The 49147-nt window shown below is 65.5% G+C and carries 47 protein-coding genes and 1 tRNA gene (1 of these 48 running past the window's edge); 22 read left to right on the plus strand and 26 right to left on the minus strand.

Going from position 1 to position 49147, the window contains the following annotated elements; translation table 11 throughout:
- The 3 genes from G3T14_RS11010 to G3T14_RS11020 form a co-directional block, all read left to right on the plus strand.
- On the plus strand, positions 1–103 hold the end of the coding sequence (locus G3T14_RS11010) for a Hint domain-containing protein (protein WP_348645258.1). It extends 284 nt beyond the left edge of the window; only the last 103 of its 387 coding nucleotides appear in the window; its start codon lies off the left edge, out of view; its stop codon occupies positions 101–103.
- A gap of 211 nt (positions 104–314) precedes the next feature.
- Complete coding sequence (locus G3T14_RS11015; protein ID WP_163642591.1) at positions 315–2141, plus strand: tetratricopeptide repeat-containing sulfotransferase family protein; 1827 nt, start codon at positions 315–317, stop codon at positions 2139–2141.
- 166 nt (positions 2142–2307) lie between these two features.
- Positions 2308–6192, plus strand: coding sequence for a glycosyltransferase (locus G3T14_RS11020; protein WP_246733216.1), 3885 nt, complete (start codon positions 2308–2310; stop codon positions 6190–6192).
- A 204-nt stretch (positions 6193–6396) separates the two neighbouring features.
- Here the strand turns inward: G3T14_RS11020 and G3T14_RS11025 are convergent, their stop codons facing one another.
- Positions 6397–7323: a class I SAM-dependent methyltransferase gene (locus G3T14_RS11025; RefSeq protein WP_163642592.1), complete on the minus strand. Its 927-nt coding sequence runs from the start codon at positions 7321–7323 to the stop codon at positions 6397–6399.
- A gap of 739 nt (positions 7324–8062) precedes the next feature.
- Here G3T14_RS11025 and G3T14_RS11030 point away from each other — a divergent pair.
- On the plus strand, positions 8063–8329 hold the full coding sequence (locus tag G3T14_RS11030) for an STN domain-containing protein (RefSeq protein WP_163642593.1): 267 nt from the start codon (positions 8063–8065) through the stop codon (positions 8327–8329).
- A 260-nt stretch (positions 8330–8589) separates the two neighbouring features.
- Here G3T14_RS11030 and G3T14_RS11035 read toward each other — a convergent pair whose 3' ends face one another.
- The 3 genes from G3T14_RS11035 to oxlT all read right to left on the minus strand — a co-directional run bounded on the left by G3T14_RS11035 (position 8590) and on the right by oxlT (position 12467).
- A complete protein-coding gene (locus G3T14_RS11035) occupies positions 8590–9555 on the minus strand; it encodes a FecR domain-containing protein (protein WP_163642594.1) in 966 nt (321 codons plus the stop codon).
- Positions 9556–9749: 194 nt separating this feature from the next.
- The gene (locus G3T14_RS11040; protein ID WP_163642595.1) at positions 9750–10268 is read right to left on the minus strand and encodes a sigma-70 family RNA polymerase sigma factor; all 519 of its coding nucleotides are present in this window, start codon (positions 10266–10268) and stop codon (positions 9750–9752) included.
- A gap of 882 nt (positions 10269–11150) precedes the next feature.
- Positions 11151–12467: an oxalate/formate MFS antiporter gene (oxlT, locus tag G3T14_RS11045; protein WP_163642596.1), complete on the minus strand. Its 1317-nt coding sequence runs from the start codon at positions 12465–12467 to the stop codon at positions 11151–11153.
- A 660-nt stretch (positions 12468–13127) separates the two neighbouring features.
- Between oxlT and G3T14_RS11050 the strand changes: the two genes are divergently transcribed.
- The 4 genes from G3T14_RS11050 to G3T14_RS24705 all read left to right on the plus strand — a co-directional run bounded on the left by G3T14_RS11050 (position 13128) and on the right by G3T14_RS24705 (position 16465).
- Entirely contained in the window at positions 13128–13604 is a 477-nt protein-coding gene (locus tag G3T14_RS11050) for a CBS domain-containing protein (protein WP_246733218.1), read from the plus strand.
- A gap of 391 nt (positions 13605–13995) precedes the next feature.
- On the plus strand, positions 13996–14277 hold the full coding sequence (locus G3T14_RS11055; protein WP_163642597.1) for a hypothetical protein: 282 nt from the start codon (positions 13996–13998) through the stop codon (positions 14275–14277).
- Positions 14278–14330: 53 nt separating this feature from the next.
- Complete coding sequence (locus tag G3T14_RS11060; RefSeq protein ID WP_246733220.1) at positions 14331–16157, plus strand: zeta toxin family protein; 1827 nt, start codon at positions 14331–14333, stop codon at positions 16155–16157.
- Between the two features lie 146 nt (positions 16158–16303).
- Positions 16304–16465: a hypothetical protein gene (locus G3T14_RS24705; RefSeq protein ID WP_204262790.1), complete on the plus strand. Its 162-nt coding sequence runs from the start codon at positions 16304–16306 to the stop codon at positions 16463–16465.
- A 127-nt stretch (positions 16466–16592) separates the two neighbouring features.
- Here G3T14_RS24705 and frc read toward each other — a convergent pair whose 3' ends face one another.
- Positions 16593–17867, minus strand: a complete 1275-nt coding sequence (gene frc / locus G3T14_RS11065) for a formyl-CoA transferase (RefSeq protein WP_163642598.1) — start codon at positions 17865–17867, stop codon at positions 16593–16595.
- A 125-nt stretch (positions 17868–17992) separates the two neighbouring features.
- Entirely contained in the window at positions 17993–19738 is a 1746-nt protein-coding gene (gene oxc, locus G3T14_RS11070) for an oxalyl-CoA decarboxylase (RefSeq protein WP_163642599.1), read from the minus strand.
- A gap of 683 nt (positions 19739–20421) precedes the next feature.
- On the opposite strand from oxc, the gene G3T14_RS11075 reads away from it, so the two are divergent.
- Positions 20422–21114: a GntR family transcriptional regulator gene (locus G3T14_RS11075; RefSeq protein ID WP_163642638.1), complete on the plus strand. Its 693-nt coding sequence runs from the start codon at positions 20422–20424 to the stop codon at positions 21112–21114.
- Positions 21115–21131: 17 nt separating this feature from the next.
- Here G3T14_RS11075 and G3T14_RS11080 read toward each other — a convergent pair whose 3' ends face one another.
- A complete protein-coding gene (locus tag G3T14_RS11080; protein ID WP_163642600.1) occupies positions 21132–22013 on the minus strand; it encodes a glycosyltransferase family 2 protein in 882 nt (293 codons plus the stop codon).
- A gap of 318 nt (positions 22014–22331) precedes the next feature.
- On the opposite strand from G3T14_RS11080, the gene G3T14_RS11085 reads away from it, so the two are divergent.
- Both G3T14_RS11085 and G3T14_RS11090 read left to right on the plus strand, forming a co-directional pair.
- Positions 22332–22538 carry a hypothetical protein gene (locus G3T14_RS11085; RefSeq protein ID WP_163642601.1) on the plus strand — a complete coding sequence of 69 codons (207 nt, stop codon included), beginning with the start codon at positions 22332–22334 and terminating at the stop codon, positions 22536–22538.
- The gene (locus G3T14_RS11090; RefSeq protein WP_163642602.1) at positions 22535–23269 is read left to right on the plus strand and encodes a hypothetical protein; all 735 of its coding nucleotides are present in this window, start codon (positions 22535–22537) and stop codon (positions 23267–23269) included. The genes G3T14_RS11085 and G3T14_RS11090 overlap by 4 nt, the downstream gene beginning before the upstream one ends.
- A gap of 28 nt (positions 23270–23297) precedes the next feature.
- Here the strand turns inward: G3T14_RS11090 and G3T14_RS11095 are convergent, their stop codons facing one another.
- The 3 genes from G3T14_RS11095 to G3T14_RS24710 all read right to left on the minus strand — a co-directional run bounded on the left by G3T14_RS11095 (position 23298) and on the right by G3T14_RS24710 (position 24775).
- Positions 23298–23867 (minus strand): peptidase S14, encoded by a 570-nt coding sequence (locus G3T14_RS11095; RefSeq protein ID WP_163642603.1) that lies wholly within the window; start codon positions 23865–23867, stop codon positions 23298–23300.
- A gap of 183 nt (positions 23868–24050) precedes the next feature.
- Positions 24051–24518, minus strand: a complete 468-nt coding sequence (locus G3T14_RS11100) for a low molecular weight protein-tyrosine-phosphatase (RefSeq protein ID WP_163642604.1) — start codon at positions 24516–24518, stop codon at positions 24051–24053.
- 83 nt (positions 24519–24601) lie between these two features.
- Positions 24602–24775: a hypothetical protein gene (locus tag G3T14_RS24710; protein WP_204262791.1), complete on the minus strand. Its 174-nt coding sequence runs from the start codon at positions 24773–24775 to the stop codon at positions 24602–24604.
- Between the two features lie 223 nt (positions 24776–24998).
- Here G3T14_RS24710 and G3T14_RS11105 point away from each other — a divergent pair, with 223 nt between their 5' ends.
- Positions 24999–25280, plus strand: a complete 282-nt coding sequence (locus tag G3T14_RS11105; protein WP_204262792.1) for a hypothetical protein — start codon at positions 24999–25001, stop codon at positions 25278–25280.
- A gap of 12 nt (positions 25281–25292) precedes the next feature.
- Here the strand turns inward: G3T14_RS11105 and G3T14_RS11110 are convergent, their stop codons facing one another.
- From G3T14_RS11110 to fliL, 6 genes are all read right to left on the minus strand, one after another.
- Positions 25293–25694 (minus strand): hypothetical protein, encoded by a 402-nt coding sequence (locus tag G3T14_RS11110; protein ID WP_163642606.1) that lies wholly within the window; start codon positions 25692–25694, stop codon positions 25293–25295.
- A 55-nt stretch (positions 25695–25749) separates the two neighbouring features.
- The gene (locus G3T14_RS11115) at positions 25750–26415 is read right to left on the minus strand and encodes an invasion associated locus B family protein (RefSeq protein WP_163642607.1); all 666 of its coding nucleotides are present in this window, start codon (positions 26413–26415) and stop codon (positions 25750–25752) included.
- Between the two features lie 115 nt (positions 26416–26530).
- Positions 26531–27334, minus strand: coding sequence for a hypothetical protein (locus G3T14_RS11120; protein WP_163642608.1), 804 nt, complete (start codon positions 27332–27334; stop codon positions 26531–26533).
- Positions 27331–27912, minus strand: coding sequence for a DUF6468 domain-containing protein (locus G3T14_RS11125; RefSeq protein ID WP_204262793.1), 582 nt, complete (start codon positions 27910–27912; stop codon positions 27331–27333). Before G3T14_RS11125 ends, G3T14_RS11120 begins: the two co-directional genes overlap by 4 nt.
- Before the next feature lie 10 nt (positions 27913–27922).
- Entirely contained in the window at positions 27923–29137 is a 1215-nt protein-coding gene (gene fliM, locus G3T14_RS11130) for a flagellar motor switch protein FliM (RefSeq protein ID WP_163642609.1), read from the minus strand.
- Between the two features lie 68 nt (positions 29138–29205).
- Complete coding sequence (fliL, locus tag G3T14_RS11135) at positions 29206–29709, minus strand: flagellar basal body-associated protein FliL (RefSeq protein ID WP_163642610.1); 504 nt, start codon at positions 29707–29709, stop codon at positions 29206–29208.
- Positions 29710–29982: 273 nt separating this feature from the next.
- Between fliL and flgF the strand changes: the two genes are divergently transcribed.
- Genes flgF through flgH form a run of 4 tightly spaced genes read left to right on the plus strand, consistent with a single transcriptional unit; the run spans position 29983 to position 33401 of the window.
- Entirely contained in the window at positions 29983–30723 is a 741-nt protein-coding gene (gene flgF / locus G3T14_RS11140; RefSeq protein ID WP_163642611.1) for a flagellar basal-body rod protein FlgF, read from the plus strand.
- A 12-nt stretch (positions 30724–30735) separates the two neighbouring features.
- The gene (gene flgG, locus G3T14_RS11145; protein WP_163642612.1) at positions 30736–31527 is read left to right on the plus strand and encodes a flagellar basal-body rod protein FlgG; all 792 of its coding nucleotides are present in this window, start codon (positions 30736–30738) and stop codon (positions 31525–31527) included.
- 28 nt (positions 31528–31555) lie between these two features.
- Positions 31556–32611: a flagellar basal body P-ring formation chaperone FlgA gene (gene flgA / locus G3T14_RS11150; RefSeq protein WP_163642640.1), complete on the plus strand. Its 1056-nt coding sequence runs from the start codon at positions 31556–31558 to the stop codon at positions 32609–32611.
- A gap of 43 nt (positions 32612–32654) precedes the next feature.
- On the plus strand, positions 32655–33401 hold the full coding sequence (flgH, locus tag G3T14_RS11155; protein ID WP_163642613.1) for a flagellar basal body L-ring protein FlgH: 747 nt from the start codon (positions 32655–32657) through the stop codon (positions 33399–33401).
- Positions 33402–33495: 94 nt separating this feature from the next.
- On the opposite strand, the gene dksA is transcribed toward flgH, so the two are convergent.
- The 3 genes from dksA to G3T14_RS11170 form a co-directional block, all read right to left on the minus strand.
- Complete coding sequence (dksA, locus tag G3T14_RS11160; protein WP_163642614.1) at positions 33496–33915, minus strand: RNA polymerase-binding protein DksA; 420 nt, start codon at positions 33913–33915, stop codon at positions 33496–33498.
- Positions 33916–34197: 282 nt separating this feature from the next.
- Positions 34198–35571: an MBOAT family O-acyltransferase gene (locus G3T14_RS11165; protein ID WP_163642615.1), complete on the minus strand. Its 1374-nt coding sequence runs from the start codon at positions 35569–35571 to the stop codon at positions 34198–34200.
- 139 nt (positions 35572–35710) lie between these two features.
- Positions 35711–36136, minus strand: a complete 426-nt coding sequence (locus G3T14_RS11170; protein ID WP_163642616.1) for a flagellar assembly protein FliX — start codon at positions 36134–36136, stop codon at positions 35711–35713.
- A 322-nt stretch (positions 36137–36458) separates the two neighbouring features.
- On the opposite strand from G3T14_RS11170, the gene G3T14_RS11175 reads away from it, so the two are divergent.
- The 3 genes from G3T14_RS11175 to G3T14_RS11185 are packed head-to-tail and all read left to right on the plus strand — an operon-like array spanning position 36459 to position 38452.
- Positions 36459–37541 (plus strand): flagellar basal body P-ring protein FlgI, encoded by a 1083-nt coding sequence (locus tag G3T14_RS11175; protein WP_246733241.1) that lies wholly within the window; start codon positions 36459–36461, stop codon positions 37539–37541.
- A 37-nt stretch (positions 37542–37578) separates the two neighbouring features.
- Positions 37579–37980, plus strand: a complete 402-nt coding sequence (locus tag G3T14_RS11180; RefSeq protein WP_163642617.1) for a rod-binding protein — start codon at positions 37579–37581, stop codon at positions 37978–37980.
- The gene (locus G3T14_RS11185) at positions 37964–38452 is read left to right on the plus strand and encodes a hypothetical protein (RefSeq protein ID WP_163642618.1); all 489 of its coding nucleotides are present in this window, start codon (positions 37964–37966) and stop codon (positions 38450–38452) included. The genes G3T14_RS11180 and G3T14_RS11185 overlap by 17 nt, the downstream gene beginning before the upstream one ends.
- An 18-nt stretch (positions 38453–38470) precedes the next feature.
- Here G3T14_RS11185 and G3T14_RS11190 read toward each other — a convergent pair whose 3' ends face one another.
- From G3T14_RS11190 to G3T14_RS11205, 4 genes are all read right to left on the minus strand, one after another.
- Positions 38471–38758: a porin gene (locus G3T14_RS11190; RefSeq protein ID WP_246733225.1), complete on the minus strand. Its 288-nt coding sequence runs from the start codon at positions 38756–38758 to the stop codon at positions 38471–38473.
- Positions 38759–38951: 193 nt separating this feature from the next.
- Positions 38952–40745, minus strand: a complete 1794-nt coding sequence (locus tag G3T14_RS11195; protein WP_163642620.1) for a hypothetical protein — start codon at positions 40743–40745, stop codon at positions 38952–38954.
- Positions 40746–40795: 50 nt separating this feature from the next.
- Positions 40796–42673 (minus strand): flagellar hook-associated protein FlgK, encoded by a 1878-nt coding sequence (gene flgK, locus G3T14_RS11200; RefSeq protein WP_163642621.1) that lies wholly within the window; start codon positions 42671–42673, stop codon positions 40796–40798.
- Positions 42674–42720: 47 nt separating this feature from the next.
- Positions 42721–44118 carry a flagellar hook-basal body complex protein gene (locus tag G3T14_RS11205; protein ID WP_163642622.1) on the minus strand — a complete coding sequence of 466 codons (1398 nt, stop codon included), beginning with the start codon at positions 44116–44118 and terminating at the stop codon, positions 42721–42723.
- 259 nt (positions 44119–44377) lie between these two features.
- Between G3T14_RS11205 and G3T14_RS11210 the strand changes: the two genes are divergently transcribed.
- Complete coding sequence (locus G3T14_RS11210; protein ID WP_163642623.1) at positions 44378–44845, plus strand: BLUF domain-containing protein; 468 nt, start codon at positions 44378–44380, stop codon at positions 44843–44845.
- Positions 44846–44962: 117 nt separating this feature from the next.
- Complete coding sequence (locus tag G3T14_RS11215) at positions 44963–45415, plus strand: response regulator (protein ID WP_163642624.1); 453 nt, start codon at positions 44963–44965, stop codon at positions 45413–45415.
- 69 nt (positions 45416–45484) lie between these two features.
- Here G3T14_RS11215 and G3T14_RS11220 read toward each other — a convergent pair whose 3' ends face one another.
- From G3T14_RS11220 to G3T14_RS11230, 3 genes are all read right to left on the minus strand, one after another.
- Positions 45485–46276 (minus strand): DUF2189 domain-containing protein, encoded by a 792-nt coding sequence (locus tag G3T14_RS11220; protein ID WP_163642625.1) that lies wholly within the window; start codon positions 46274–46276, stop codon positions 45485–45487.
- A gap of 190 nt (positions 46277–46466) precedes the next feature.
- A complete protein-coding gene (locus G3T14_RS11225; protein ID WP_163642626.1) occupies positions 46467–48086 on the minus strand; it encodes a peptide chain release factor 3 in 1620 nt (539 codons plus the stop codon).
- Positions 48087–48185: 99 nt separating this feature from the next.
- The gene (locus G3T14_RS11230) at positions 48186–48938 is read right to left on the minus strand and encodes an SDR family oxidoreductase (RefSeq protein ID WP_163642627.1); all 753 of its coding nucleotides are present in this window, start codon (positions 48936–48938) and stop codon (positions 48186–48188) included.
- A gap of 99 nt (positions 48939–49037) precedes the next feature.
- Here G3T14_RS11230 and G3T14_RS11235 point away from each other — a divergent pair.
- Positions 49038–49112, plus strand: a tRNA-Gln gene (locus G3T14_RS11235).
- Positions 49113–49147: the final 35 nt, after the last annotated feature.

The following is a 49147-nucleotide window of genomic DNA, read 5'->3' on the forward strand; positions in this document are numbered from 1 at the left end:
AGTGGAGGCCGAGCGCCTGCGTCTCGATGCCGTATTCACGGCCGATCTTCATACGCAATGCGCCTGGGCCGAGACCGACAGCGTGCTCTGGCTCGCCGCGTGATGAAGCGCGGCGCCCACGGCAGACATCCTGAAACGCTGCCGCGGGCCGCATTCTCGCCGCTCCGGTTTTCGGGGCGGTTCGACCAAAATCCCAATCTGCCCTGCTTCGACTCGACCGGCCTCACCCAAGTGGCGCCGGCATTTATCGCTTTGCTCGGCCTCCCGATCTGCAGCGGCAAGCCGGGCCGTAGCCACCAGAATGGCAGCCAACGATGAGCACATTGGTCCAGCCCCTCTGCGAATGCGGCAGCGGCCTGACGCCCTCCCGGTGCTGTGCCCTCGAAGCGTCTGCGGATGCGACACCCGCGGCGATCGATCCGAACCTCGAGGTCGAGGCCCAGCAAGCGGCTGACGCCCTGCAACGGAACGACCGCACCGAGGCTGAGCGGTTGAGCCTCTCCGTGCTGGAACGCGCACCGCGCCTTTCCATCGCGTTGGCGACGCTGGCTGAGCTCCGCTTCGATGCGGACGAAAGGCCCGCCGCAACGGCCCTTCTCCTGCGGCTCTCGGAGATCGAGCCCGCCAATGTCTGGCCCGTCAACAAGCTCGCCCTGTTGGAACTCAAGCGGGGCAACCTAGAGTTAGCCGAGCGTCATGCCCGGCAGGCGGTCCGCCTCGCGCCGGCGAATCCCCAATCCCACAACCTGATGGGAATGGTGATGACGGAGGCACAGCGCCCCGTCATGGGCGAGTATCATTGTCGCCGCTCCCTGGAGCTGGCCGGCAGGCGCATCCCGCTGGTTCTGGCCAATCTCGCGACCTGCCTGAAGAACCAGGGACGCGTCGCGGAGGCGCGATCTGTATACCAAGAGGCAGATGCCTTGGCGCCCAACATGCCTCAGACCCTCCTGGCCTGGGCACAGATGGAGGAAGCCGACCGTCAGCTCGACGCGGCGACGGAACGTCTCGACGCACTGGCGCGACTCGGCGCCTCCACGCCGAGCGCCAATCTCACGCGGGTCGCGGTCCTCGGCAGGCAGAAGCGGTACGATGAGGCGCTGGCGCTTCTGGACGGAGTCGCGCGAACACGATCCCTGGGACCCGTGGAGCGGCTCGAGCGCGGTCGCCTCCTCGATCGGATGGAACGCTACGCCGAAGCCTGGGCTGATTTCGAGGGGGGCAAGAGGCAGTTCCGCGAGCTGTCCGGCAAGGCCTATGACGCTGAGGAAGCACGCAAGCTCTCCGAAAACCTGCAGGCGTTCTTCACCCGTGATCGTCTCGCTCTGCTGCCGCGGGCCGGCATTCGCTCGGATGTGCCGCAACCGGTGTTCATCCTCGGCTTCCCCCGGTCGGGAACGACACTGCTGGAGCAGACCCTCACGGCGAGCCCGGTCGTTTCGGCGGGCGACGAGCTACCGCTGATCCACGAGATCGCCGCGGTGATGCCCCGGTTGCTCGATAGTCCGTGGGAGTACCCTGGAGCGCTGACCGAGTTGTGGATGGCCGACCGGCGCGAGGGCCTCGACGGTCTGCGTGACCACTATCTGCAGCGCGCGCGCCAGCTCGGCGTATTGCGCGAGGGGGCAACGCTCTTCACCGACAAGATGCCGCTGAACGAGGTGCATCTCGGTTTGATCGCGCTGATCTTCCCCAAGGCGCCAATGCTTCACCTGATCCGCCACCCGCTCGACATCATGGTCTCGGCCATGTCGAACATGTTCACGCATGGCGGTTTCTGCGGTTCGGCGCTCGAAAGTGCGGCCGAGCATCTCGTGCTCTCCGCCGACCTCGTGGCGCATTATCGGGCCGAGATGGACCTCAACTATCTGGCCGTGCGCTACGAGGATGTGGTCGATGATCAGGAGGCAACGGTCCGGCGTGTGTTCGACTTCGTCGGCGCGCCCTTCGACCCGGCCGTTCTGCAGCACGAGACGAATACCCGATACGCGCGCACGGCGAGCTACGCGCAGGTAACCGAGAAGCTCTACGATCGGTCTCGCTATCGCTACCGGCACTATCTGCCTCAGCTGGAGCCGGCGCTTCCGATCTTACGGCCATTGATCGAGCGGCTTGGATATACAGTCGATTCACAGATTTAGAGGCTGGAAAACCCGATTTATCCGTATTTAGACAGGTCGGTCTCTATTCACAATTGGACGTGATTGCGACATCATCGCTCACAGCGGCTAGCGAGCGCAGGGCGAGGCGGAAGAACAGGAGTCGTGCGTGCCCACAGCGTCGAGCAAGATTTTAGCACGCACGAGAATGTTTCTCAGCCTCCGCGCGGCGCCGAGCCCTGATTCCGTCATCGATATTGCCTTCTACAAGCAATACTATCCCGATCTCAAAACTATGAGCGATGACGCTCTATCGAATCACTTTATCCAAAATGGCAGGGTCGAGGGCCGGTTCCCGCGCGCGGATGATCTGATCTGCGCATTGGAGGCGGAGCATGGTCCGCTTCCCTCTGATTTCCTGCCGGAGGCGTACCGGGCCAGTCATGCGGATCTTGAGTCGAAATTACATCCCTGGGAACTGAAAGAGCATTATCTTCGATATGGGCGCTACGAGAAGCGCAAGTACAGGAGCGATTTCTCTATTTTCGAGGATGAGTTCTTCAAACTGAAGATAGAGCGTGCCGATCGGTCGAGCGAACGAGACTTCGAGCAAAAATTCGCTTCGTTCTGGGAGATGCTCGAGACGGTCGGGGTCGCGCCCAGCTTGTGGCTGAACCGTTTCATGCCATTCGAGTTCGCGCTTCTCAACGCTCATTGGCTTCCACGAATGCCATCATCGCGGATCGATGGCATCTGCCTGTTCCTTTCAGAGGGCATCGATCGCATTGCACCCATAGCGTTGGCCGAGCGTTTCGAGCCGGATTTCTTTCGCATGAGGAGGCCCGACATCCTCTCCGAAGCCACCGACGCCGAGCTGTATCGGGAATGGCTCAGTCGAGGCATGATCCAGGGACATCCGGGGAGTGAAGCGCAGGCTTTACGACGGCTCATCGGCGAGGACCGGTTCCCGTCATGCTTCGATGAGGTGGCGTACCGCGCCCAAGTGCTACGGCGCATAAACATGCCGGCTCCGGGTCGGTTTGCGGCGCTCGAGCATTTCATCGCCGGTGGGTTCGATCGGCGCGACATCGAAATCGGGACCGGTTCGGACACCGTCCACCTGCTGGAACAGATCGGTGAACATCACCTGAGTCGTGGAAATGCGACCCTCGCAACGAAGGCGTTCGACCGGGCCATCAGCCTGAAACCCGGTGTCGGACGTCTCCACCACCGGCGCGGTGACACACTTTGCATGCTCAACCGCCAGCGCGAGGCGCAAGCGGACTTCCTCATCGCGGCGGGCAAGCCGGGATCGAGCGTTTGGTCGCATATCCATGCGGCGGAGGGACTCGCGGCAGAGCCTGAACGGGCCGACGAGGCCTTGACCTGGTTTCTGCGCGGTGCACCGCGGTTCTGCAGTCTGTCTCCGTGGCGAGCGGCCGGGCATAGCCTTGCGGCCCATGTCTTCGAACAGGCGGTTGCGCATGCGCGGACCCTCTACATCGAAGGGCTACGGAGCGAGGCGGACGACCATGTGACGGCAATGCTCGCCCGGATCGGCGAGGCGATCCAAATCTTCGATCCGCTACCGAGTGCACTACCACCGCCCAAGACCGGGACGGTTGTGATCGTGGCCAACCGTGATCTGCCGCAATGCGATCACTACCGCGTGGAGCAGAAACGGCGACAGCTCGAATACGGCGGTTGGGACGTCGAGATTTTCACGCAATCGCAGTCCGATCTCTATCGCTCGGCGATCGATCACGCCTCCGTCGTCATTTTCTATCGCGTCGCAGCCTCGCCGGCGGTCCTGCACGCGATCCTGTATGCGCGTGCTCTCGGCATACCGACCGTCTACGAGATCGACGACCTCCTGTTCGATCCTGCGCACTACCCGGACCCGTTCGAGAGCTTCGAGGAAGCGATCACGAAACAGGAATACATCGACCTCCAGAACGGCGTTCCTCTGTTCCGGTACGCCTTGCAGCAATGCGACATGGGGCTGGCCTCCACGCCCGCCCTGGCCGAGGCGATGCAGCCGCTCGTCCGGTCCGGCATCTGTCATGTGCTCCGAAACGGGCTCGACCAGCGGAATGTCCCGTTTCTCGCAGCACGGCCCGCAGTTCTAACTCCATCCCATGTGACGATCTTCTATGGCTCCGGCACCAAGGCGCACAATCGCGATTTCACCGAACTCGCCGGGCCGGCGCTGCTGGAGATTCTCGATCGCTATCCGCAGGTGCGCCTCGTCATCGCGGGCTATCTCAATCTCGATGGTGCGTTCAGGCCGTTCGCGAATCGGGTGCGGCAACTCGGGTTTACCGCGAATGTCGAGGCGTACTGGGAGGTCCTGTCGGCCATCGACATCAACCTCGCCGTGCTCGCATCGACCCCGATGAGCGACGCCAAGAGCGAGATCAAATGGCTTGAAGCCGCGATGTGCGGGGTTGCGTCGATCGTGTCCGCGACACGCACCTACCGCGAGGTCCTCACCAATGGCGAGGATGCGCTGCTGGTCACGACGCCGGAGGAATGGGTGCGGGCTCTCGATTCGCTGGTCCGTAATCCCTTGTTACGGCGCAGGATCGGTGCGCGTGCACGTGCGCGCGCCCTCGAGGTGTACGGTCTCGATGAAGCCGTCTCGACGTTGAGAGACATCCTGCCTGCACCACGGAATCGCGCAGAAGCCGAAGTGGCGAACTGGATGGCCCCGCGTGGACTGGCACACGGAACGTCGCTAACGACCTATCTGCCACTGCAGATCGTTCCCAGCGGGCGCCTGAGTTCGCCGCAAGGAGGCACGCTGGATCAAGGGGTGCAAAACCGTGGCCGATCGCATGCTCCTGGTAATGGCTCCAAGCCGCGTGTCCTCTTAGTGAATGTCTATTTCCCGCCGCAGACCCTCGGCGGAGCGACCCATGTGCTGCGGGACAACGTCGATCACTTCCTCGACCATGCCGGCGATCGCTTCGAATTCGCGGTCGCGGCCATCGATGCGGACGGGGAGGTGCCCTACCGGACGCGGGTCGACGGCTATCGCGGCGTACCGGTCTATCGCATCGGCGCTCCGCGGGAGCGCAACATGATTTGGCGTCCCTTCAACCCGATGATGCGGGCCCCGTTCGAGGAGCTTCTCGATCGGTTCGAGCCCGATCTCGTCCATTTCCATTGCGTGCAGAGGCTTACCGCCACGGTGGTCGAGGCCGTGCGCGCGCGCGGCCTGCCTTACTTCGTGACGCTGCATGATGCGTGGTGGATCTCAGACTTTCAGTTCCTCGTCGATGAGATCGGCCAGGTTCATTCCCCATCGCCCGACCCGATCGCCGATGCCATCGATCCGGCGCTCAATCCCGTCGAGTCGATCGGTCGGCGTTTCAGTCTCGCCCGTCTTCTCAACGGAGCCGATGCCCTGCTCGCAGTCTCCGAGACCTTCAAGGAGCTGTATCGCCAGGCAGGGCACCCCGAAACCCGTGCGGTTCCCAACGGCGTTCCCGTCCTTCCTGTGGTCGCGCGCCGGCCAAGCAAGACGGGTCGGGTGCGCTTGGGGCAGATCGGTGGACGCACCACGCACAAGGGCGCCACGCTGATCGAGAGCGTGCTGCGTGCCAACGATTTCCGGAATCTGACACTGACCATCGTCGATCATGCCTGCAATGCCGATTACGAAGGCATGGAGACATGGGGGACGACGCCAGTGAGGATCATCGGCTTCGTTCCTCACGAAGAGATCGCCAACGTCTACGCCGATCTCGATGTTCTGCTCGCGCCGTCGATCTGGCCGGAAAGTTTCGGCCTCGTCACGCGTGAGGCCCGAGCGGCGGGCCTTTGGGTGGTGGCAAGCGACCGTGGTGCCATCGGGGAAAGCATCAGGGAGGACGTCGATGGCTTTCGCATCGATGTGAGTTCGCCGGCAGGCCTGCTCGACGTTCTCAAGCAGATCGACGCACGTCCAGCCCGCTTCCACGAAAGTCCGCCGCTTTCGCATGAGCCGGAAAGGGCCACGGCAGATCAGGCGAACGATCTGCTCGCGCTTTACGATGAGCTGCTGACTGCCACCAGCCCTTTAGCCAATCTGGCCGAGGGCGTCGGCTAAGACCAAGAATACGGTGCTTGGCGTGGAAGCCGATACACGATCATCGGTAAAGCGGTGGTCGTGTGTTGATCGGGATTGCGGAGACCTCTGCAGGGGAGCCGAATCAAGACGAAGACCGCGCCCTGATCCCGATCAGACAGGGTCGGGCGGGGCTCTTGCGGAATCGCCTGGCGGACAAAGGCGCGCGGAACCCAGGCTTGCGGCTCACGTCTTGGCGATGAGTGCCGCCACGCGGCGCTGACGCTCCTGGATCGCGCTCAGATGAGCGATCGCGCCATCCTGAAGCCCACGCAACGCCTGTGGCTCCTCCTGCGTGTCGCGCCGCATCGAGACATAGAATTCGAAGCCACCGGGCTCTGTTCCACCCAATTGGTTCAGGACGAACGGGAACAGGCCAAGCTGCGTCGCACACCCGATCAGGTCGAGCAGCGATGACGGTGTGAACACCCAGCAATGGCAATTCACATAGCGGCCGGTTTCGAGCGCGCTCACCGCCTCTGCATGAGCGAGCGCAAGGGCAGCGTCGCCGCAAAGCCGTGGCATCTGTGCGGGATCCTCGCCCGCCCAGATCTGCCCGGGTTCGAGCGCGCGTGCCTCGTAAGTATGCGCGAAGAGCTGGCGCGGGCTCGGCCGAGTATAGGCGCGCAGATCCGCCTCGACCAGTTCGGCCATGGTACTATCGGTGCGCATTGCATCGAACATGAACCGCCTATCGGGCAGGGAGAGGTTGAGCACACCTCCGGGTCGCAAGGCCGCGTAGATGCCCCGGAACCAGCCGAGCAGATTGGGAACGTACTGCGCGACCTGGGCAGCGATGGCGAAGTCGAAGCCCGTTTCTCCCAGTACCGGGCCGAGTGGCCCCGACCCAGACCAGACATGATCGATGGGTACCGCGTCAGGCCGGCCGGCCTGCGCATCGATGGCATGATCGACATAGGCAACGCGAATGCCGTCCGGAAGTGGCGTGGGATTGTCCGCCGGCCCGAATTCCAGACCGCGGCCCTCCGGCAGGCCGAGATCGTGGGTGAGCCGTGCGAGGCGCCGGTCGGTGGCTCGGCGCGCCAGGAACGCGTCCAGCGAGAGCGATCCAGGATGTAGGCTGCGCGCGCCTCCTCTCCCCTCGCTATCCAAATGAGGCTGCGATCCGACCGCTCCGAGTCTACTGTGATATCCGGTCAAACGCCTTCGCTCCTTCGCTTTTGCGTAAGCATTGTCAGGCGACCGGTGCTCGCTGCCCAGATCGCCGATTTAAAGTAGAGTAATGCCAAGCGGCTAACCATCCGTAATCACTGCACCTCAGTACGGGCCCGCGATCCCGGCACGTGCTTGAACACGTCGGCGGCCTGCCGCTCCAGTAAACTGAACGCCGGCGTCGGGGTCGTACGGTGCCCTGCTGAGACACGAGGTCAGTCTCTGGCGTCGCAAGTCTCGAAGCCTACGCCAGGCTTGTCCGGCGAGGCTGTCGAACCGACAGCGTGTCCGCTTCGAATAACGCTGCCGTCGATGCGGGCGTGACGCTGTGCGTGGCACGATACACCGAGCGGCGGAACGCTCTTGTCCGGTGGCTGTGAGGCGATCGATCCGGCGCCACCGGCTCATCCGGTATTAGCCCTAATCATGCGTAGACGATCAATCCTCGTTCATTCACTGCCTTTGAATAAATCAAGTCCCGCCCAAACTGACGCTTTTTCAGTCTCGATCCACAATCTCCACAGAAGAAGATGGATAAGAGATCGACGCGATGGACTATACTTCGGGAGCGAGACGCCGAGGCTTCGTCGCACTCCTCGCGGCAGCTTTGACCGTGGGAGGCGCCTTGGTGGATGCGGCGCCACCGGCAGGGGCGCAGGAGTCCGGAGGACAACACCAGATGCAGGCCGTCTACGCCTTCGATGTGCCTCGTGGCGACTTGAGCAGCGTCGTGGTCAGCATCGCCCGCTGCGCCGGTGTGCCGATCGCCTTTCCCGCCGGTCTGGTCGCCGGGCACATGGCCGGCCCGATCCAAGGCCGGCATACGGTCGATGCAGCCATGTCCGAGGCGCTCGCCGGCACGGGGTTCGAGGTCTTACCAACCCCGGGCGGCAGCTTCACCATCCGGCAGGTCAAGGCGTCCACGGCATTACAGCCGCTTTGGTAGACAGCGTCCAGCGTGGGCGATTTTAGGACAGACCCGTTCTCGTCGTGAAACGCCGTCTCGCAACGGGATCAGTGGCCGCCTTCTCCGAACGGCTTGACGACGCCAATCGCGATCGTGCCGTGCGCAGGGCAACCTCTCAGTCTTGCCGCCGGCAGACGCCGAGCCTCCCCTGCGTGCATCGTGGAGCCGGGGCCAGCAAGCCGGGACTGTCACTGAGACCAATACGCCAAGGAGCGCACGCCAAGGAGCGAGAGAGACGCTCAGGTCGCTCTGGGTCCGATCTCGACCCAGTACCGCGCGATACGGGTGACCGACAGTCCGAGAGAAGAGGCCAGGGCGTCCAGAGCGTCGTTCGGATTCTTCAGAGAAAACACGCCGGTGGCACGGACCGAAGCCGCAGCGGCATCGACCCGGATGACGCCAGGAAAATACGGGCGAAGTCCGTCGACGATGGAGGCGACCGTGCGATCCTTCGCAACGAGCAAGCCATCGACCCACGCGGTCGACGCTTCGAGGTCCGCCGATTGGCGTCGGACCTGACTCCCCGCGAAGACCAGTTGGTCGCCACGATTGAGGGCGTAATCGGCGTTGCCGCCGCGCCCGACATGGGCGCGCCCCTCGATACCCGACAGGGTGAGGACGTCGTCCCGCTTCTCGACGAGGAAGGTGCCCGACGCGGCCCATAGGTCGACACCGCCCGCGCTGAGCGCGAAAGGGGCGGCCCGCGCGGCCACCCGGACCATCGCCTGGCCGTCTAGGAGTTGAACCGCCCGCACGCCTTCCCGATATCGTAGATCGATGGCGGTCCTCGGCGCGAGCGTGATCTCGCTGCCATCCGCAAGCGTCACGCGCTCCTGCTGCGCTGTCAGCGTGAAATGATCCGCCATGATGTGATTCAGTGGCAGGAAGCGGTTGGCCGCCGAAAAACCGATCGTTCCGAGTCCGGCGACGCCGGCAATACTCGCCAGGAAGGTCCTGCGGTTCTGCTGCTTCTTGAGCAGGCGCTCCGTGAGGACGCCGCGATTCATGCCGTGGCGGGTGGCCACTCCGCAGGGCATGAGTCCTTCCTGAAGACGGACCCAGACCGACTCGTTGCGCGGATCCGCCTGAAGCCAAGCTTCGAAGGAACGGTATTTTCGCTCGGACATTTCGCCCGAATTCATCTCGACCATCCAACCGATGGCGATCTCTGCCCGTGGATCGTCGAGTTGATCTCCACGGGTCATGCCCGGACTCCCCTTTGCCTGGAGCAGCACCCGATCCCGTTGGATCGAATCACGTCTCTAGGTCCTCGATCTCACGCACATTCCTGCGACGAACCCATGTCCGTTTCGCAGGTCGGCGCATCTCTCATGCCGTCCGGCCACAATACGGTCCCGTATTGACTATCACGGAACAGTCGGCGGTTCGAGAGAGACACTTACTCCGAAACTGCACTTGCGAGATAGGCAGCCCGAAAGCCCTGGGCAACGTATTTCCGCACCATACTCACCGAGACATTGAGCTCCGCGGCGATGGCCGCGTAGGGCAAACCATCCACCTGGCTCAGGATGAACGCCGTTCGAGCCTTGATGGACAGCGTGGTCAACATCGTATCGATCGCCTTCAGGGCTTGCACCACGATGAGGCGCTCCTCGGCCGATATCTCGATCGCCTCGGGCATCAGCGCCAGCTCGGCCTCGTAGGCACGCTGAAGGTCGTTGCGTCGCCGGGCATCGAAGACGAGCCGGCGCGCGATCGTCGTCATCATGGCGCGGGGTTCCCGCACCGAGGCGATCGCGGGCATCTGGAGGAGGGTCAGGAACACGTCGGACGCGATGTCCTCGGCCGGTGCCACGGTCCAGCGCTGCTTGTTCAGCCACTTCGTCAGCCAGCCGTTGTGCTGCCTGAACATGCTATCCATGATAGCGGTGTTTTGTAGAAACGGCACCGTACCCATCCCCCAAACTCCCTCCTTGCCGCCGATTCCCGCAGAACGGGCGGCTTTGTGCCGTCACTAGTTTTACAGTTGCACTGGCCTTTGCAGCCTATTGTGCACAACTTAATCAAGCCGCTATAGGACCGTAGATTTGTATTGCACGCTTCGTGCCACGCGAGCCGACCACCTGTTGCGCTCTAGATTCGACGGTATTTTACTAAGCTCGGTGATCCGGATGCCACACTGTCATACGGCGCTGCCGACCATCCGGTTATTAGCATAGGGACGTTTCGCGCCGACCCTAACAATCGATCGCGATCGATGCACACTAAAATTTAGTTGGGTAGGGATCGAGCGTGCCGATTCCGTCGCCCGCCCGAGCGCCGGGGGAATGAACTTCGCAAGACGCCCCATCTTTTGGGCGCGCGATCGTTAAGTCTTCATTGTTGTGGGTGCGGCTGGGGCTCGGATCGGTCGGCCGCGGCCTTCGATTCGGATGAACGCCACCAGCAACCGGGAGCGCCGTCTTTCGGCGGTTTTGTGGGCTCCGGGCGTGGTCTGGCGCATCGGCCGCGCGTGAGAGCCATTGCGGCTCGCCTTGCGGGAGCGATCGCCAGGGCGAGCGGATTACGTCTTGCGCAGGATGGCGGCATCGCCCTGATTGCTGCGCTGGGATCGTCTGCGCCAGAACCCGATCGATTTTTGCGACGAGGCCGGACGCGGCTCGCAGCGGGGAGCGCCGATGGCATTCCATCCGCGGCTTTCTCGCTCCGATCAGTCAGGGCAGCCCGATGATGTCCGGTCTCGAGGAGGGGTGCGCAGCGAGACCGAAGAAGCGAGAAAGCCCGGGCGTGTCCGCCCGGGCCTTCCTGTCGTGACTTACGAGATGTCCGCTCTGTCGTTTCAGGCGACCACGACCTGCGGGCGGGTGGGCGTATCGGAGGCCGCGAGCGCGTTGGCGACGACCCGCTTACGCCAGGGCTTGAGCACCGCGATGGCCAGGATCGAGGCCAGGATGTTGGCACCGGCCGCCATCAGGAACACGCCGTCCCAGCTTCCCGAGCTCTGCTGCAAGTAGTTCGCCACCGGGACGAGGAGCGCTGCCGTGCCCTTGGCCGTGTAGAGCAGGCCGGCATTGGTGGCAGCGAACTTGGTGCCGAAGGTGTCGGTGCAGGTCGAGGGGAACAGGGAGTAGATCTCGCCCCAGGCAAAGAACACGAACCCGGAGAGCAGCACGAACCACAGCGGGTCATGACCCCAGAGGTAGAGCATGTAGATGCCGAAGCCTTCCATCGCGAAGGCGATGAACATGGTGTTCTCACGGCCGATCTTGTCCGAGACCCAGCCGAAGAACGGACGGGTCAGGCCGTTGAGCACACGGTCGATGGTCGCCGCGAAGGTGATCGCCACCATGGTGATTCCCATGATCGTGACCGGTACCTTGTCGACGCCGATATCGGCGGCGATGGGCTTGAGATTGGCGGTGATCATCAGGCCGCCGGCGCCGACGATGACGAACATGAAGTACATCAGCCAGAAGATCGGCTGGCGCGCGACTTCACCCGGCGTGTAGTTGCGCCGCGACTGGATGACGTTGGTGTTGACGGCGGCCTCCGGGACCTGACCCTTTTTCGGCGAGGTGAAGAAGAAGGCGAGGGCGGCGACGACGAGGCCCTGACCGATGCCGAAGTTGAAGAAGGCCGCCTGGAAGCCGTGGTCGGCGATCATCCACTGGATCGGAGCGACGGTGAGGGCCGAGCCCGCGCCGAATCCGGCGGCGATGATGCCGGCGGCGAGGCCGCGCTTGTCCGGGAACCACTTGAGTGCGCTGCCGACACAGGTGCCGTAGACCGCACCCGCGCCGATACCGGCGACGACCTGGCCGAGATAGAACATGTTGAGGGTGGTGGCGTAGGAGTTGATGACCCAGCCGACCGCGCACAGCACGCCGCCGAACAGCACGACCACGCGCGGGCCGTACTTGTCGACGAACCAGCCCTCGATCGGAACCAGCCAGGTCTCGAACAGCACGAACAGCGTGAATGCCCATTGGATCGCTGCGCGGTCGAAGCCAAACTTCTTTTGAATATCTGGGACGAAGAATGTCCAGCCATACTGCAGGTTGGCGATCATCACCATGCAGATGACGCCGATGACCAACTGCATCCAGCGATAGCCGTCCCCGACTCGCTGTACTTCTACGGGTTGTTCCCTGGTCATCACTGTCCTCCCTCTATTATACGTAAAAGCGACTGCCGCAATCGAGGTGTCGACGCATTGTGCGTGTCCGCCGATGGCGTCGGCGTTAAACTGGTATTTGGAATACCAGCCTCTCTTGTGCATTCGCGCACGTCAAGAGGAAAGGTGCCAACATTCGATGTCGCGCTGCAGCATAACTTGCGGCCTTAGGGATTCTCCTTGAGAAGTATGAATGTCGCCACCGATTACGAAATAAAGACGCGCACAACTCAAATACGCCGAAGCGGATTCACAGGTTGACGTCGGGCGCCCAGTCGAGACGGAGGCTGGCTTGGGAATCATGCCGGCTCGTCGCATCGCCGACCCCTCCATCCCAGGCACGCCCCCTGACGTAGGCAGCCTACGCACTGCGCGGCGGCGTAATAATTCAACCGGTTCTTGCCGGACTGTCCGCGTAGACGTGCTGACGCTCGCGACCGTCGTAAACCGCGGAGGCGTCCCGCCCGCTTGGAGGCGAGCCGTGGTATGATCAAGACGCTGATAATGCTTGCTATTTAGGTTCGTCTTGCTTTTGACCGATATGGCCAACCGCCGATCCTATCTGCGTCTGAAGCGGTCCGATAATCTGCTGTGGATGGGCCGAGACCGCTCGTATTCAGCACGATATTTCATCGATTCCAATTGACAGCGGGTATTTTGCATACCAATGATCCCGACCAAGACGCCGTCGGTGGGAGGACAAACGTCGTGGGAGCCAGCCAAAAGATCGGCAGCGATGCCTCACGCGTGCAATACATCCGCATGAATCGGCCGGTGCGGGATGCGGTTCGCCTTCTCTCCCGCCCGGACGTCGACGCTCTGGTCATCATCGACGGTGACCGCGAGGCCGATGGCATCATCATCGGGATCGTCACCGAGCGCGATGTCTTTCGGGCGATGGCCGATGGCGGTCTCGAAGTACTCGACGGGCTCGTCTGGATGCTCGCCAAAAACGATTTCATCTCGATGGATGTCAGCCAGTCACCAGAAAGCCGGCTCAAGCAATTCTGTACGCACAAGACCGATCATATCGCGATCATGGACGGCTTCGCCTTGAAGTCCGTCCAGAGCATCTGGGATTGCGTCACCGATGTGCCGATGGGTAGGTCGGTCGTCTGAGAGGGTCTTGTGAGAGGGTCTTGCGGCGTGGCTCGGGGCAGAGACCCTGTCATCGCCGCCGTTCCCGTAAAGCGCCGATCACTGTTCTATCCAGCGGACGTGGCGACATCGTTTCGGAACTTTCATGTTTCAATGCGCTCCACAAACTCATTTAGTATTGCACTGCACAAAGAATGACAGTTCGTGCAAGATTTCAGTTTATTTCCAGCATCGCGTTGACGCCCCCGATTTTTGCACACAAAATTCGAAAAGGTTAAAGGCGTTACGCGCTGTTGAGAGCGAGTGCATGCCATGGCTTGCGTCTGAACCCGTACAATCTCTGCGCAAATTTCGGCGATTGGTTGTAATCTAAGATTGTTCAGCCGTTGCGAATAAGAGGGAATACGGTCCGATGCGCCATCTCGCAATTCTTGAATGCCCGGTGATTTTCAGCGGCGAAAACACCTATTCGATGACCAGCATCGACATGTGTCCGTCCGTCGGCATCGCACGCGGGCTCGTCAGCCGACACGTCAAGGTCGTCGACGCCCGCATCATCGTGGTGTGCATCTGGGAAGATCAGGTCAGCAGCCTGCTGTTCTTCAACGCCGATTGGTATGAGAAGGCCGGCGTTCTCTGGGGCGACCGTTACCAGCTTCGGCTCGATGCCATCGACGAATCCGTCGGGGCATAACGCGGGCGGCAACGACAACGTCAACTTCAGAACAGGCGCCGGGCCAGTCTCCCATGAGTGCCCTGGTCTCCCCGCAAGCGGTGGTGGTCGCACCCGACATCTCGTCCGCCGCAGGACTCGGCCCCTGGAACCCCGGGATCGAATCGAACCTTCCGCGGGCCTTCCTACCCCTGGCGACTGTGTTTCGAGACGAGAACGTGGAGACGCGCATCGCCGATGCGCGCGAAATGAGCGATGTCTGCGGCCTGCCGCTGACCCAACTCGTGCGGTTCCGCCCCGAGCGTCTCGTCATCCACGAGGTCCTGATCCGCGTGATGGCGGACCTGTCGGTTCCTGTCGGGCAGACTTACGGTGATCTCGGGGTCAACTTTCGCGCCATCGTCGCGACCATCCTGCGGGATGGCATTGCGGCGCACCAGGATGAGATCGCGGCGTTACTCGACCGGACGCGCAACGAGGCCGCCGCGCTCCTTGCGCGCGCGATAGCGGAGATGCTGAGCGGGCCTTTACCCGCGATGCCCGACCGGCCCTGGACCTGGCGGTCACTGTTGGGCGCATCGGCACCGGCCGTACGGTCGACGGCGTGCGCCGAGCCCGAGGCACACGCGCTGCACCATCTCGAAGCGTGGCAGCACAGTGCGACGGAATCCGGCGACGCCTTGGCGATGGCATGCTGCGCGGCGCTGACGTCCGTCGTCTCGGCGATGCTCGGTCGCAGGGGATTTTTGATCCGGGACGAGGCTCTGCTCGCCTCGCTGGCTGGCACCCTGGTCTCGAACCAGTATGGCAGCAGCCGCATCGGCGCTTTGATCGAACCGTGGTTCCGGGAGGTCGTCGCGCGCGAGGGCTTTCGCAGTCTCCCGGGCCAGACCCATCCCGTGGTGATGAACGTCAAGGGGTCCTCGGCCTCGGGCAAGAGTACGATCCGGCCGTATCAACGTGATCTCGTCGGCGAGATCGGGCTGGACTGGTCGGATTTCGCGCTGATCACCCCGGACGTCTGGCGCAAGTTCCTGCTCGATTACGACAGCCTCGGGCCGGCGCGCCGCTATGCCGGCACGCTCACCGGCCACGAGATCGAGATCGTCGACCGGAAGCTCGATCGGCACATGGCGCAGAAGGCCAGCGAGGGCCGCATCTCGCACCTCCTCATCGATCGGTTTCGATTCGACAGCTTCGCCGTCGATCCCGGTGCGGCGACCGGAAGCCATTTGCTGACCCGGTTCGGCCACCGGGTCTACATGCAGTTCATGATCACGCCGCCGGATGCCACGGTGGAGCGCGCGTGGAAACGCGGCGAACAGTTCGGCCGCTACAAGGCGGTGGAGGACCTGCTCGCGCACAATGTCGAAGCTTATACCGGCATGCCGCGGCTGTTCTTCACCTGGGTCCTGCGCACCGACAAGGATGTCCATTTCGAGTTTCTGGACAACAGCGTGCCGGAAGGCCAACGGCCGCGAACGATCGCCTTCGGCATCAACGGCGTGATGAATATCCTCGATCTGAAGTTCGTGTTCGATATCGATCGCTACCGCAAGATCGACATCAACGCCCACACGCCCGAGCAGGTCTACGCCGATACCGCGTCGACGCTCCCGGAGGCCAACATGGATTTCCTGCGGGCCTGCCTGCGTCGCATGACGACGGTTCGGTTTGCCGACCATGCCACCGGACGCGTCTATGCCCGGTTCGATCGGGGGCACCTGACCAGTCTCGACCCTGCAACGCTTGGGCTCGCACAGGTGGAGCCGGATATCGGCGCCGCGCTGATCGCGATGGGCATCCGTGGGACCACACCGACCGTTCCGGATTCGAACGAGAGTCTCCGCCCTGCCGAGGCACAGACCCTGGGATCCTGGGGAGAGGGTGCGCCCGCCTAATCCTTGGCGATGCGTGCAGCGCCGCCTGAGTCCCGATCCTCCGCGAGATATGCATTGGTGGCATACCAGGGCAATGGGATGTGATATACCAAGGTGCAGTGCAGCATGGCATAGAGACGATGCAACACGCCATGAGGGGCCACACCATGTTCGCATCCATCTTCGTTTCGGTCGCCAGCTTGATCGTCCTCCAGGTTCTCCTGGTGGTCCGCGTCGCTGATTGGCTCTCCACCAGCACCGATCGTCCGGCTACCGAGAGCCTGGATTTCGTCGATCGCTCGGCCGGCCGCTTCACCGGCATCGCCTAAGCTCCGGCCCTGATCGCGTCTCTCCTGACACAAAAGTGCGCGGCATCGACGGGGAGTCGACACCGCGCAAGGTGGGAGGAGAGAAAAAAGATCGAGCTTGCAGGACCGGACCCGGTCCGCGGGATCGCTACGCGGCGGCTATCTTCCGGATCGCGCCGATGGCACCCGATTCGGAAATGTTCAGACGCTCGGTCTCGGAATAGCCGAGGACGTCGCGCAGGATTTCGTCCGTATGCTCCCCGAGCAGCGGAGAGCGGGTCACGTCGGTGGCACTCGCCGAGAGCTTGATGGGATTGCCGACGGTGAGGTACTTGCCCCGCGTCGGATGATCGACCTCGACCACTGTCCCGGCCTTGCGCAGGGCTTGATCCTCGGCGATCTCCTTCATGGAGAGGATCGGGCCGCACGGGATGTGGAGCCCGTTGAGGATGTCCATGGCCTCGAACTTGGTCTTCGACATCGTCCAGGCTTCGATGCGGGTGAAGATCTCGTTGAGGTGCGGCAGCCGGGCCTTCGCCGTGGCGTAGTCCGGATGCGTCTTCCAAGTCGGCTCGCCGATGACGTCGCAGATCTTCTCCCAGACCGGCCCTTGGGTGATGAAGTAGATGTACGCGTTCGGGTCAGTCTCCCAGCCCTTGCACTTGAGAATCCGGCCTGGCTGGCCGCCGCCGGAATCGTTGCCCGCGCGCGGAACCGCGTCGCCGAACGCAATCCCCTCGCCGAACTGGCTGTATTCCTGGAGCGGCCCGCGCTCGAGCCGTTGCTGATCGCGCAGCTTCACCCGGCAGAGATTGAGCACGCTGTCCTGCATGGCGCAGTCCACCCGCTGTCCCAGGCCCGAATGGGTCCGCTGATAGAGGGCGGTGACGATCCCCAATGCCAGGTGAAGGCCCGTGCCGGAATCGCCGATCTGGGCGCCGGTCACCATGGGCGTGCCGGTGCGAAACCCGGTGGTCGAGGCCGCGCCGCCGACGCATTGGGCGACGTTCTCGTAGACCTTGCAATCCGCATAGGCGCCGGGGCCGAAGCCCTTGACCGAGGCCAGGATCATCCGTGGATTGGCCGCGTGGATCGCCTCCCAGGTCAATCCCATCCGAGTGAGCGCGCCGGGGGCGAAATTCTCGACGAGGACGTCGCATTCGGCCACCAGTCGCCAGAGCACCTCGATGCCCTTCGGGTTCTTGGTGTCGAGGGTGATCGAGCGCTTGTTGTGGTTCAGCATCGTGAAATAGAGGCTGTCGACGTCAGGGATATCCTGAAGCTGCTCGCGCGTCGCATCGCCGGCGCCGGGGCGCTCGACCTTGATCACATCCGCTCCGAACCAGGCCAGCAACTGCGTGCAGGTCGGACCGGACTGGACATGGGTGAAGTCGAGGATCTTGACGCCTTCGAGGGCTTTCATGGGCTCACCCGTTCATTGGGGAGGAAGAGGCAAAGCGGTGCCGTCGAACCCTCCACCGATCGCCTGCGAGAGAAGGACACCTCCCCTCTCCATAAAGGGAGAGGGGAGGTGTCAGGGACGCGGCGTTACTTCTTGCGGACGATGCTCTGCGGATTGAGGCTGCCGATATTGCCGCTCTCGGTGCCGGCCTTCGGATCGATGACCGCGTTAATCAGCGTCGGACGGCCGGAATCCATGGCGGCGTTCACGGCCTGGGAGAGTTCGTCCGGCGTCGTCACGTTGACGCCGACGCCACCGAAGGCCTCCATCATCTTGTCGTAACGCGAATCCTGGACGAACACGGTGGTGGCGGGATCGCGCCCGGTGGGATCGATGTCGGTGCCGCGGTAGATGCCGTTGTTGTTGAAGACCACGATGCAGACCGGCAGGTTGTACCGGCAGATCGTCTCGACCTCCATTCCGGAGAAGCCGAAGGCGCTGTCGCCTTCCACCGCCAGCACCGGCTTGCCGGTCTCGACGGCGGCGGCGACGGCAAAGCCCATGCCGATGCCCATGATGCCCCAGGTGCCGACATCCAGGCGCTTGCGCGGCTGATACATGTCGATGATGCCGCGGGCGAGATCGAGGGTGTTGGCGCCCTCGTTCACCAGGATCGCGTCGGGGCGCTCCTTGATGATGGTCTTGAGCGCGCCGAGGGCCCCGTGGAAGTCCATCGGCGCGGAATTCTTGCGCAGCTTCGACGCCATCTTGGAGAGGTTCTCCTCCCGCTTGGCACTGATCGCATCGGTCCAGGCAGTCGGAGGAACCGCCCAGCCTTCGCCCATGCCGGCCAGCAGAGCATCGACGCAGGAGCCGATATCGCCGACGACGGGGGCGACGATCTCGACGTTCGAGTCCATCTCCTTCGGCTCGATGTCGATCTGGATGAACTTCTTCGAGCCGGGGGCACCCCAGGTCTTGCCCTTGCCGTGCGACAGGAGCCAGTTGAGGCGGGCGCCGATCAGCAGGACGACGTCGGCATCCTTCAGCGCCAGCGAGCGCGCGGCGCCGGCCGATTGGGGATGCGTATCGGGAAGCAGGCCCTTGGCCATGCTCATCGGCACGTAGGGAATCCCGCTGGTCTCGACCAGTTCACGGATGGCGTCGTCGGCCTGCGCGTAGGCCGCGCCCTTGCCGAGCACGATCAGGGGACGCTTGGCGCTCTTCAGCACATCGAGCGCGCGGGTGATGGCCGAGGGGGCGGGCAACTGCGCCGGAGCGGCGTCGATGACCTTGACCAGCGACGCGGTGCCGGCCTGCGCATCCATCACCTGCGAGAACAGCTTGGCGGGGAGATCGAGATAGACGCCGCCCGGGCGGCCCGACACGGCGGCGCGAATCGCCCGCGCCACGGCGATGCCGATATCGGCGGCGTGCAGCACGCGGAAAGCCGCCTTGCACAGGGGCTTGGCAATGGCGAGCTGATCCATCTCCTCGTAGTCGCCCTGCTGCAGATCGACGATCTCGCGCTCGGACGAGCCCGAGATCAGGATCATCGGGAAGCAGTTGGTGGTGGCGTTGGCGAGGGAGGTGAGGCCGTTGAGGAAGCCGGGCGCCGAGACGGTAAGGCAGATGCCGGGCTTCTTCGTGAGGTAGCCGGCGATGGCGGCGGCGTTGCCCGCATGCTGCTCGTGACGGAACGAGATGACGCGCATGCCCTCGGCCTGCGCGATCCGGCCGAGATCGGTGATCGGAATGCCGGGTACGCCGTAGATCGTGTGGATGTCGTTGAGCTTGAGCGCCTCGATGACGAGATGGAAGCCATCGGTCAGTTCGGGCTCGTTACCGATCTCGGCGGACTCGTCGACGATACGCTGTGCCGATGCGGACATGTCATTTCCTCCTGTGATAGTCTTGTTTTATTGTTGTGGCGTTGGCGGACCTGAGTGGGCGGCTCTGGGCTGCCCAAGTCATTCGCGATCTTCCGGAGGGCGGAGGCTTTTGCCTTCAATGCCGTCGCGGACGGGGTAGTTTTACGCAATTACGGCCCGATGCGGCCGCAGACCTACGTCGCGACGACGGGCGACTTGGGCCGAACTAATGCGGAATCTACGGTTCGATCCATAGAACGTCTCCCAAGTCTCGGCGCAGCTGGCTCGTCTGCGCCGTCATCATCGAAACGACTTGCGCTCGATGCTTCAAAATCTTTAAGAGAAGGCCGCATTGCGTGTCGAACATTGCATGGCGGCAATGCGCGTGCGGTCTCTTCTCTGTTCAAGAATGTTGGCATACCAAATACCAGGTGTCAAACATCCAGGGCGTCCGTGGATCCGCGCGTCCGACGCCTTCGACCGGGACACCGGCAATCGGACCGGGCATCTGTGGTTCGGGATCGGCAGGATCGGGCGACGGATCATCGATCAGCGGATCTGCCGGATTGCTGTGGACAGCGACACAGAGACTTAACGTGATCTTGATCTACGCAATTCCTTGTATCTCAATGTCAAATTTGGCATGGTCCAGAATATGCGTACTCGGCGTCGGGTACCCTCTTTAAATTTGTCCAGGTGCGATGATGGTCAAGTCTGATACATTTCAAGTAAAGCCTATTGCCGCGACTTCGAGCTTGCGGGCGCTTGCCTATGATGCGCTCAAAGAAGCAATTACCAATATGAATATCTACAGCCAGCGCGAGGAAGTCCGTCTCGACGAAAGAAAATTATCCTTGAATCTCGGCGTCAGCCGCACGCCGGTGCGCGAGGCACTCACGGTGCTGGAGCAGGAAGGGTTCGTCCGCTTCGAGGCGCGCCGCGGAGTCTTCGTCATCAAGAAGACGAAGCAGGAGATCGTCAGCATGATCCAGGCCTGGTCGGCACTGGAAAGCATGGCCGCCCGCCTCGCCTGCGAGCGCGCCACCGACGAGCAACTCCACTGCCTGCGCGAGCATTTTCCCGAATTCTACGAGGGCCGTCCATCCGATCACCTCGACGAGTATTCCGAGGCGAATATCCGCTTCCACCAGAAGATCATTTCGCTCGGTCAGTGCGACGTGATCAAGGACATCACCAGCAACCTGCTGATGCATGTCAGGGGTATCCGGAACACCGCGCTCCGGCAGGGTGATCGCGCCGCGAACTCGATCAAGGAGCACGTGCAGATCATCAAGGCCCTCGAGGCGCGGGACGCACTCCTCGCCGAGCGCCTGGTGCGCGACCACGGCCTCGGTCTCGCGAGCCACGTGGAGAAATACGGCGACTACCTCGACTGACGGTCGGACACCGTCGATCAGGGAGCGTCGGACGGACGGCCGAGCCGACCGGCGAGCCCATCGAATACCGCGCGCACGAGGCGCGACAGAATAGCGGGACGATAGCCGGCATCGCGCCAGTACAGGGCGATCTGGACCGGAAGATACACGGCTTGGCGCAGCTTCCAGCGCAGCGGGATATGCCCGAGGCGCCAGCCATAGACCGAGTTGCGCAAGTAGGTCGCCATCCGGAACAGCGGTTGACGCGGCATCGCGATGCCGAGGCGCGGAGCCCGGATGATTCCGGCCCCGACCCGGTGCCCGATGGTGACGTCCTGCGTCATCCAGCAGCCATAGCCGGCGGCCCAGGCCCGGAAGCACCATTCGAGCTCGACGGCGTCGATGAAGTAATCGACCCGGAACGGGCCGATCTGCTGGAACGCGGCCAAGTCGATCAGCGAACCGGATGTGGCCAGGAAATCCACCGGAACGAGGTCGCCGACGGCTTGGATGGCGGCCCGGCGGGAGTAGCGCGGCGCCTTGGCGTCCGGCTCGATCTGGCTCGGCCGTGGGCCGACGACGGCCATGGGTGGTGTTTGATCGCGCAGCCGTATGGCGGCGGCCTCGAGATCGCGGATCATCGACACGCCAGCCTGCGCATCCTGATCCAGCAGCAGCAGGGCGGTGGCACCGCGCGTGATCGCGGCCTCGGCCAGGGCGTTGAGGGCGGCGGCGATGCCGAGATTGCCTGCGGCGGACAACACCGCGACGCCGTTCCGCGTCAAGTCCGCGATGGCGTCTGGCGGGACCCCGCCGTTGTCGAACGCGATCACCGGATAGTCTGACGCGGCAGAGAGCGCGACGATCCGGGTGATCTGCTCGGGCGTCGAACGGAACAGGGTGAGACCGACACAGATCATCGTCACCGCATCACCCTATCGGCACGTCAACGTGTGGTATCGGCGCGGAATGCCCGAAGCCCGGCGCCACGGCTATCATCCGGCGGGTGGTTTGGCGACGCGGTCCAACGGTTGAGCATGAAATGCTCGCCGCATGACCGGATGGGAATGGTCGCCCCGGCGATAGTCCGGGCGCCGGGGCAAGCTCCCTCGGCCCAAGACGATGAAGCGCGATAAGCGTCGCCGCACGGGCCGGGGCCGTCTCCCGGCCAACCACTCGGTAACCATTGCGAGGCTAGGTCTGGACCGGCACGATCCTGGCAAACCGAGATGCTCCCGATGACACGAGACCAGCTTGCCGCCGAACTGATGCGCATCGCCAAGCTGCAGCTGAGCGACATCACCCGGGCCGTCAAGAATGGCGAGAAATCCATCGCCCTCAACGAGGTGCAGGACCTCGCCCGGCGTCTGAACCTGTTGTCCGACGCGGTCGCGGGCAAGCCGGCACCGGTGATCGCGCCCGTCAGCGACCTCGCCCATCAGTGACCAGCGGATCGGAATGGCGCGAGACGCGCAACGCCCGGTCGCGCGCCCGCCTGGAGCGCGCCCTGCCGGCGATCTTCCCGGGGCAGGTCCTGCATCACGCGCTCTCGCGTCCGCTGATCCCACCGACGCCGCGCCTCGCGGTCGAGAGCTATTGGCGCGCCCATATCCTGCGGGCGGATCGTCTGGCGCGGGCGCTTGCGGCCCGATCGGGCGAGCCGGAGGGATGGACCTGGCGGCTCGGCGCCGAGAAGGGCTCCGGGCTCGCCGCCACGTTCCGCATGCCGCCGTCCCCCTACCGGGAGCCGGCGCATACCCGCGGCCGCGGCCATTGCTGCATCTGCGGCCAGCCGGTCTTCCGCTTCGGCTGGCACACGGACCTATGGGGCGCCGGCGTCCCGAACAAGAATGCCGCCTGGCATTCGGCCTGCGTCACCGCCTGGAAGTTCTGGGTGGCGCCGAGCGATCAGGTGAAGGTGCTCAAAGCCCATCAGCGCCATCGCTGCTCCGCCTCCGGCAAGCGCCTGTTCAAGACCGCCGAGGTGGATCACCGCGTGCCGCTCTACCGGGTCTGGCGCGAGCATCGCGGCGATCCGTGGCCGATGCTTCTCGGATTCTGGGGCGCGCCCAACCTTCAGGTCGTGAACCGCATCGTCCACGTGGAGAAGTGCGGTGAGGAAGCGGGGGAAAGGGCCCGCCTCCGACAGGGCCTGATCCCGGATGTCGAAGCCTGAGCCCGGGGCGGGCTCGCAGCCCGCGCCTTCAGAGCACCGCTTCGATCAAGCCCAGGGTCTGGGCTTCGTCCGCCTCGATGTACCAGTTCTCGGGTGCGCGCCGGAGGACTTCGTCCATCGTCACGCGCGAGCCGACGAGGAGGTTGGCAAAGCCCTCGTTCTGAATCTCGATGGAGCATTCGAGCTCGTGCAGCGCCGCCTTCACGGTGGCGATGCAGGTGGTCAGCGGTCCGCTGAGCTTGAGCTCCTTGTTCATCTTGCGCTCGTGGATCATCAGCCGGGTACCCCGGGTCAGATAGCGATTGCCGCGGGCGAAAAAGCTCATGAAGGTGGTGCCGGCGGAATAGATCGCGGCCTTGCCCAGGAAGACGAAGCGGCGTTCCGGCGCCATTTCGCTGTTGAAGCGAATGTCCTCGCCCATCATGCGCGCGACTTCGGGGTCGCCGCCGAGGGTCGAGAGCTCGACCACCACCAGATCGTTCTGCGAGGCCTGATCGAGCTGGCGTCGAAAGCTCTTGTACATGTCATAGTCGACCGTGCCGGACATCAGAATCGCCGGAGCGGTGAATGCGGGCGGTGTCAGGCGGGTGGTGTCCATAACGGTCTCCTGGCGCCCCGGTTCCGGCCGGAGCGATCGACGGTGGGCCTCTGAGGCAGGCATGCCGCAGGAATGCACCATCGCGGCCAAAGCTCCCCTGGCGTCCCGGATTTTTGAGGATACCGGATCGGGGAGGGGGCGCAGCGTGCCTTACGCCGTGAGCAGACCGTGCGCCGCGATCGTTCAGCCCTTGAGGGCCGCCACGAGGCCGCGGGCGCCGGCGGTCACATCGGCCCAGGTCGTGTCGAAATCCGCATCGCCGCCATAATAGGGGTCGGCGACCGCCTCGCCGGACCGTCCCGCCGCATGGTCGAGCAGAAGCGACAGTTCGGCGCCACCCGGCGGCCGTAATCGCTCCAAGGTCGCGAGGTTGTCGCGGTCGAGGGCGACGATATGGCTGAAGCGTCGAAAATCCGTCGGGTCGACCTGCCGAGCGCGATAACCGGAGATGTCGACGCCGTTGCGGCTGGCCACCGCCTGCGCCCGCCGGTCGGGTGGATTGCCGACGTGCCAGGCGCCGGTTCCGGCCGAGTCCACCGCGACAGCGAGGCCGGCCTTCGCCGCCTCGCGTGTGAACGCGGCCTCCGCCAACGGCGAGCGGCAGATGTTGCCGAGGCAGACGAACAGGATCCTGGGGCCGCTATCGGGCATGCGTCGTCCTCGTCGGTCGGACTCGGACTGGGCGTCCGAGCCCCGATGCGCGGTCGTCGTCGACCGGTCGCCCGCCGAAATCGTCAAGCGTCGCGTTCGTCCCGATCGACGTTCAGCTCGACCTCGTCATAGGTGTAGCCTTCGAGCCAATCCGCGCTGTGCTGGGAACCGGCCGGATACGGGTTCGTCGAATCGGACTGGCCGGCGATCTTGGCCGCCTTGCCTTCGTCCATCTCCCGGTTGGTCTTGCCTGACATCGGATGCTCCTGCTGCAGACAGCGGTAGATATGGCGCCGTCCGGCGAAGGCGAGCGGGCCTAGCTGCGCCGCGTATCCGGCGACGGCCCCTGCCGCTTCGTATGGACGCGCCCCGGCCGTCGAGGGGCGATTTCCCTTGCCGGCGGCGGGAGGGGTGCCACCTTGCCGGGTCTGGGCCGTTTTGTGCGCCCAATCCCGGACCGCCACACGATGGGAGCGAGCCATGGGCATGGCCGACTATCTCGGACTCACCACCCTGGCCTTCCTCGCACCGATGGCGCCGGAATGGCCGGTCCGGCGCGCGCCACCGAAGGGCAATGGCTGGATTCTCGGCCTGTCGGCCGGGTTCCTGCTGCTGGTGACCCTCGTACCCCTCAGCCTGGCGTTGGCCGAGAAATGGGCGATGGACGATTTCGGGGCGGCGTGCCGCACCTCCGGCGGGAAAGTCAGCTACATCCCGGCCGATGATGGGCGGCCTTATCGGTGCAATGCGCCAAAGCCGTGAGTCGCCCGCCCCTCAGCGCTTGACCACCAGCCCGGGAATCGTGGTCCCGGTCTCGCCGAAATTCGCCACCGCGCGGGCACAGCTGGCGGGCGTGTCCTTGGTGTAGATCTCGGTATAGGCCCGCGAGCGCAGCAGCAGATCGCCCTTGGAGAGATCGTCGAGCGCGACGCCGAGGCCGGCGACGACGGTCTTGAACCGCTCGTAATCCGGCTTCACCTCGGGGCAGGCGTTTTGCACGAAGAACAGCAGGCCCGCGAGCTTGGCGGCGCTGTTCTTCTGGCGGTCGGCCTTGGTCTCCGGCGGCGGGTTCTCGGGGGCCGGCGGAGGCGGTCCACCATCGGGGCCGGACTGCGCGCCGACAGGGAGGGTCATCGCGGCGAGCAGCAGCATCGCCGCCAGGGCCTGCTTGGGCATGGTCGTGTTCCTCGCTCTAATTTCTTGTCGTTGTCGCGTCAGGGTGTGGCGCCTCTCAATTGGAGAGAAGCCCCGCCCGGACCAGTGCCGCGCCGAAGCCCGCGAGCGGCACCGTGATCACGCTGGGCTCCTTGGCGTCGGGCTTCATCGCCGAGATCGTCAGGTTCTGCGCAGTCTTCATCGTATCGGTGGCGAGCGTCGGCAGGCTGACGGGCACGAGGCAGCCGTCGATGGTGCAGGACAGGAACGGCGCGCCCTTGCCCATCACCGCCTCGTCGAGCTTGAACGACACGCCGGGTTCGAGATTGAAGCCGAGCGGCATCAGGATCAGCCCCTGCGCGCGACCGTCGGCCGGGCTCCGGATTTCGATGGCGAATTCGCGCCGACCCTTGGTTCCCTGCGACTGAAGCAGGGTGCACTCGGACTTGTTGTCCTCGCGGGTGCAGGTGACGGTCCAGGTGCCATAGGTCTCGCTCACCGAAGTCGCGCCCGGCGGCCAACCGGTCACCGGGTTGGCCGGCGCCGCGGCGGCACTCGCTGGTGCGGGTTTGGCCGGAGCGGCCGGCTTCGGCGGCGGCGGTTTGCGCTGGCGCGGCTTGGGCGCCGGCTCAGCGGCGGGCGCAGGCTCGGACGCGGTGTCTTCCTGCGCGAAGGCCGGAGCGGACGCGCAGGCGAGGAACGCGAGTGCGACGAGCGGACGGGCAAATCTAGTCGGTGACAAGCAGCGGCTCCGGGGCTTCCAACGCAAGGGTTGGTTGCCCCGTAGTCTCGCAAACCGAGCGACGCAATGGAAAGACCGGCAAGTCCGGCGGGGGAATGTGCCGAACCGGGGGCGCTCAGCGGCGCGGCTCGATCTTTCCACCGGGATCGATGGCCTGAAGCTCGTTGGGGCCGAGACCGACTACGGCCGGGCCCGGCGGCTGATTCTGGCCGCGGGCGCGGTTGGCGAGCGCGACGGTGAGCTTCTCGGCTGGCTCCGACTGCATCAGCGCGAGAACCTCCGCCATCTTGCGCGGATTCATGACGAGGACGATCGGCACCAGCACCTCGAGGGACAGGCGGTCGAAGACGCGGGCGGCGTCCTTCGGCTTCATCGTCTCGTACATGGTGACGATGTTCTTGAGGCCGGTCTTCTCGAGCTCGGCGCGCGAGCCCGCTCCGCCCTCGGCCTTACCCTCGCCCTGCTTGAGGGTGTCGACCCCCTCCTCGAGCTTGCGTTCCGCCGAGCCGAGAAGCTGCTCGCGCAGGTCGAGGGCATCGCTGCGCTGCTTCAGGGTTTCACGCCGGGCCGACAGACGCTCCAGGATCGCGCGCTCCGAGGCCGGCATCGCCTCGGGCGGCGGGGGCGCGCGCATCGCCGCCTGCTCGGGCTCGGACGCCGCGGCGGGCTTCTCCGCCTCCTTGGGCGTCACCGAACCAGTGGTGGCGGGGTCGGCGGGCTCGTAGCCGCTGCGGGCCTTGGCGAGCACGCGGGCGAAATCCGGCAGCGGCGCGCCCGGCACCGGGCCGGATTCCTCCATCGCGATCGCCGAGAGCTTGAGCACGAGCAGGGCCGCCGCCGCGAGCGTCACCGCATCGATCAGGCGCAGCCTGAACGGGCGTGGCTCCCGGTACCGGACGAGGCGGCCGGGCTTCTTCATGCGGCTTTGCTGCGCAGGCGGCCGAGGGCACGCTCGGACATGGCGAGGGCGGCAGCGGCGGCGACGCCGAGGCGCTCGCCGTTCGGGCTCACGGCGGCGGCCGGGCTGGAACTGCCGGAGCCCGCGGAGGTGGATTGGGGCCGGAACTGCGGCACCACGATCGCGGGGTCGACCAAGGCAGGCGCGGCGCGGCGCTCGGGCGCAGGGGAGGCGGGAGCTTGCGTCATGGTCCGCGACACCGCGCGGCCGGGGGCGGCCTGGGACACGATGGCCGAGATCCGCGCGATCACCGATTCACCGGCCTCGACATGGGCGGAGAGATCGGCCGCATAGCGCTCCGCGGTGCCGAGGCGGTCGGCCAGCGTCCGGTCGCACTCGTCGAGGGTGGCGCGCAGGCCGGCGATCGCCCGTTCGGCGGTGGAACTCGCCATCACGAGGTCGCCAATGGTCTGGCGCAGGGCGGTCTCGTCGGCCTTCAGCTTCACGATGCGCCGGCTCAGACGCACCGACGAGACGATGGTGGCCACCAGGAGGATGGCGACGAGGATGTCGGCGGCAAGCGTGACCAGGAGGCTCATGATCGTCGCGTCACCCGTCGTTGCGGTTGTTCATGGAGGCCTCGAAGGCCTGGAGCGTGGTGCGCGACCGGCGCAGGGGCCGGGTGAGCTGCACCGCGATGTTGTCGTCGATCCGGCCGATCCGCCCCTGGGTCAGGGCCCAGTCGCCGCAGCGGACGTTGATCAGGTCGGAGGGCTTGGTGTCGAACATCAGGGTGTCGCCGACCTTCAGCGACAGTACCTTCTTGAGCGGCAGCATCATCTCGTGCAGCACCGCCTCCATGGACGATTCCGCCTGCCAGATCTCGGTGGCGAGATGGCTCTCCCAGGTATGATCGCGGCCGAGCTTCTCGCCCATGAAGCTCTGCATGAGCAGTTCACGGATCGGCTCGATGGTGGCGTAGGGGAACAGGATCTGGAGAAGGCCGCCGCGGCCGTCCATGTCGAGCTTGAGGCTGATCAGGATCGCCGCATTGGCCGGGCGGGTGATGGTGGCGAAGCGCGGGTTGGTCTCGATCCGGTCGATGGCGAAGCGCACCGGCGAGAGCGGCTGGAACGACAGTTCGAGGTCCGCGAGGATGATTTCCACGAGACGCCGCACGAGCTGCATCTCGATGGTGGTGAACGGCCGCCCATCGAGGCGGGTCGAGGTACCGCCGCGCTTGCCGCCGAGCAGCAGGTCCATGGTCGAATAGGCGAGATTCGATTCCACCGTGACGAGGCCGGAATTCTCCCAGGCGTCGGCGCGGAACACGCCGAGCAGGGTCGGCAGGGGAATCGCGTTGAGGTAGTCGCCGAACCGGACCGAGGTGATGTTGTCGAGGGTCACCTCGACGTTGTCCTGGAAGAAGTTGCGCAGGCTCGTCGACAACAACCGGATCATCCGGTCGAAGACGATTTCCAGCATCGGCAGGCGTTCGTACTGGACGACGCCCGAATCGACGATGGCGCGGACGCCGCCTGCGCCCGAGGCCGACAGCTCGCGCAGGGAGAAGCCGAGGACGCCGTCGATCTCGTCCTGGTTGAGGATGCGGTCGTTGCCGGCGAGCTCGGGGAGGTTGTCGGTCTCCCCGTCCTCGATCATCGTCGCCCATTCGGCGGCGACGTCGCTGGCATGGGTGGTGGTGCCCTGCTCGGCCAGAGCCGCGCCCCACTCGTCGGCGAGCGAGGATTCGCCGCCCTCCTCATTCTGCGCGATGAGAGCGGCGGCCCAGTCGTCCTCTTCGATTTCGTCGGGTCCGGCCATGATCGTCTCGAAAACTCGGCGGCGGGCTGAAGGGGCGGCTCGGGAGGCTTACGGGAACAGCGCGGTGGCTACTGGACGATCACGTCCTTGAAGAGCACCGCCTCGGCGCGGGCCGGATGGATCGCGAGGTTGACCCGCCGCAGCAATTCCTCGCGCAGGCGGTAGATGCCCGCTGATCCGGTGAGGTCGCTCGCGCGCAATTCGCGCAGGTAGACCTGGAAGGTGTCCTCGATGCGCGGCATCAGGGGCTTCACCTCCTCCTCGACCTTGGCGTCCTTGAGTTCGATGGCGAGCTTGATCTTGGCGAATCGCCCCTTGTCCGAGCCCGGCTCGGCAGCGAGGTTGATCATCATCTCGCGCACGTCGAGGAAGACGATCGGCTTCTTCATCTCGACCTTGGCGGTCTCGTCGTGTCCGTCGCCGGACTTCTTCTTCATCAGGAAGAACCCGCCGCCACCGAGCAGCAGTACCGCCACGGCGCCGATGATGATGATGATGAGCTTCTTCTTTCCGCCCGCCGGGGCTTCGCCTTCTTCGCCCTCGACGGCTACTTTCTTGGGCTTCTTGGCCATCGTCTGAAAAGCCCCCGGAGGTCGTCGCTGCGCGGCCCTGTGCTCGTGGCGATGGCCGCATCGACCGGTATCGGGCGGTTACGGTTAACGTGTCGTTAAGGCGGCAAAAACTGCCGGGCCGGACTTGCCGCGCGGACACCATTGGCATGGACCCGGCAACTCATACGATAGTCCTAAGTCGTTCTATTGGCGAGAAAAATTCGATTATTCTTAACTGGCACGGCCCGTGCGGACAGTCTCTTCGTCGCCGCTCGTCGAGACTGGGTCAGTGTCATGCAGAACGCATTGTTCGTGGGGGTTTCGAGCCAGGTCGCGCTTCAGCGCGAACTGGACGTCATCGCCAACAACATGGCCAACGTCTCCACCAACGGCTTCAAGGCGCGCAACGCCCGGTTCCAGGAATACCTGATGCCGGTGGCGAGCGCCGAATCCTTCCAGAAGCCGGACCGGCGCGTGTCCTACGTCATCGACCAGGGCACCGCCCTCGACCTGGCTCAAGGGCCGATCGAGCAGACTGGCAACCCGTTGCACGTGGCAGTGCGCGGCGAGGCCTTCCTCGTCGTCCGCACCCCATCGGGCGATCGCTACACCCGCAACGGCGCCTTCGAGACCGACGCGCAGGGCACATTGGTGACCAGTGACGGCTATCCGGTGCAGGGCGATGGCGGTCCGATCCAGATCGGCCCTCAGGAGACCGGTACCGCGATAGGCCCGGACGGCACCGTCTCGACCAATCTCGGCATCCGCGGTCGGGTACGGCTCGTCACCTTCGCCAACCCGCAAGCCCTGACGAACGAGGGTGCCAACCTCTACGCCTCCACCGCAGCGCCGACACCGGCCGGACTTCTCGGCCGCGTGGAATCGGGGGCGCTCGAACGCTCCAACGTCAAGCCGGTGGTCGAGATGACCCGCCTGATGGACGTGAACCGCACCTACACCATGGTCTCTGGCGTGATCTCGCGCCTCGACGACCTGCGGGGCACGGCGATCCGCCGCCTCGCCGACGTCGCATAAGGATTTCCAGCGATGCGCGCGCTCTACGCTGCCGCCACCGGCATGGCGGCCCAGGAACTCAACGTCCAGGTCATCTCGAACAACATCGCCAACCTTCGGACCACTGGCTACAAGCGCCAGCAGGCCCACTTCCAGGATCTGCTCTACCAGAACCTGCGCCGGGCCGGCTCCTCCACTTCCGACCAGAACACGCAGCTCCCGGCGGGCCTCGCCATCGGTTCGGGCGTGAAGACGACCTCGACCGCGCGGATCATGTCGCAGGGCACGCTGACCTCGACGGAGAAGGACTACGACGTCGCCATCCGCGGCGAGGGCCTGTTCCGCGTGACGATGCCGGACGGACGCACCGCTTACTCACGCGACGGTTCGTTCGACCTCTCCGCCCAGGGCCAGCTCGTCACCCGCGATGGCTACCTCATCGATCCGGGCATCACGGTGCCCAACAACGCCACCTCGGTGACGATCAGCGCGCAGGGCGCGGTGCAGGCCACCGTCCCGGGCCAGACCGCGCCGCAGGCGCTCGGTCAGTTCCAGCTCTCGCGCTTCGTCAACAAGGTCGGCCTCGAATCCATCGGCGACAACTTGTTCATCGAGACCGCGGCGTCCGGTCCCGCCATCAGCGGGCTGCCGGGAGCCGAGGGCTTCGGCAACCTGCAGCAGAGCTATCTCGAAGAAGCCAACGTCAACGCCGTCACCGAGATCTCGTCGCTGATCGCCGCGCAGCGCGCCTACGAGATGAACTCCAAGGTCGTCACCGCAGCCGACCAGATGCTGTCCACCACCTCGCAGATGTTCCGCGGTTGATCGAAGGCGAGAGATCGTAGCCATGACCATGCAAGCCCTGAGACAGATCACCTACACGCCCCGGCCGCGCGTCGCCACGCTGAGCCTCGGCATCGTCGGGCGCGCCTTGTTCGCCCTGACCGCGCTCAGCGTCATGACGGTCTCGGTGCTGGCAGAGGGCGGTCCAATGCGCCTGCGCGGCGACGTGACCGCCCGCGGCGATGTGCTGACCCTCGGCGACCTCGTCGAGGGCGCGTCCACCGAGGTCGCCGCGCGCCCGATGTTCCGGGCGCCGGGCCTCGGCGCCACAGGGACGATCCAGGCCCGGCGCATCGCCGATGCGGTGGCGGCGCTGGGGCTCGGTGAGATCGAGACCGGCGGGCGCATCCAGGTCGCGGTGCAGCGCGCCGCCCGCCGGGTGGTGCAGCCGGAGATCGAAGCGGCCCTCAAGCGTGCCCTGGAATCCGCCTATGGCCTCGATCCGCGCAACCTCGCGATCCGGATCGACGGCGAAGCGCCGGTGCTGCTCGCCCCCGTCGACCTCGCCGGTCAGGCCACCGCCCTCGACCTCAGCTACGATCCGCGCTCCCGCCGGGTGGCCGCTCTCATCACCCTGGGCGAGCGCCAGGCCTCCCTGCGCGTCTCCGGTCAGGTGATGGAAATCCGCGAAGTGGTGGTGCTCGGCCGCGCGCTCAACCGCGGCGAGGCCATCAATGCGGCCGACATCACCATCGAGCGCAGGCCCAAGGAGGCGTCCCCGGTGGACGCGCAGGCCGGCCAGGGCGGCCTCGCGGGTCAGGTCGCTCAGCGTTCGTTGAGCGCCGGCGCGGTCTTGCGGGCGGGCGACCTCGCCCCCCCCGATCTCGTCGCCCGCGGCGAGGCGGTCACCATCGTGTTCGATTCGCCCGGCCTCAACCTGTCCCTGCGAGGACAGGCCAACGAGGGCGGACGCCTGGGCGCGACGATCACCGTCACCAATCCGGTCTCCAAGAAGATCATCCCCGCCACCGTGATCGGTGCCGGCCGCGTCTCGGTGGGGCCGCCGCCGAACGCGGTGATGCGACAGGCCAATGCCGCTCTCGACGGTCCGGCGCTCCGGCCCTGATCCGACCCATCCGCTTTTCCCGAATGCCAACGGCACGGTTCCGATGACCCTTCGCGTCCGCTCCGCCCTCACCGTCGCCCTGCTGTGCGCGGGTCTGCCCGCGTGCAACACCGTCGATCGCCTGTCGCAGATCGGCGCGACGCCGGCGCTGTCGGCGATCGAGGATCCCACCGCCCAGGCCGGCTACAAGCCGGTGCGCCTGCCGATGCCCGACATCCAGCCGGTGTCCTATGCGCCGAATTCCCTGTGGCGGACCGGCTCGCGGGCGTTCTTCAAGGACCAGCGCGCGGCCCGGATCGGCGACCTCGTCACCGTGAAGGTCAACGTCACCGACAAGGCCAACCTCAACAACGAGACCAAGCGCTCGCGCTCCAACGCAGAAGGCTTCGGGCTGCCCAACGCCTTCGGTCTCGAAAAGGCCGCCGCCGTGGCGGCCGCCGGCATCTCGCCGGATAAGCTCCTCAATGCGACGTCGACGAACTCGAGCGACGGCGCCGGCTCGGTTCAACGCAACGAGACCGTCACCACCAACATCGCCGCCATCGTCACGCAGATCCTGCCCAACGGAAATCTTGTGGTGGAGGGCAAGCAGGAGATTCGCATCAACTTCGAGGTGCGCGAACTCGTGGTCGCCGGCGTGGTACGGCCCGAGGACATCGAGTCCGACAACACCATCGAATCGACCAAGATCGCGCAGGCGCGCATCGCCTATGGCGGCCGCGGCCAGATTTCCGACGTCCAGCAGCCGCGCTACGGCCAGCAACTCGTCGACGTGCTGCTGCCGTTCTGAAGGTTTCGGAAGAGCCTTAGCGAATCGGGCCGGATAGTGCTTCCGGCCCGATTCTCCGATCGATCGTTGTCACGCCACGTCTCGAAGCGATTTTCTAATCGTCGCGATAGACCCGCTCGCGGCGTTCGTGGCGCTCCTGCGCTTCCAGCGACAGGGTCGCGATCGGGCGGGCGTCGAGCCGCTTGAGGGAGATCGGCTCGCCCGTCTCTTCGCAGAAACCGTAGGTGCCATCCTCGAGCCGGGACAGCGCCGCATCGATCTTGCCGGTGAGCTTGCGTTGGCGATCGCGCGCGCGCAGCTCGATCGAGCGATCGGTCTCGGACGAGGCCCGGTCCGCCAGATCGGGGTGGTTCTCGTTCTCGGTCTGCAAGGCCACGAGGGTGTCCTGGGCCTCCCGCAGGATATCGGTTTTCCATCCGACCAACTTGCGTCGGAAGTACTCGCGCTGCCGATCATTCATGAAAGGCTCGCTCTCGGTCGGCACGTATCCGTCCTCGATCGTAATTTTCGCCATTCGCGCCTCTCGCAGCCGGTCTGCGACGATGTCAGGCGAGGCTATAATGCAGGGTGGCGGCGACCACAACGGTGGGGCAGGGGCCCGAAGCCCGATCCCTACGGATGATTTTCGCGCTGCGACAAACACGCAACGGCTGTAGGGAAAATCATCTGCTTGCCATCGGCACACGGACGCGACGGCGCCAGGCCGCAGCCGCGCAACCGCAGTGCATTATCGTGCCTGCCGGCTAACTTTGCCTTCCGGGAGCAAAATCCACGCCCGAGGGTTGCGAAGCCGCGATCAGAACTGGAAGTAAATGAACGCGTAGTTGGCGTCGTCCCCAATCTTGAGGAGAACGACGACGAAGACCGCCGCCACAAGGCACGCGAGCCGCCGGGTGGGGGCGAGCCGGTGCACGGCATCCCAGGCCGTGGGGCCGAAAAGCGCCACCGCGGCGGCGGGAAGGAGGGTCCGCCAGGCGAATCCGCCGCCCGTCGGTGCATGGCCGAGAAGGGCCGCGACCAGAGTGTGGACCGTCGCGAAATCCGCGGCGCGAAACAGAATCCAGGTCGTCGCCACGAATGCGAAGGTCAGCCCCCAGCCGAGTGCGGCCGGCATCCCGAAGCCTGTGCGCCGCCACAGCACCCCGAGACCGAGGGCCAGCCCGTGTGCCGCCCCCCAGGCGACGAAGGTGAGGCCGGCGCCGTGCCAGAGCCCACCCAGCGTCATGGTGGCGAACAGGGCGGCGATCTGGCGGGCCAGCCCGTGCCGGTTTCCGCCGAGCGGGATGTAGAGGTAGTCGCGCAGGAAGCGCGACAGGGTCATGTGCCACCGTCGCCAGAAATCGCTCAACGACACGGCGCGATAGGGTGCATCGAAATTCTGCGGCAGCACCACGCCGAACAGCAGCGCGATCCCGAGCGCCATGTCGGTGTAGCCGGAGAAATCGAAGTAGATCTGAAAGGTAAAGCCGATCAGCGCCTGCCACGCCTGGACCACCGTCACGAGGTCGCCGGTGGCCGCGGCCTGGAAGATCGGGTTGACCGTCGCCGCCAGCGGATCGCCGAAGAACACCTTCTTGGAGAGCCCGATGCAGAGCAGCATCAAGCTGCGGCCGAAGCGCTCGGCCGCATCGGGCCGGGCATAGGGCCGCTCCGCGAACTGGTGCATCACCTCGCGCCAGCGCACGAGCGGGCCGGCCAGCACCTGCGGGAAGAAGGCGATGTAGAGCGCATAGGCCGTCAGGCCGTAGGCCGGGGCGCGTCCGGCTCTGAGGTCGGCGAGGTACATCACGTGATGGAACGTGAAGAACGAGATGCCGAGGGGCAGGACCCAATCGGCATGCGCCAGCGGAACGCCGGGAATCAGCGCGGCGAGGTCGGCCAGGAAGTTCAGGTATTTGAAGCCGGCCAGGACCGCGAGGTTGCCGACGATCGCCAGCGGAATCAGGCCGCGGGCGCGGGTGCGCAGGAAGGCCCGCGCCACGAGCCAGTTGGCCAGGATCGAGCCGGCGAGCAACGGCACGAAGCGCATGTCCCACCAGCCATAGAACACGAAGGACAGGGCCAGCAGGAGGCCCGGGCGCCATTCCGGCCGCCAGCGCGCCACGAGCCCATGCAGCGCGAGGGCGATGGGCAGGAACGCGAGCAGGAAGGCGTAGGAGTTGAACAGCATGCGAGCCGGAGGGTGGGCGCCCCGGCCGCGCATCCGGGTTCAGAACGGACGGTTGGGGTCGGGCGGCTTGTCCGGGATCGACGCGAGGGCGTCAACACGATCGACCGGGCCGTCGCGTCGACGGTCACTGTCGAGAGTGTCAGGCCGCCTGCGCCATCGACAGCTTGGCGAGTTCCACGGCGGCCCGCAATTCGATATCGGCGATGAGGGCGTCGAGGCGCGGGTCACCGCTGGTGCCGGCCCGGTCCGCGAGGCGTCCGGCGATGGCCTGAAGGTCGCCGGTCGAGACCCGGCCCATGATCAGCGACGCCTTGAGGCGGTCGAGGCCGTCGAGCAGATCGTGACCGCGCTTGGCCGAGCGCCGGCGGCGCTCGTCGGGCGTGTCGCTCTGCGTCTGAAGGGTGAGGATCGCGTCGAGGCCTGCGAGCGAGGATGGCGGGGTCGCGGCCGCGCTCGTCTGCATCGACACGGTCGACCCGAGGGCGAAGGCCTGGGTGGAATCCGGCCGGCGCGGCGAAGCGGCGGGGCCGGCAGTCTGGGCGACGAAGCGAGTGTCGACACGCATGGGCAGGCGACCGATCCGGGATGGGCGGGACGCCATCCTGTTGTCCGGCAGAATCCGGCCGGCGTAGTTAACCGACGGTAAATGCCCCGGCAGAAGCTGCCGGGTCGGCAGGAAGCGCGTGTGCCGGAAGGCCGACGCGGTCTCGGCCTTGCAAAAATAATCGATACAAATCAACGGGATATTGAAACGCGGCGCTTGGCACGCTCCTGGCAGATTGCTCAGGGAAGATCGTTCGACGACCTGTCCTCCATCGAAACGCACCATGCGCATTCAGATGCCCGGCCCATCCAGACTTGTTCGCCTCGCACGCATTTTTGCGGCGATGCTGATCCTGGTCCTCAGCCTGCCCGGCGAGGCGTTCGCGCTGTCCCGTGTGAAGGACCTCGCCAATATCGAAGGCGTGCGCCAGAACCAGCTCGTCGGTTACGGCATCGTCGTCGGCCTCAACGGCACAGGCGACACCCTCAACAACATCCCGTTCACCAAGCAATCGCTTCAGGCGATGCTGGAGCGCCTCGGCGTCAATACACGCGGCGCGACCATGCGAACCCAGAACCTGGCCGCCGTGATGGTCACGGCGAACCTGCCCCCTTTCGCCACGCAGGGCACCCGGATCGACATTACCGTGTCGTCCCTCGGCGACGCCAAGTCGCTTCAGGGCGGGACCCTCGTCGCGACGCCTCTGCTGGGGGCGGATGGCGAACTTTACGCGTCGGCCCAGGGGTCGGTGGCCATCGCCGGCTTCTCGGCCGAAGGCGATGCGGCCAAGATCACCCGTGGTGTGCCCACGAACGGCCGCGTGCCCAACGGCGCCCTCATCGAGCGTGAGATCGCCTTCAAGTTCAAAGACATGCTGACCCTGCGCCTCTCGCTGCGCAACCCCGACTTCACCACCTCGAAGCGCATCGCCCTGGCGATTAATGACTTCATGGGCTCAGACACCGCCGAGCCCACCGACCCGGCGACGGTGACCCTCCAGATCCCGGCGAAATACGCCGGAAACATGGTCCGGCTCATCACCGAGGTCGAGCAGCTCAAGGTCGAGCCGGATCAGACCGCGCGGGTGATCGTCGACGAGCGCTCCGGCATCATCGTCATGGGCCGCGACGTCCGGGTGTCCACCGTCGCCATCGCCCAGGGCAACCTCACGGTGACGATCACCGAGCAACCGCAGGTGAGCCAGCCGGCTCCGCTCTCCAACGGCGCGACCACGGTGGTGCCGCGCACCGGCGTGAAGGTCGATACCGGCGACGGCAACAAGCTCGCGGTGGTCAAGGAAGGCGTGACGCTGCGCGAGCTCGTCGACGGCCTCAACGCCCTCGGCATCGGCCCGCGCGACCTGATCTCGATCCTGCAGGCGATCAAGGCCGCCGGCGCCCTCCAGGCCGACATCGACGTGATGTGATGTCCGATACCTCCTTCAGTTCCGCCCACGACGTGAGGTGATTCCCATGCTGTTCGCTCCTCTCGCGGCCACCGCTGCCATCGGCGTCGGAAAGGCCATCGTCGGCGAGATCGCCAAGGCGGTGTCCGGTGCGGGCAATGCCGAGACCGGCGCCACCGCGACGACCACCGCTGCCAAGGCGGCGAACGAAGCCAAGGCGCGCAAAGCGTCCACCGACTTCGAATCGATGTTCCTCGAACAGACCGTCGATCGCCTCGCCCAGTCCGAGGGCACCGAAGGGCCGCTCGGCGACAGCGGCACGGGCGGCGGCGTCTACCGCTCGATGCTCACCAAGGAATATGCCGGCCAGATCGTGAAGAGCGGCGGCGTCGGCATTGCCGATCAGGTGTTCCGCGAGATGATGAAGATGCAGGAGGGAACCCGTGTCGGCGCCAACTGAGAGCCAATCCGTTCGGGTCGTCGACCGCGCCGGTGCCGTGGCGCTGGTGGCCGGCATCCTGGCGAGCCTCCAGGCCCTCGAGGCGGTGATGGGGCGCGAGAGCGACCATGTCCGCCGCGGCCGCCTGCGCGAGGGCCTGGCCGAGACCGAGCACAAGACCGCCCTCTCGGCGGCCTATCTCCAGGGCCTGGAAGCGGCCAAGGCCAACGCCATCGCCCTGTCCCGCTTCGCGCCGGAAGGCATCGAGAGCCTGAAGGCGGCCCACCGGCGCTTCACCGTCATCGTCGAGACCAACCAGATGGTGCTCGCCACGGCCCGCACCGTCTCCGAGAGCCTGGTGAAGACGCTGGCGGAGGAGATGAACCGCGCGCGCACGCCGACGATCTACGGCCGGCCCTCGCACGCCCCATCCCCCTACGGCCGCGGCGGCGGCGGCTACAGCCAGCCGCTGATTCTGTCGCGAAGCCTGTAAGGGCGGACCGAGCCCGCTTCAGCGGTGCGCCGATCCCGTCCGCACGAAGGTGCGCACCGGCCCGTAATCGGTCTCGGTGCGGGTATCGATGGCGAGGCGCGCCAGATTCGGCGGGATCGGCGAAGGGGCCTTGTGGGCCCCCCGCAGGTCGATCCCGGCCGCGACCCGGCCACTGAGGCGGATGCAGGTGGCGCTGCCGGGAATACGGACGAAGCCCGCTCCGTGTTTCGGGCAAGGCCGCATGGCCTCCTGCGCCGGACGGACGGGTTCGGCGGCGTTGGCCGCAAGGGCGGACCAGCCGCTCAAGACGACCGCCGCGAACGCGATACCTCTGCGTAAAATCCTCGATCGTGCCACGGCATCCATCCCCGATCCGGTCCCCATCGGATTAGGCGATCCCGGCGGTTTGGCCAAGCGCGGCGCGCCTCGGCCAGGTCTCGCGTGCCAGGTCTCGCGTGCCAGGTCTCGCGTGCCAGGTCTCGCGTGAGTGGGCCCCGCCTCAGCCGAGATAGCTCACCAGGGTGAGCTTGGAGAGCATCGAGGTCACCTGATAGCTCGCCTGCAGCTGGGTTTGCAGCTGCAGCAGCTGGGCCGTCACCGATTCCGCCGAGACGGTATCGACGCCGTCGAGGGAATCCTGGAGCGCCGCGCGCGTGGTGCGGTTCTGGGTCTGGGTGTCCTGGAGGTCGCTGGCGGCAAGGCCGAGATCGCTGGCGATGCCCTGGATGCCGGAATTGCCGTCCTTGGACCCGAGGAGAACGCGGGAACGGTCGGCGACCGCGTTGTAGCGCGTCGCGTCGGCGCTTCCGCTCGCGGCGGTGGTGAACGATTCGGCCGCCACCAGGGCGATGCCCGCCAGCACCGAGCGGATCGGCGCCTCGTTGGCCTGGACGCCGATGTCGAGGGAGCGGGTCGCCGTGGCCTGAACGGTGGCGGTGGCGCGTGGATCCGTCGAGGTGTCGTCGCCCGTGTACCAGATCACCGTCTTGGTGCTCGCCTGCTCGGCGTAGCCGTTGCCGTCGGCGGAGATCCGGCGCGGCGCCAAGCCGGCCGACTTCGAACCGGCGAAGAAATCCTGCGTGGCGCGTGAGGCCGAACTCGCCGAAAGCGTCGTGGCGGCGGCGCCCTTCAGGGCATTGGCGAGCGCGTTCGAGATGTTGGTCGCCACGTCTCCGGTGGTGGAGAAGGCGGTGGTCGAGGTCGCATCGGCGGTGGCCGCCGCCGTCAGCGTGATCGCCTGGGTGGTGCCGTCGCGCAGGGCGAGGTTGAAGGTGACGGTGTCGCCGACATTCGGGGTCGTGTTCACCGCGACCGCGACCTGCGCCGGGGTCCCCGTGGAGAAGTTCGCCGACAGGCCGAGCTGGGGCGCGCCCTGGATGCTCGCCACCGCGGCGCCCGCGAAGCGGGTGTTGAGGAACGTGGCCGTGGCGGCGGCGGTGGTCGGCACCGGGATCGTATTGGGCGAGCCGTCGCTCGGTCCGGCTTTCGCGGTGAGGTCGACGAAGCTCTGGCTGCCATCCGCCTGATTGACCGCGACGCGGATCTTGTCGCCATCCTGAGGGGCGGCGGCGAGGGTGAAGCTGACATCCGGCGCCGTCGCGGCCGTCGTCGCCCCGGCCGAGATCGCACTCGGGTTGGAACTGGTCGCGCCGAGGAGGCGGAACCCGAAATTGGCGCGCGTCTCGGTGCCGGCGCTGCCGCTGCCCTCCTCCGACACCGTCACGGTCTGGCCGGACACGGCGGTGGCGATGCGACCGTTGGCGTTCGGCCCGAGATCGGCCGCCTTCTGCTGCTGGATCAGCGTCTTGAGGCCGTCGAGACCGGCGAGCGTGTTGCCGTTGAGGATCGTGTCGGAGGAGACGACCGGAGCCTGATCGGTTGCCCGACCGCCGAAGACGTATTGTCCGGCGGCCGATTGGTTCAGGGCGTCGACGGCGGCATCGAGGCTGTTGCTCGCGATCTGGGAGGTGTTGGTGAAGGTCGACCCATTGGTGGCCGAGAGGGTCTTCTGCAGGTTGTTTCCCAGCGTACTGATCTGCGTCACGGCGGCGCTCGCGAGGGTGACCCGCGTGGTCGCGCCGGTGATCGCCGAATCGTAGCCGTCGAGGGCGCTCAGGGCCGCGTGGGCGCTGAGGCTGGTGGTGCGCGCCGAGCCGAGGCCGCCGTAGCTGTCGGCGGCACGGCCGGTGGAGAGCTGCGTGGTCAGCGTGTCGAGGCGGCCCTTCAATCCGACCAGGTTGGCCGTGTTGCGGTCCGCCACGTAGGTGCTGGCGTTGAACGGTGCGATCGTCATCGGGACCTCGAGAGCGTTCCGTGCGGATCGGGCAGGGGGGCGGCCATGCGCTAGATCCGCAGCAGGGTGTCGAGAAGATCGCGCGCGGCGGTGAGCACGCGTGCGTTGGCGCTGTAGGCGGTCTGGAGCTGGACGAGTTTCGACATTTCCTCGTCGATGCTGACCCCGGAAACGGCGGCGACGCGGCTCTGCGCCGTGGCGAGCGCGATGCCCTGGCCCTCGTCGAGGCTCTGCGCGGTGGCAGCCCCGGCCCCCTGCGCATCGATGATGCGCTGGGTGAAATCCTGGACGCTCGCCGTATAGGGCGCGCTGATGCCGCCGATCCCGCTCGCCGCCGTGAAGGTCCGGGTGGCGCTGGTGAGCGCATCGTAGAGATATTGCGGTCGCGTCGCGTCGGCGGCCTGCGTCGTCGCGGTGGTGTTGACGAGGTTGGCGGTGTTGGTGGCGATGGCGGGGTTGACGGCGATCCGCTGGGCGAAGCCGGTGAGCTGCGATCCGCCGTCGAACGAGCCGGTATAGAGCTTGCCCTTGCCGTTGCCGTCGACGAACAGCGGCAGCTGGGCCTGGCCGGTCTGCAGGTCCGTGGTGCTGGTCGACTGGGTGACGCTGGCGCTCACCCCGAGAAGGGTCGGGCTGCCGCTATTGCCGTTGGCAATGATGCGAATGCCCCCGGTCCCGGCGCTCGGCTGGGTCGAGACGGTGAAATTGCTGCCGAGGGCCGACTGGATCGCGTCGCGCAGGCCCGCGGTCGTACCGGTGAGCTGGATCGGGACGATCGTCGCCGTCGGGTCCGTGGTGTCGGCGGGGTTCACGCTCGGCGCAGTGACGGAGCCGTAGGGCACCAGGACCAGGTTGCGTTGGACGCCCGCGGCATCCTTGAGGCTGATCGTGACGGCATTGCCGGCGCTGAGGCCGGTGAGGTCGATGTCGAAGCCCTGACCGGTGCTGTCCGAAGCGGCGACCCCCTGGGCCGGGCGATCGGAGAGAGAGCGCGCCAAGCCGGCCGCGAGGTCGTCGAGCTGATGCTGCGCCTGGGGCAGGATGGTGTCGCGCAGTTCGATGCCCGCAGCGAGCGAGCCGGAGCGGATCGCGTTGGCTGCGATGAGGTCGATCTTCGCGCCGCCGGGCGTCGTCGCCGTGATGGTACCGACGCCGCGCTTGGTCGGATCGAGCGAATAGGCGGCATCGGGCGCGAGGCTGCCGCGGCTGTCGAAGGTCAGTGTGGCGGCGTTGCCGCGATCCACCAGGGTCAACCCCGAGGCGGTGATGACCGAGACGGTCCCGTCGCGCTGCGCCACGGTCTGGACGTCGACATAGGCGGAGAGCCCGGTGACCTGCTGGTCGCGCTGGTCGAGGAGATCGGCCTTGGCCGCGTCGTCGGAGGTTCCGGAGATCTGCGTGTTGAGCTTGGCGATCGCCGCGAGGTAGCCGCTCGCCTTGTCGGTGTCGCTGGCGAGCTGGCTTTCCGTGGCGCTCCGCAGGGATTGTACGCCCTGCGCGATGGTGCCGATGCTCGAAGCGAGGTTGGACGCCGACGAGACCACGGCGGCACGGGCGGGGGTCGAGGTCGGGTCCGCCGTCAGCCCCTGGAGGGATTGGGTGAAGGTGTTGAACACCCCGTCGAGCGCCGTGGAGGTGCCGGGCGTGCCGTAGAGCTTGTCGAGCTGGGTGCGGACTGCCGAGAGCGTGCCGGTATAGGCCGCCCCGGAGGTCTCGAGGCGCAGCTGCTTGAGGGAGGCGGCATCGAGGGCACGGTTGATCGTACCGCTCGCCACGCCGGAATTGCCGATCCCGTCGGAGACCGAGTTCAGCGTCCGCTTGGTGTAGCCGACCGTACCGACGTTCGCGATGTTCTGCGAGACGACGCTGATGGCGGCTTGCGTCGCCTTCAGACCGGCAGTGGCGGTGTTCAAGGCATTGAACGACACGCGGTTCCTCCTCTCGTCTCGGCCTCACGCAGTTTTCGGACGTGTCCTCACCGGATGATGTTGATCAGGGCGGTCATCATATCCTGAGACGTCGAAATGACCTTCGTATTGGCCGAATACGCCTGTTGGGTTACGATCATCTTAGAGAACTCGCTCGCAATGTCGGTATTCGACTGCTCGACGTTTCCGCCGATGACGGAGGTTCCATTGAGCCCGACGAGCGGCGTGCCCGACTCGATCGTCTGCTCGTAATTGCCGCTGGAATTCGACTTGAGGCCGTCCGAATTGTTGAACTGGACGACTTTGATGCTCGCCAGATTGACGGTGTTGCCGTTGCTGTAGGTGCCCGCGACCTTGCCGTCCTTCGTCACCGAGACGCTGTTGAGCGTGCCGGAGGTGTAGCCGTCCTGGGTCAGGGTGTTGGTGGTCACGGTGCCGCCCGAAGCGGTGTAGCCGGTCAGGCCGCCGCTGCCGTAGTTCAGCGCGATGTTGCCGAGGTTCACTCCGTCCACCGTCAGCGCCGGAATCGTCACCGAGGTGGCCGCCGGAGCCGCCAGCTGGCCGCTGCTGTTGAACTGGAACGCCGTACCGGCATTGGTCCAGGTGGAGGCCGTGCTCGAGACCGTGCTCTGGTTGGCGTAGAACAGGTTCCAGACGTCGTTGGTGGCGGGCGATGCGGCCGCGTCGCCGTTCTGGACCTTGGCCCAGCGTGTCTGGATGCCGACCGGCCCGCCGCTGGCGGTGTAGGCGGTAAGCGAGGGGCCGGAGATGCTGCCGTTGATGAAGCTCGCCGCATCGGCGGCCGAGACGGTCGACGCTCCCGTCCCCGACAGGATCGCCGGGTTGGCGCCCGAGGTCAGCGTACCGAGCAGTTCGGAACCCGGGACACTGGCGCTGGCATTGGTCGTGGCCGGGGTCTTGGGCAGATTGGCCGAGTAGGTGATCGACGAGGTCGGCCGTGCGGGAAGGACCGAGTTCGAGACCTTGATCGGACCCTCGCCGGTGGCCTGGCCGGTGACCGGATCGAGGCTGTTGCCCTTGAGGTAGGATCCGCCGCCGTTGACGAGGTACCCGTCCTTGTCGAGGGCGAAATCACCGCGGCGGGTATAGAGATCGCCGGTGGAGAACGCGGTCTGGCCGTTGGCGTCGCCGGTCTTGGTCTGAACCACGAAGAAACCGTCGCCGTTCAGCGCCATGTTGGTGCCGACTTCGGTGGCGTTCAGGCTGCCCTGGATCGTAGTGGTGAGGCGCGAATTGGCCGCCACCGTGCCGGCGACCTGACGGGTCGGGGTCGACTGTTCGGCGACGAGATCGACGAAGCTCGTATCCACCCGCTTGAAGCCGGTGGTCTGCGAGTTCGCGATGTTGCCCGAGATGTTCTCGAGCGAGAACGATTGCGCCTTGAGGCCGGAGACGGCCGTCTGCAACGCGGTGAAGACATCCATGGCCGAGACCCTTGTTTCGCATGACGGCGCGCGAACCGGCCCAATTCGAGCGCCAGCTCCTGGTCTCGCTGAGCAATCGATATGCCAACGCTAAGCAACTGATGTGAAACGATTTATTTTTATGGCGCTCGGCAGGACAAGCCCTTTTACGCGTCCGGCCCGGCAGCTTTTGCCGGGTCTTTGCTGATTCGCCCCGCGTTTACGCGCTGTTATGCCTACGCCTCTACCCTCAGCGACTGTAGGAACCGAGTCGGACACAATGCGCGCGAAGCGATCGACCCTCATCCACCTGATCTACTTCTCGCGCCTCAACCTGGCGGCGGATGCCCCGACGCGTGCCCAGCAGATCGGCGAAATCACCCGACAGGCCCAGAAGAAGAACGAATTCGCGGTGATCACGAGCTTTCTCGTGATCGAGCAGAACTTCGCCGCCCAGATCATCGAAGGCGAGCGCGTCTCGGTGAACGACACCTTCAATCGGATCAACAACGATACCCGTCACCGCGACGTGCAGATCGTCGAGTGGCGCGAGATCGTCAAACGGGAGTTCGTCAATTCCTTCGCCACGGGTGTCCGAAACCCGGTCAACGACGCGGTCTTCCAGAAGGCCAACCTCCTGCCGATGTTCCTGCGTGGAACGCCGAAGGCCGTGGGGATCCACAGTCTCGCCATGATCTTGCAGGCCGAGTCGATGTCGAAGCAGGGCATCGACCATCTGTTCGTTTAACGTGTTTTCGAGTCCTTCGGCTGGACCCTGTGAACGTCGACGCGGCCACGCGACGACACGGGGTTGCCTGCCGCCGGACCGGTTGTCCTCGCCCTGTCATTCAACCCCCGAAAAGCCATGAGCGAGACGCCTCCGATCCTCATCGTCGACGACCAGGAAAAGCTGCTGAAGCTGATCGTCCTCTTGATGAATCGCCTCGGCTTTCCGGATGTCGAAGGAGTCAGCGACGCAACCACCGCGATGGAGCGGTTGCGCACCCGCAAATACGCCCTCGTGATTTCAGATCTCGACATGGAGCCGATGGACGGCCTCGCCCTGCTGCGCGAAATCCGCGCCGACGACGCCCTGATGAATACGCCCTTCATCCTCACGGAGGTCTCGTTCGATTTCGAGGACGTCAATCTCGCTCACCAGGCCGGTGCCGACGCCTTCATCCTGAAGCCGTTCGACATGTCGGTGCTGAAATCGAAGCTCAAGCAGGTCATCAACCGCAAGCCACGCAAGCGCGAGGCACCGCTTGCGGCGGAATCGGCCCTCAACGTCGATTTCCCGATGCTGGGCAAATTCTGACCGCAAGCGACGTCTTGCGCCCGCAGCGCCCGGTCTCGTATCGATCACGCCCGGACCAGCCGGACCCGGTCAGCCGACCACGAGACGCCGGTAGAGGTGCCAGGTCGCATGGCCGAGGATCGGCATGACGACGGCCAGGCCGATGAAAAGCGGCAGCGAGCCCATCACCAGCAGACCCGCCACCACGATTCCCCAGGATAGAAGGGTGAACGGGTTGCGCCGGAAGGCCGCGAGCGAGGTTTCGATGGCGGTGAGGCAATCGACGTTCCGGTCGACGATCATCGGCACCGAGACGATACTGATGGCCAGAACGATCAGCGAAAACGCGAAACCGACGAGGTTGCCGACCGCCATCAACGCCAAGCCGCGCGGGGTGGTGAGAACGTCGGCAACGAACCCGAGGGCCGTCTCGGGCGCAGCCGCACCATAGAGCGCGGTATAGATCCCTTGCGCGGCGACCAGCCACGCCACGAAGATCGCCGCCAGGACGAGACCGACGGCGCCGAGCGCCCCGACTGCGGAGCGCCGCAGCCCCCTGAAGGCGAGGCCCCAGCCGGTCTCGAGGCCGGCCTCCCGCCGCCGGCTGAGTTCGTAAAGCCCCACCGCCGCGAACGGACCGATCAGAGCGAAGCCCGAGGCGAGGGGAAACAGCATCGGCACCACGTCGTTGCCGAAGGCCATCATGGCGAGGAAGACGCCCACCAGCGGATAGATCAAGCCGAGGAAGATGACGTGCGTCGGCATCGCGAGGAAATCGTCGAGGCCGAGCTTCAGCGCCGCTTTGAGGTCCTCGGCGCCGATATCGCGCACGGCCGGATGGGCCGAGTCCCGGCCGGTGGTGACCGCGTGAAGTGTCGTCATCGCCTGTACCCCGCAAAGAGGATGAAGCTCAGGACGTCGGGCAGCCGGGCCTTGATACGCATGCTCGTGCATCGCGGCGCCGAGAGCGGAATAACGTCACGATAGACGACGAGACGGACGCTGTCGCTGCCCGTTTCCGGGCAGCGTGACAATTTCCGATGACTGAAAAGCGATTGGCCCGATCGGGCGCCTAGACTGCCCGTTTCTGGTAATCCTTGATGTCGCTGAAGCGGACCTCGGTCGCTCGCTCCTCCTCGTAGCGCAGGGAGAAGGCGGTGGTCGCCATGAAGACCGGTGCGCCGTCGAGGTCGCTGGCCATCGCCGAGCCGTGGCTGCCGATGAACTTGTCGAGCTCGAGCTCCTTGTCGGCTTCGATCCAGCGGCAGATCGAGAACCGGGTCGGCTCGTAGTCGATGGGCAGTCCGTATTCGGCCTGCAGGCGCTCCTTCAGAACGTCGAGCTGCAGCGCGCCGACCACCCCGACGATGGCCTGCGAACCGTCATGGGGCCGGAACACCTGGACGACGCCCTCTTCGCCCATCTGCTGCAGGGCCTCACGCAGCTTCTTGGCCTTCATCGCATCGGTGAGCTTGATCCGGCGCAGGATCTCGGGAGCGAAGCTCGGCACGCCGCGGAAGACGATCTCCTCCCCCTCGGTGAGGGTGTCGCCGATGCGCAGCGTCCCATGGTTGGGGATGCCGACGACGTCGCCGGCGAACGCCTCGTCGGCGATGGCACGGTCCTGCGCAAAGAAGAATTGCGGTGCCGAGAGCGACATCGGCTTGCCGGTGCGCACCAGCTTGGCCTTCATGCCGCGGCTCAGACGCCCCGAACACACCCGCATGAAGGCGATGCGATCCCGGTGGTTCGGATCCATGTTCGCCTGGATCTTGAACACGAAGCCGGTCATCTTGGCCTCCGTCGGCTCCACGAGGCGCTTGTCGGCGTCCTGGCCGCGGGGGGGCGGGGCGAAGTGGGCGAGCCCGTCGATGAGGTCGCGCACCCCGAAATTGCGCAAGGCCGATCCGAAGAACACCGGCGTGAGGTGTCCCTCGCGGAACGCCTCGATGTCGAAGCGCTTCAGCCCCGACTCGGCGAGTTCGGCTTCCTCGCGCCAGAGTGCGGCTTCGCCATTCTCCGTGAGAAGCTGATCGAACAGCGGATCGTCGATACCCGAGACCGGAACGGTACCGGCATCGTCCGCCGCATCGAGCCGGCGCACGCGGCCGTTGCCGAGATCGTAGGTGCCGGCGAAGTTGCGGCCCCGCCCGATCGGCCAGGTCACGGGCGCGACGTCGAGGGCCAGGACCTTCTCGATTTCGTCGAGGAGTTCGAACGGGTCGCGGGACTCGCGGTCGAGCTTGTTGATGAAGGTGACGATGGGAATGTCGCGTAAGCGGCAGACCTCGAACAGTTTTCGAGTGCGGGCCTCGATGCCCTTGGCCGCATCGATCACCATCACGGCCGAATCGACGGCGGTGAGCGTCCGGTAGGTGTCTTCCGAAAAGTCCTCGTGGCCTGGCGTGTCGAGCAGGTTGAAGACGCAGTCTCCGTACTCGAAGGTCATGACCGAGGTGACGACGGAGATGCCGCGCTCCTTCTCGATGCCCATCCAGTCCGAGCGGGTGGAGACCCGGTTGCGCTTGGCCTTGACCTCGCCGGCGAGCTGGATCGCGCCACCGAACAGCAGCAGCTTCTCGGTGAGCGTGGTCTTGCCGGCATCCGGGTGCGAGATGATCGCGAAGGTGCGGCGGCGGGCCACCGGATCGGAGGCGCGGGCCGCGTCCTTGGTTTCGGTCTGCATCAACATCGCGGGCGACAACTTTCCCGTCCGCGGGAGCGGACATTTCTGCAGGCGTTATACGGGATCGCGCCCCGGGCGGAAGCCGCCGCTTGCCGGGACGTCTATTCAGCCACGGCCGAGATACGGCATCTTCGTCGCCATCACGGTCAGGAAGGGCACGTTGGCGTCGAGCGGCAGCCCCGCCATGTAGACCACCGCATCGGCCACGTGGCGCACATCCATCACCGGTTCGGGCCTCAACGAGCCATCCGCCTGCCGCACGCCCTCAACCATCGGCGCCGTCATCTCGGTCTCGGCATTGCCGATGTCGATCTGGCCGCAGGCGATATCGAAGGCGCGTCCGTCGAGGGCGGTCGACCGCGTCAGCCCGGTGATGGCGTGCTTCGTCGCCGTATAGGGCGCCGAGTTCGGCCGTGGGACATGGGCCGAGATCGAGCCGTTGTTGATGATGCGCCCGCCGCGCGGATCCTGCGCCTTCATCCGCCGGAACGCCGCCTGGGTGCACAGGAACGCACCGGTGAGGTTGACGTCGACCACCGCGCGCCACTGGTCCAGCGTGATCGCGTCGAGGGGAACGGCCGGCGCGAACACGCCGGCATTGTTGAACAGCAGGTCGACTCGTCCGAACACCGCATCCACTTTGCCGAACAGCCGGTCCACCGCCGCCGGATCGGCGATATCGGCCGCGACCGGACACGCCTCGCCGCCGAAGGCACGGATTTCCGCCGCCACCGCCGCGAGCGGCTCCATCCGCCGCCCGGCGAGGGCCAGCCGATGCCCGGCCCGCGCAAGCCCGAGCGCCACCGCCCGGCCGATGCCGGAGCCCGCCCCGGTCACGATCGCGATCCGTCCCTGCATCGCTTGGTCTCCCTGGTCCATCCCCGCGCCATAACCGAGACGTCTGCCTGTTGCCAGCGCCCGGCACTGCGTCTAGACAACGCCCGGCCCAAGCGCCGTTGGGGCGTCGCCAAGTGGTAAGGCAGCGGTTTTTGGTACCGCCATCCGGAGGTTCGAATCCTCCCGCCCCAGCCAATTTCCGCGCAAGCTATTGATTTAGCTTCGTTTCC

The organism is Methylobacterium sp. BTF04, assembly GCF_010692745.1.
In the GTDB taxonomy this organism is placed as follows: domain Bacteria; phylum Pseudomonadota; class Alphaproteobacteria; order Rhizobiales; family Beijerinckiaceae; genus Methylobacterium.

Bases quoted from the DNA above. Each gene is read 5' to 3' on its own strand.
- G3T14_RS11015 (WP_163642591.1), top strand. From the start codon at position 315: ATGAGCACATTGGTCCAGCCCCTCTGCGAATGCGGCAGCGGCCTGACG.
- G3T14_RS11020 (WP_246733216.1), top strand. From the start codon at position 2,308: ATGTTTCTCAGCCTCCGCGCGGCGCCGAGCCCTGATTCCGTCATCGAT.
- G3T14_RS11030 (WP_163642593.1), top strand. From the start codon at position 8,063: ATGCAGGCCGTCTACGCCTTCGATGTGCCTCGTGGCGACTTGAGCAGC.
- G3T14_RS11035 (WP_163642594.1), bottom strand. From the start codon at position 9,555: ATGACCCGTGGAGATCAACTCGACGATCCACGGGCAGAGATCGCCATC.
- G3T14_RS11040 (WP_163642595.1), bottom strand. From the start codon at position 10,268: ATGGGTACGGTGCCGTTTCTACAAAACACCGCTATCATGGATAGCATG.
- oxlT (WP_163642596.1), bottom strand. From the start codon at position 12,467: ATGACCAGGGAACAACCCGTAGAAGTACAGCGAGTCGGGGACGGCTAT.
- G3T14_RS11055 (WP_163642597.1), top strand. From the start codon at position 13,996: ATGCGCCATCTCGCAATTCTTGAATGCCCGGTGATTTTCAGCGGCGAA.
- G3T14_RS11060 (WP_246733220.1), top strand. From the start codon at position 14,331: ATGAGTGCCCTGGTCTCCCCGCAAGCGGTGGTGGTCGCACCCGACATC.
- G3T14_RS24705 (WP_204262790.1), top strand. From the start codon at position 16,304: ATGTTCGCATCCATCTTCGTTTCGGTCGCCAGCTTGATCGTCCTCCAG.
- frc (WP_163642598.1), bottom strand. From the start codon at position 17,867: ATGAAAGCCCTCGAAGGCGTCAAGATCCTCGACTTCACCCATGTCCAG.
- oxc (WP_163642599.1), bottom strand. From the start codon at position 19,738: ATGTCCGCATCGGCACAGCGTATCGTCGACGAGTCCGCCGAGATCGGT.
- G3T14_RS11075 (WP_163642638.1), top strand. From the start codon at position 20,422: ATGGTCAAGTCTGATACATTTCAAGTAAAGCCTATTGCCGCGACTTCG.
- G3T14_RS11080 (WP_163642600.1), bottom strand. From the start codon at position 22,013: ATGATCTGTGTCGGTCTCACCCTGTTCCGTTCGACGCCCGAGCAGATC.
- G3T14_RS11085 (WP_163642601.1), top strand. From the start codon at position 22,332: ATGACACGAGACCAGCTTGCCGCCGAACTGATGCGCATCGCCAAGCTG.
- G3T14_RS11095 (WP_163642603.1), bottom strand. From the start codon at position 23,867: ATGGACACCACCCGCCTGACACCGCCCGCATTCACCGCTCCGGCGATT.
- G3T14_RS11100 (WP_163642604.1), bottom strand. From the start codon at position 24,518: ATGCCCGATAGCGGCCCCAGGATCCTGTTCGTCTGCCTCGGCAACATC.
- G3T14_RS24710 (WP_204262791.1), bottom strand. From the start codon at position 24,775: ATGTCAGGCAAGACCAACCGGGAGATGGACGAAGGCAAGGCGGCCAAG.
- G3T14_RS11105 (WP_204262792.1), top strand. From the start codon at position 24,999: ATGGGCATGGCCGACTATCTCGGACTCACCACCCTGGCCTTCCTCGCA.
- G3T14_RS11110 (WP_163642606.1), bottom strand. From the start codon at position 25,694: ATGCCCAAGCAGGCCCTGGCGGCGATGCTGCTGCTCGCCGCGATGACC.
- G3T14_RS11120 (WP_163642608.1), bottom strand. From the start codon at position 27,334: ATGAAGAAGCCCGGCCGCCTCGTCCGGTACCGGGAGCCACGCCCGTTC.
- G3T14_RS11125 (WP_204262793.1), bottom strand. From the start codon at position 27,912: ATGAGCCTCCTGGTCACGCTTGCCGCCGACATCCTCGTCGCCATCCTC.
- fliM (WP_163642609.1), bottom strand. From the start codon at position 29,137: ATGGCCGGACCCGACGAAATCGAAGAGGACGACTGGGCCGCCGCTCTC.
- fliL (WP_163642610.1), bottom strand. From the start codon at position 29,709: ATGGCCAAGAAGCCCAAGAAAGTAGCCGTCGAGGGCGAAGAAGGCGAA.
- flgF (WP_163642611.1), top strand. From the start codon at position 29,983: ATGCAGAACGCATTGTTCGTGGGGGTTTCGAGCCAGGTCGCGCTTCAG.
- flgG (WP_163642612.1), top strand. From the start codon at position 30,736: ATGCGCGCGCTCTACGCTGCCGCCACCGGCATGGCGGCCCAGGAACTC.
- flgA (WP_163642640.1), top strand. From the start codon at position 31,556: ATGCAAGCCCTGAGACAGATCACCTACACGCCCCGGCCGCGCGTCGCC.
- flgH (WP_163642613.1), top strand. From the start codon at position 32,655: ATGACCCTTCGCGTCCGCTCCGCCCTCACCGTCGCCCTGCTGTGCGCG.
- dksA (WP_163642614.1), bottom strand. From the start codon at position 33,915: ATGGCGAAAATTACGATCGAGGACGGATACGTGCCGACCGAGAGCGAG.
- G3T14_RS11165 (WP_163642615.1), bottom strand. From the start codon at position 35,571: ATGCTGTTCAACTCCTACGCCTTCCTGCTCGCGTTCCTGCCCATCGCC.
- G3T14_RS11170 (WP_163642616.1), bottom strand. From the start codon at position 36,136: ATGCGTGTCGACACTCGCTTCGTCGCCCAGACTGCCGGCCCCGCCGCT.
- G3T14_RS11175 (WP_246733241.1), top strand. From the start codon at position 36,459: ATGCTGATCCTGGTCCTCAGCCTGCCCGGCGAGGCGTTCGCGCTGTCC.
- G3T14_RS11195 (WP_163642620.1), bottom strand. From the start codon at position 40,745: ATGACGATCGCACCGTTCAACGCCAGCACCTACGTGGCGGACCGCAAC.
- G3T14_RS11205 (WP_163642622.1), bottom strand. From the start codon at position 44,118: ATGGATGTCTTCACCGCGTTGCAGACGGCCGTCTCCGGCCTCAAGGCG.
- G3T14_RS11210 (WP_163642623.1), top strand. From the start codon at position 44,378: ATGCGCGCGAAGCGATCGACCCTCATCCACCTGATCTACTTCTCGCGC.
- G3T14_RS11215 (WP_163642624.1), top strand. From the start codon at position 44,963: ATGAGCGAGACGCCTCCGATCCTCATCGTCGACGACCAGGAAAAGCTG.
- G3T14_RS11220 (WP_163642625.1), bottom strand. From the start codon at position 46,276: ATGACGACACTTCACGCGGTCACCACCGGCCGGGACTCGGCCCATCCG.
- G3T14_RS11225 (WP_163642626.1), bottom strand. From the start codon at position 48,086: ATGTTGATGCAGACCGAAACCAAGGACGCGGCCCGCGCCTCCGATCCG.
- G3T14_RS11230 (WP_163642627.1), bottom strand. From the start codon at position 48,938: ATGCAGGGACGGATCGCGATCGTGACCGGGGCGGGCTCCGGCATCGGC.